Source organism: Xanthomonas sp. LF06-19 (assembly GCF_034105425.1).
Classification (GTDB): Bacteria; Pseudomonadota; Gammaproteobacteria; order Xanthomonadales; family Xanthomonadaceae; genus Xanthomonas_A; species Xanthomonas_A sontii.
Genome location: NZ_JAXGGH010000001.1, coordinates 683,631 through 740,811 on the forward strand (window position 1 = coordinate 683,631; position 57,181 = coordinate 740,811).

Sequence of the window (57,181 nt, forward strand, 5' to 3'; positions counted from 1 at the left end):
CAGCGGCGCATGCCGCGGGTGCGCGCGCGACCAGGCGGCGAGGATCGCCAGGCAGTCGCGGAAGCGCAGGCAATGGCTGGCGTAGTCCAGGCCCGGCTGGTGCAGCACCTTGGCGCCGGGCGCGTGCATGCGGGCCCGGGTCGCCGCATCCGCCCGTGCATACGGCGCGGCGTACAGGCCGCCGTGCGGGTCGGCGGCCACGTCGAGTTCGAGTTGCCGCAGCCCCAGCGCGAGCTGGGCCTGCAGCGAAGGATGGCCATAGGCCAGTGCCGGCCATTCGGCGGCGTCGTGCGCCTGCAGGCGCTGCCGCACCTGCGCGGTCGGCACCGGCCGATAGCTGTTGTGCGAGCCGAGCAGTTGCACCTGGTCCAGGCGCAAGCCGTCGATCGGCACCGTCACCGGTGCCGCTGCCGCGCTGGCCGCTCCCGGCAGGCCGATCAGCGCCAGCCAGACGAGCAGCAGCGCGCGGCCGACAACGCCCCACCCGCCGCGCGGCACAGGGCCGTGCGACGGGTGGCGACGTCCCGCGTGCGCAGGCGCCCGCTTCAGAACGTGTACTTCACGTTCAGCAGCGCGGTGCGGCCGGCATCGACGATGTCGGAGATCGCGGTGCTGTTGTGGCCCACGTGCGCCCAGTAGCTCAGGCGGTTGGTGAGGTTGGCCACCGACAGGTCGGCGCGCAGGTGCTCGTTGAAGGTGTAGCCCACGTGCAGGTCCACCCGCGTGATCGGCTTGACCCACAGGTCGTCCCAGGTCGCGCCGCGGTTGTAGTAGTCGTACACCGAGACGTACTCGCCGGAGTAGTGGTAGGCCAGGTTCACCGACAGCGGGCCCTTCTCGTAGAACAGCTCGGCGTTGGCCATCAGGTCCGGCGCGTTCTGGATGCGCTCGTCGTGGAAGCCGTCCATGCCCAGGTCGACGCGGGTGGTCTGGCGGGTGACGTTGGCGCCGATGCCGAAGCCGTCCAGCGGTGCCGGCATGCCCTGCAGGGTCTGCCGCACCGCGGCCTCGACGCCGAGCACCTTGCCGTCGCCGCCGTTCTGCGGACGCACGTAGCGCACATTGCCGGCGCCGGTGCTGGTGCCGGCGTTGGCCGGATCCGAGCCGCTCTCGTAGATGTAGTCGGTCAGGCGCTTGTAGTAGCCGGCCAGCATCGCGTGGCCGCCGTGGCCGTTGTCCCACTCGCCGGACAGGTCGACGTTGAGCGACTTGATCGGCTTCAGGTCCGGATTGCCCTCGGTGATGACCGTAGTGCCGTCGCTGGAGACGTCGTAGTTGGCGCCGCCGCCGAGCTGCACCAGCGCCGGCCGGGTGTAGCTGGTCCACACCGAGGCGCGGTACACCGCGTTGCCGTTGCCCGGGCGGTAGTTCAGGAACACGCTCGGCAGCGGCACGTCGTAGCTGGTGTGGTTGCTGCTGAAGAAGCCGGGCAGTTCGTTGCCGTTGGCGTCTTCGGGCATGGTCCAGAAGGTGTTGCGGATGCTGGTGTGCTCGAAGCGCACGCCCGGGATCACTTCCAGGTCGCCGGTGTGGAAGGTGGCCATCGCATACGCCGAGGTCACCGCCTCGTCGCCACGCATGGTCGCGCAGTTCTGGTTGTTGATCGCCAGGCTGCCGCAGGTGTCGAAGCTGGCCGCGGTCAGGTGCTGGGCGATCATCGCCTTCAGCCCGCCGTTGCTGAGCTTGACCGTCGGCCATGCGTACTTGCCCGGGTACACCGAGTCGTACTGGCCGACCACCAGGCCGGTGTCGCGCAGCAGGGTGCCGTCGGTGAACTTGCTGTTGGTCCAGTCGCGCGAGGTGAAGTCGCGGGAGCTGTCGACGTACTTCACGCCGAACTGGATGTTGCTCAGCGCGCCCTGGTCGAAGTCGTAGCGCACGTCGAACTTGGCGCCGCCCTTGGTCTGGCCGCTGTAGGACTTGGTCAGCTGGCCGTAGCGACGCGCATACAGGCTGCCGATGTCGCTGGCCTGGGCCTGCAGCGCCGGGGTCAGCAGCGGCTTGGGGAAGCCGTCGCCGTCGTAGCCGGAGAAGGTGCTGGCACCGCCGTACGGGAACTGGGTGGAGGCGTACTGGTCCACGCGCGCGGAGATTTCCACGTGGTCCGGGCGATCGTTGTCGCCGTAGCTGTAGAACAGGTTCGGCGACAGCGTCCAGTTGCCCAGTTGCTTGTCGGCGCCGAACTGGAAGGTGGCCAGGTCCGCCACTTCCGGGTTGGTCTCGTACCAGTAGCGCACCGCCACGCGGTTGATCTGCGGCTGGTACACGCCGGTGGTGCCGATCTGCGCCAGGCTCACGTTGGCCGGCACCAGCTGGGTGTAGCCGGTGTTCTGCTCGGTCTTGGCGTAGGCGTAGGTGGCGCGCGCGTACAGCTGCAGGCTCGGGTCGACGTGCCAGTCGAAGGACACGTTGCCGCCGTAGCGCGTGGTGTCGCCGGCGGAATAGCCGATGTTGGCGCCGGTGGCCATCAGCAGGTCCTGCGGATCGTAGCCGGGCGCCGGCTGGCCGCTGGCCGTGGTGCGCGAGAAGTACTTCTTGCCCCAGTCGCCACGCGAGGCGGCGGCGTTGGCCACTTCGCTGTTCACGTAGTGGCGCTCGTCGTAGTACGCGCTGGTGTACACGCCGAACTGGTTGTCGGCGCCGAACTTGGCGTGGAATTCGCCCGCCGCGCCCTTGCCCAGGCCGTTGTCGCCGTAGTCGCGCGCGCGGCTTTCCATGCGCCCGCTGGCGGTGACGCTGCCGCCCATCGCCTCGCTGTAGTCGAAGCCGCTGGGGGTGCGGTAGTCGATGGTGCCGCCGATCGCGTCGCCGTCCATCGCCGCGGTGGAGGTCTTGTTCAACACGATGGTCTGCAGGCCCGACGGCGGCAGCAGGCTCAGCTGCACGCTGCGGCTGTAGGGCAGGCCCTGGGCCACGTTGACGCCGTTGATCAGGTTGACGTTGTACTCGGCATTGAGGCCACGCACCGAGGCGAACATGCCCTCGCCGCGCGCGGCGCCGTCGACGCCGCCGAAGTACGACTGCCCGGTGTTGACCACGTTGACGCCGGGCAGCAGTCCCAGCGCCTCGGCGATGTTGTGCACGGCGGTGTACTTCAGGTCCTCGGCCGACAGCACGTTGGCCGTGTTGGTCGCGGCCATCTGCATGTCCGCGGCGTTGTAGCGGGTGACGGCGACGGTGATCTTGTCCAGGGTCTTGGCGCTGGCGTCGGACGCGGCGGTCTGCGTCTCCTGCGCATCCTGCGCCTGGGCCAAGGCCATCGGCGCGACACCGAGCAACGCGGCGGCGATCGCCAGTGACAGGCGTTTCTGAAGATGGATCGAGTGCGACATGAAAAATCCGAACGTAGGCGCGACCAACGGAACGGGCCGCAGGCCGGGCATGGAGGGGAGAGAGGCCGTGATCGTGTTAGCGGCGGCGCGCATTGTTGGCAGGCGCGGCTGCAATTTGATGACAACGATGTCACCGCAGGTCGTCGACCGACGATTCGGCGCCTTTCCTGCGCAATTCGGCACAATTGAAACCATTCGCCGTGCCGTCTTGCGGCTGCGCCACCGATGGCAGCGCGACATCCTGGCCGCTTCCGTCGACGCGGCGGCCAACGCTCCAGCAGGCGATGCCTCGCCCAGCCCGTGGGGCGCATGAGGCGACAACGCAACCCAGCGGGCGCTCGACGAAGAACGCGCACAACCGCCCGTCACGGGCAGCGTCACCGCGTCGCGGCGGCATCCACCTGCAATTGCGCATGCAGGATGCGGCGGATCTCCAGGATCGCCTGCGGCGTCTCCTGCACGCTGTGGCCGGAGGTGATCACCAGTTCGGAGACCGCGCCCGGCAGATGCGCGCTGCGGTACGGCACCAAGCCGTCGTCGGAGTCGGCCAGCGGCACCGCCGGATCGCGGCGGGCGATGATGGTGTGGTAGCGCACCGCCGACGAAATCGGCAGGTCCGCCGCCGCGCGCACGAACGGATCGGTGTCGCGCAGGTTGTCGATGCTGTTGGGCACGCGCATCGGCGCGCCGTCGGGGCCGTCGATCCCCTGCAGCAAGGTGTTCAAGCGATCGAGCAGCGTCACCGGCAGGCGTACCAGGCGCCCGGCCAGGCGGCCGAGCCGCCCTTCGGCGAAGGTGGTGCCGCGTTGCGGCGCGGCGATGAAGATGGCGCGGTCCACCTCCGGCAACGGCGCGAAGCGCAGCAGCGGCTGCAACTGCGCCAGCGCCTGCGGGTCCAGCGGGCGCCGGTCGCCGCGCGCACCGATCAGGTCGTTCCACAGCGTGTCGCCGGAGTCGCTGACCAACAGGCGCCCGATCACCCCGCCCATGCTGTGGCCGATCAGGACCATGTGCTGCGAGGCCGGCGCCTGCCCCTGCGGATCGAAATGGCGCAGGGTCTGCTGCACCAGCGTCTCGATCTGCGCGCGGTTCCAGGCGATCGGCATGTTGGTCGGGTAGTAGACCTGCCAGATCTGGTAGTGGCGGCGCAGTTGTTCGTCGCCCATCAGTTCGTTGGCGACGTTGACCCAGGCCTCCGGACTGCTGGCTAGGCCGTGCAGCATCAGGATGATGCGCCGGTCCGGATCGTACGGCTGCATCAGGTACAGATGCGGCTGGTCGATGCCATCCTCGCGGCCGAGCATGGAGCGCAGCGACTGCCGCGCGAAGCCGGCACGGGCCAGCCACAGGCCATAGGCCGCAGTGAAGTTGGCCGCCAGCGGCAGGCGCTGGCCGTGCACCTCGACCTCGCCGTCGCGGTACGGATCGTAGGGCGCGACCACCACGCTGCGGGTGTCCAGCACCTGCGCCAGGCTGTCGCCGTCGAAGCGCAGCAGCACCGTGGTCGGCGCATACGGCATCTCGCTGAATGCCGGCGCGTGCGGGTTTGGCGCGGCCTTGGCGGCCGCCGCCGCGGTCGGATCGCCGACCTTGGCCGGCGCGATCTCCGCGACCAGTTCGGCGCCGAAGCCGTCGCGGCGGTAGGTGCTGCGCAGGCCATCGAAGCGCAGCGTCGACGCCGGCAGCATCGCGTCCGGCCGTGCCACGCCACCCGGCAGGCGGAAGCTGCCCATGTCCGCGCGCACCTGCCAGCCGGCCGTGCGCAGCGTGTCGTCGTCGTGCAACTCGCCGCTGGCGCTGCCGGCGCGCCAGCGCAGGAACAGCTCGCCGACCACCTGCTGCACGGCGTAGTTGTAGTAGTCGCGCACCTGGGTCTGCCGGTCCTCGAAGGCGCGCGCACTGGCCGGGCGCTGGGTGTAGAACAGGTAGGCGTAAGCGTAGCGCGCCGCCTCCAGCCAGGCCTGCAGCGTCGCGTCGTCCAGCGCCCTCGCCTGCCGCGGCGTGCGCACATTGGCCGCATGCACCCACAGCTCCGACAGGGTCGCCAGCCGCCGCTCCTGATCCAGCCCCTGCAATGCGCGCAGCTGCGTGGCGCAGGCCGCAACGTCGGCCTCGCAGGTCTTGGGATCGAGCGCGAGCACGCGCAACGTCTCCAGACTGGCATCGCTGAGTTTGCCGGTGCTGAGCACGTCGCCGCGCTGGGTGGCGATGTAGTCGGCAGCGCTGCGCGACTGCACGCTCACCATGGCGCAGCCGCTGCCGAGCAGCAGCCCGGCAGCCAGCAGCGCGGTGCCCGCGCACCGCGCAAGACGTAAGTACCGGGTCATGGCGCGACGGCGGGATCGTCGCCGGGAATGCCGGCGCGGATGCGCGTGGAGAAGTCGTCGCCAACGCCAGCCGCGCGCGCGCGTTCGCCGATGCGGCCGCGCGTGCGCAGCGTGGCCAGGCTGTAGCCGGGCACGAAGCCATGCTGCGCATAGACGTAGGACGGCAGGTAGCCGGACAGCAGCAGGCGCACATCGAGCGGCAGTGCGGGATCGAGCTTGCGCGCCAGCTCGAACACGATGGTGGTGCAATTGCTGGTGGCGGTGTTGTAGAACCGCGGCGTGCGCTGCAGTTGCTGCGCCCGCGCCACGTAGCCCAGGAACAGCTGGCGCAGTTGCGCACGCGACAGGTTGAGCCGGTACAGATAGACGTCCTCGCCGCGCACGTTGCTGCGCACCGCCAGGATGTCGCGTTCGTCGGCGGCGACCATCACCTGCTCGAAGTTGCGGAAGAACCCGGCCAGCGCCGAAAACGCCTCGCCGCGCTCCTTGCGGATCTCCAGCGAGAACACCACGCGACGGCCGTCGTCGAAGCCGAACGAGACCAGGGTGTGGGCGATCGCCGGCCCCATCCAGTACGACAGCGCGAGGTCCGCCGAGGCCAGCCGCTCCAGGTCGTAACGGCGCGTCTCCCAGCGCGGGGTGTAGTCGTGGTCGCTGCGCCAGGCGAAATTGCGCACGTTGTGCAGGGTCACCACATGCCCGTCCACCTGCGGCTGCAGCAGTTGCGCGACATCGTCGGCCCAGTCGCGGTTCTGCTGCGGCTGCAGCGCCGACCAGCCCACCGCCATGCCGGCGCAGCCGACCGCGAACAGCAGCGGCAGCACGCGGTACTCGCGCGGATGCCGCAGGCCCCACAGCGCCGCGCCGCCCAAGGCGGCCCACAGCAGCGCCGAGCCGTAGCGCACCACCGCGCCGGTATGCGGCAGATAGCTCAGGAACAGCGCGCCCCACAGGCTGGCGCCGAGCACCGCCAGCATCGCCAGTGCGCGCGCCAGCCGCCATGGCCAGGCGCGTCGACGCGCGGCGCCGTCGGCGCTCACAACTCGGCCGCCGCCGCGGGCGTGGCCAGGGCGTGGCACAGCAGGCGGCAACAACGCTGCGCCAGCGCCTTGCGTTCGGCCTCGTCGCTGCCGCGCTGGCAGGCGCCGAGCATGTCCATCGCCAGGGCCAGGTCCTGCTCGCCCAGGTCCGCGCGGCACAGGCCGGCGGCGATGGCGCGCTGCAGGTACGGCAGCAGGATCGCCATCGCCCGCGTATGCGCCGCGGCGATCGTCGGATGCTCGCGCGGCATCGACCGCCAGTAGTCGGCCAGCGGCGCCGACATCGCGATGTGTTCGGCGACGTCGTACATCAGCAGGAACAGCCCGTCCGGCCGCGTGCCGATCTCGCGCGCGCAGCCCTCCAGGCCGTCCAGGCCGCGTTCCAGCAGCGCCGCCATCAACTCGGTGCGGTCGGCGAAATGGCGGTACAGGGTGGCGCGGCCGAGGCCGGCGCGCTCCACCACCAGTTCCAGCGGCGCTAGCACGCCGTGCTCGCAGAACACCTCGTCGGCGGCGTCCAGCAAAAGGCGGCGGCGGTGGGCGGTATCGGCTCGCATCTCCATGCGCGGCATTATCGGACAATTTTGTCCGCTTGCAAGCGGATCACGGCCGGCCGCCGCCGGTATCCACCGGCGGCGCCCTGGAAGCACCGGGCTCAGCCGGTGTTCTGCACGCCCTGGGCGACGCCGTTGACGCAGGCCACCAGCGCCCGCAGCAGGTCCTCGTCTTCGCCGTCGGTAGCGCGCCAGCGCTGCAGCAGGTCCACCTGCAGCACGCTGATGGGGTCGATGTACGGATTGCGCAGGCGGATCGACAAGGCCAGGCGCGGATCGTGCTGCAGCAGCGACGACTGCCCGGTCAGCGCCTTCACCCAGCCCTTGGTCAGCGCCAGTTCGTCGCGGATGCGCGGGAAGAAGCGCTCGTGCAGCGGCCCGGACAGGCGCGAGAACATCTCGGCGATGTTGAGGTCGCCCTTGGACAGGACCATGGCGATGTCGTCGAGGAAGGTGCGGAAGAACGGCCAGTCCGCGGCCATCGCGCGCAGCGCGTCCTCGTGGCCGGCGTCCACCGCCGCCTGCAGGCCGCTGCCCACGCCGTACCAGCCCGGGATCACCGCGCGCGCCTGGCTCCAGGCGAATACCCAGGGAATCGCCCGCAGGTTGGACAGCGCCGCATCCTGGCCCAGCCGCCGCGACGGCCGCGAGCCCAGGGTCATGCGCTCGATCACGTCGATCGGCGTGGCCAGGCGGAAATAGCGCATGAACTCGGCATCGCCGACGAAGCCGCGGTACGCCTGGCTGCTGTGCTCGGCGACCAGGTCCATCACCGGCCGCCAGCCGGCCTCGCGCGCATCGGCCGCACGCGGACGCAGGCTCGACAGCAGCACCGCGCCGGTCATCTGTTCGAGCGAACGCAGCGCCAGCGCGCGGATGCCGTACTTGCGGTGGATCACCTCGCCCTGCTCGGTCACGCGCAGGCGCCCGTCGACGCTGCCGCGCGGCGCCGCCTCCAGCGCGCGCGTGGTCTTGCCGCCGCCGCGCACGATCGAGCCGCCGCGGCCGTGGAAGAAGGTCAGGCGGATGCCGAGTTCGGCCGCCGCCTCCAGCAGCTCCACCTGCGCGCGCTGCAGGCCCCAGCGCGAGGCGGCGATACCGCCGTCCTTGCCGCTGTCGGAATAGCCGAGCATCACCATCTGCACGTCGTCGCGCGCGGCCAGGTGGCGACGGTAGACCGGGTCGGCCAGCAGGTCGCGCAGGGTCGCGGTGCCGCCGCGCAGGTCGTCCACGGTCTCGAACAGCGGCACGATGTCCAGCGGCACCGCGCCGTCGGCATCGACCAGGCCGCCGCGGCGCGCCAGCGCCAGCACGGTCAGCACGTCGGCGCGGTCGTGCGCCATCGAGATGATGTAGCTGCCCAGCGCGTCGGCGCCGTGCCGCGCGCGCGCATCGGCGAGCGCGGCGAACACCGCGTCCAGCCGCGCATTGCCTTCGTCGTCGGCCGCCGGCAGCGCCTGTTCGCCGCTGGCGTAGGGGCCGAGCAGGCCTGCGCGCGCTTCCACCGCGCGCGCGTCCCAGTCCTGCGTGTCCAGCGCGGCGGCGACCGCGCGTGCATGCACGCTGGACTCCTGGCGCACGTCCAGCCGCGCCAGGTGAAAGCCGAAGCTGCGCACCCGCCACAGCAGGCGCCGCACCGCGAACCAGCCGGCGTGCAGGCCCTTGTTGGCCTGCAGGCTGTCCAGGATCAACTGCAGGTCGCTTTCCAGTTCGGCCGGCGCGGCATAGGCACCGGGCGCATCGTCCAGGGTCGCCTGCAGGCGCGCGCGCATCAGATCGTTCAGCAGGCGGTACGGCATGTCGCCGTGACGCGGCCGCGAGCGCGCCGCGGCCTCCGGCAGCAGTTGCCGGTAACGCTCCAGTTGCTCCAGCAGCGGCGCGCTGACCGCGACCAGGGTGGTCGACTGGCTGAGCAGGCTGGCGAGCTGCCACAGTTCCTTCAGATAGCGCTCCAGCACCGCACGCCGCTGCGCGTCGAGGGTGGCGGTGATGGTGGCGGCATCGACGTTGGGGTTGCCGTCCATGTCGCCGCCGACCCAGGTGCCGAAGCGCAGCAGCCGCGGCAGGCTCAGCGCCTGCCCGTAGGTCTGCTCGATGGCGTGCTCCAGGGTCTCGTACATCACCGGGATCACCCGGTACAGCACCTGGGTCAGGTAGAAGCCGACATGCTCGCGCTCGTCCTCCACGGTGGGACGCACCGGCGAGGAATCGGCGGTCTGCCACGAGGCGGTCAGCGCCATGCGGAAGCGCGCCGCGTCGGTGGCGCGCTCGCCCGGGGTGCGCAGGCCGTCGAGGTTGTCGACCAGGCTGGCCACCATCAACTGTTCCTTCTCCAGCAGCGCGCGCCGCACCGCCTCGGTCGGGTGCGCGGTGAACACCGGCTCCACGTCGATGCGCGGCAGCCAGTCGCGCAGTTCGTCGATGCCGACGCCCTGCGCCTTGAGCCGGCGCAAGGCGTCGAGCAGGCCGTCCGGCTGCGGCGTGTCGGCGCTGCTGCGCTGGTAATCGCGGCGGCGGCGGATGCGGTGCACGCGCTCGGCGATGTTGACCACCTGGAAATACGTGCTGAAGGCGCGCACCAGCGCTTCGGCATCGCGCGGTGCGCGACCGGCGAGTTGCTCGCTCAGCGAGGACAGCGGCGCGGCGCGCTCGCGGCGCGCGATCGCGGTGGTGCGGATGCGTTCGATCTCGTCGAGGAACTGCGCCGAGACCTGTTCGGCGAGCAGGTCGCCCACCAGGGCGCCGAGGCGGCGCACGTCGTCGCGCAGGGGAAGGTCGGGGGTGGCGAAGACGATGCTGCTGCGGGACTCGTTCATCGGGAAACGCATGGCTCGGCAGTGGGGGCGCCGCAAGCCTAACCGAAAAGGGATCGCGTTCCCGTCGGCCGCGCGACGGTTTCAAAGCGAACCATTTGCACTGCACAGCAGCGCCCTGCGCCACGGCGGCACGCACGTGCGGCCGTGGCGCAGGCGCGGCTCAGCGCGGCGTGGCGCCTGCCGCAGCCGGCATGGACGTCGGCGTGGGCGCCGGTCCCAGATAGGTGCGCAGCCAGCGCTCGCTCTCGGCCAGCATCTGCAGCACCGACTCGCGCGCGCGGTAGGCATGCGCCTCGTTGGGCAGCATCACCAGCCGCGCGGTGCCGCCGTTGCCCTTGATCGCCGCGTACATGCGCTCGCTCTGGATCGGGAAGGTGCCGGAGTTGTTGTCCTCGGCGCCGTGGATCAGCAGCAGCGGATCCTTGATCCGGTCAGCGTAGTTGAACGGCGACATCGCCTGGTACACCGGCTGCGCCTGCCAGTAGGTGCGCTCCTCGGACTGGAAGCCGAACGGGGTCAGCGAGCGGTTGTAGGCGCCGCTGCGGGCGATGCCGGCCTTGAACAGGCGCGTGTGCGCGAGCAGGTTGGCGGTCATGAAGGCGCCGTAGGAATGCCCGCCGATGGCGATGCGGTTGCGGTCGGCGACGCCGCGCCGCACCACCTCGTCCACCGCCGCCTGCGCATCGGCGACCAGTTGCTCGACGTAGGTGTCGTTGGGTTCGCGCGCACCCTCGCCGACGATCGGCATCGACGGATCGTTGAGCACCGCATAGCCCAGCGCCAGGAACGCCTGCGGGCCCCAGTAGCCGATCGCGTTGAAGCGGTACGGCGAATCGGTGACCTGGCTGGCGGCGTCGGCGGATTTGAACTCGCCTGGGTAGGCCCACATCAGCATCGGCAGCGGGCCGTCGCGCTTGGCGTCGTAGCCCGGCGGCAGCAGCAGGGTCGCGGTCAGCTCCACCCCGTCCTTGCGCCGATAGCGGATCTGTTCCTTATGCACGTCGCGCAACTGCGGCGTGGGATGGGTGAAATGGGTCAGCGCCACCGGCTCCGCGTTCGCAGCGTCGAGCCGGTAGAAATTGCGCGGCTCCCGCGGCGTTTCGCGGGTGATCAGCAGGCGCTGGCCACTGGCGTCGAGCAAGGCCTGCGGCACCGCGTAATACGGCGCCTGCGACTGGAACAGGCGCGTGCTTTTCCGCGTGTCCAGATCGTAGCGATCCAGGAACGGCCGATCGCCCTGCGGGGAGGCGCCTTCGCCGCGCAGGAACAGGCTGTGACCGTCGGCGGCGATCAACAGGCGCGGGTTGCCGGCCGCATCGCGCTCCGTCACCGGCGTGCCCGGATCCGCGTAGCGGTCCTCCTGCGAACGCTCTACCAGCAGCTGCGGCGCCTGCGCGGGATGGTCCGGGGCCACGCGCCATTGTCTGGTCTGGCGCGTCTTCCACCAGAACTCGTCGATCAGCGCAAGGTCGCCGCGGCCCCAGGCGATGCCGGCGAAGCGCGACTGCAGGCGCGCCAGCGTCACCGGCGGTGTCTTGAACGGCGCCGCCTGCATCAGCACCGCGTCGCGCACCGCCGCTTCGCGCGCGGGGTCGCCGCCGTCCTGGGCCTCGGCCCAGACCAGGGTGGCCGGCGCGTCGCTGCGCCAGTCGATATCGCGCACGCCGGTGCGCACCGCATCGTTGCCGGTCGGCAGGCCTTCCACCAGCGGCAGCTGCGCCACTGTGTGCACCGGCTTGCCGGCGCGGTCCAGCACCTCGATGGTGCGCGGGAAGCCACTGGCCGGCACCAGGTAGGAGAACGGCCGCTGCAGGCGCTGCGCCAGCAGATAACGGCCGTCCGGCGACGGCGCCAGCGACAGATACAGGTCGGGAGACGCGATGCGCTGCATCCGCCCGTCGACGTCGACCAGCGCCGGCTGCGCGCGTAGTTGATAGTCGAACTGGCGCGCGTCGGCCTCGTTCTTCAGCAGGTCCTGGTAGGTGCGCAAGGCGGTGGCCCCACCACCGGCGGTCTGCTGCACTGCCGGCCCGGTCGGCACCGCGTCGGCGGGCGGCGCCGCGCCCTGCGCCTGCGGCTGCAGCAACACCAGCAGTAGGCGGCTGTCGGGCATCCACGCATAGCCCTCGCCGGACACCGTGTTGAGCTGCTCGGCGACACGTCGCGCCCGCCGCGCGGCGATGTCCACCACCCACAGTTCGTTGGCGCCGCTGCGCGCGTCGACCTGGTTGAAGGCCAGATGCCGCTGGTCCGGTGCCCAGGCCATGCCGGCGATCGACAGCGGCGACGGCAGGCCCTCGATCTGCAGCTCGCTGCCGTCGGCGATGCGCAGCAGCCACAGCTTGTCGCCGAAGGCGAAGCGGCTCTGCGAGCGGGTGCGCGGATGGATGCGCAGCCCGGCCAGCTTGAGTTCCGGCTGCGCGACCTGGGCGATGCCGGGCAGCGCAGGCAACTGCAGCATCGCCGCCAGATCGCGCCGCGGGCTCAACGACAGCTGCGGCGGCCGCGGCGCATCGACGATGGCCTGCAGTGGCGCCGACGGCAGTTGGTAGCCGCTGTCCGCAGGATCGGCGGCGGCCGCCGCCGCGGGTGCCGCGGCCGCGTTGGCGGCGGCGCTGCCGGCCGCGGCCAGGGCCGCGCACAGCAGGCCGCAGACCGGCCTGGCGACACGGCGGCGCCCGCGCACTGTGATCTGGTTCATTTCTCCCCTCTCTTTCGCATCGATCGAACTACCGACGGTAGCAGGGCCAGCGTCGCCCGCCCCCTGTCGATGGTTGGGCTTGGCGTGTCATGCACGCCCTGACCCGTGTTCAAGCGCCACACGCGGCAGCCGCTATAATCGGTTACCCCTTGCGCCGAGGGGCGCTGCGACCGGATCGAGACCGGATTCCCCGTCTCCAGATCCGGCCAGGCTCGGCGCGAGGCTTGAGCGACAACGGCGCCCGGACTTCGCGAGTTTCTCGCCATTGACCGGAGCTTTATCGATGAACGCTGCACTCAAGAGCTTTTCCACCGAGGGCGACTACAAGGTCGCCGACATTTCCCTGGCCGATTGGGGCCGCAAGGAACTGGACATCGCCGAGCACGAGATGCCGGGCCTGATGTCGATCCGTCGCCAGTACGCCGCCGCCAAGCCGCTGGCCGGCGTGCGCGTCACCGGTTCGCTGCACATGACCATCCAGACCGCGGTGCTGATCGAGACGCTGAAGGACATCGGCGCCGACGTGCGCTGGGCCTCGTGCAACATCTTCTCCACCCAGGACCACGCCGCCGCGGCGATCGCCGCCACCGGCACCCCCGTGTTCGCGTGGAAGGGCGAGACCCTGGAGGAATACTGGGACTGCACCCTCGACGCGCTGACCTTCACCCTGCCCGACGGCACCCAGACCGGCCCGGAACTGGTGGTGGACGACGGCGGCGACGTGACCCTGCTGATCCACAAGGGCTATGAGCTGGAGAACGGCGCCAAGTGGGTCGACGAGCCGTCCTCCTCGCACGAGGAGCAGGTGATCAAGAACCTGCTCAAGCGCGTGGCGGTGGAGCGCCCGGGCTACTGGACCCGCGTGGTCAAGGACTGGAAGGGCGTCTCCGAAGAGACCACCACCGGCGTGCACCGCCTGTACCAGCTGGCCGAAGCCGGCACCCTGCTGATCCCGGCGATCAACGTCAACGACTCGGTGACCAAGAGCAAGTTCGACAACCTGTACGGCTGCCGCGAGTCGCTGGCCGACGGCCTCAAGCGTGCGATGGACGTGATGCTGGCCGGCAAGGTCGCGGTGGTGTGCGGCTACGGCGACGTCGGCAAGGGCTCGGCGCACAGCCTGCGTGCCTACGGCGCCCGCGTCATCGTCACCGAGATCGACCCGATCTGCGCGCTGCAGGCGGCGATGGAAGGCTTCGAGGTCAACACCGTCGAGGACACCCTCGGCCAGGCCGACATCTACGTCACCACCACCGGCAACAAGGACATCATCCGCATCGAGCACCTGACGCAGATGAAGGACCAGGCCATCGTCTGCAACATCGGCCACTTCGACAACGAGATCCAGGTCGAGGCGCTGTACAAGCTGCCGGGCGTGCAGAAGATCAACATCAAGCCGCAGGTGGACAAGTTCGTGCTGCCCAACGGCAACGCGATCTTCCTGCTGGCCGAAGGCCGCCTGGTCAACCTGGGCTGCGCCACCGGCCACCCCAGCTTCGTGATGTCCAACAGCTTCGCCAACCAGACCCTGGCGCAGATCGACCTGTGGCAGAACAAGGACAGCTACGAGAAGCAGGTGTACCGCCTGCCGAAGAAGCTGGACGAGGAAGTGGCGCGCCTGCACCTGGAGAAGATCGGCGTGAAGCTGACCAAGCTCACCGACGCGCAGGCCGCCTACCTCGGCGTGCCGGTCGATGGCCCGTTCAAGCCGGAGCACTACCGCTACTGAGCCATTGGCAGCACATCGCCAGGCAGACAGGAACGGGCGCCGCGAGGCGCCCGTTTTTTGTGCGATCGGCGCAGCAAGCGTGTGGAGCGGAAGGGAGCTGGAAATTCGTACGGAGCGAAAAACCGCAGACGTCGCCACCTTGCGCCAACCCCTGCTCCAAGCCGCCTTTTCCGGCCAGTCGGCCGACGCGCCTGCCCAGCCAGGCATCTGTAACACACCTGTGCTACATTGATTCCAAGCCAATCGCCTGGAGCTCTCCATGGGCACTACCACCATCCGCCTGCCGGACGCGCTCAAGGCCCGCGTCGCCAAGGCCGCGGAAGCGGCCGGCACCACGTCGCACAACTTCATCCTGGAAGCCATCGCCGAGAAGGCCGAGCTGGCCGAGCGGCGCGTCGACTTCCATGCCCAGGCCGATCAGCGCTGGGCCGAGTTCCTGGAAACGGGTGAGACCATTCCCTGGGACCAAGCGCGTGCCTATTTCAAGGCACTGGCCGCAGGAAAGCCCGCAAAGCGGCCGGTAGCGCGCAAGCTGGAAGACTGAGGTGACGCGCGTCCGCATCGCTCCCGGCGTGATCGAGGATCTGGAGCGGATCGCTGCGTATTTGCGCGAGCACGAGAGCCAGCATGCCGAGGCGAGGACCGAGGAGATCGTCAGCGCGTTCGACGTACTGGCGGGTAATCCCTTGATCGGCCGCCCGGTCCATGGAGACAACCGCGAACTGGTGATGGGCCGCGGTGCGCATGGGTATGTGGCGTTGTATCGCTATGTGGATGTGACCGATACGGTGATCGTGATGGCCATCCGCGCACAGCGGGAGGCGGGCTATGCGCTCGGCGGATGAAACCGAGTCGACGTCCGCACCACCGCATCGACGGATGCCGGCAGGGGCATCGTGGATCGCCCTCGGGCCATCGCCAACTGATTGATCCTCACCTCGCCCCCGACGGCAACCAGTGCGGCATCTCGCTGTCGGCGGATTGGATACTGAATGACCTTCGGCGGGTACCGCCGGCATGGACACCAACCCAAAGGCGACACGGTCCTGCCGATACCGATGCCGCAATTGTAGATAGGACGCCGTCATCCAACGCCTGCAACGGCACGATCTTCAGGCCGTGCACTCGCTGGCCGGCGCGTACACCGAAATTTGAATCCGGCTGCGCGCGTGATACGGCGTGCGTGCCCAGTCGCTCCAGCGCGCCTCCAGGCGCAGGCCGGCGATCTGCGCCATCAGGTCCAGCTCCGATGGCCACACGTAGCGGCGGCGCTCGCTGAAGATGCGCGTACCGGATTCGCCCAGTACCACCACGCGCTGGTCGATGCGCTGCTGCAGCGGATCGGGCTGCGAGCACACCAGCATCACTGCCGCGCCATCGCCGTCGGTGTCCGGCACGTCCAGCACCTGGCTGACCTTGCCGCCGCTTTCGAACACCTCTGCACCCGGCACCGCGCTCTGGATCAGCAAGCGGCCGTCGGGCGCCAGGCAGCGCGCCGCGTTGACCATGCAACGCAGCTGCTCGGCCTGCGTCAGCAGATACCCGAATGCCGCCACCGCGTAGATCAGGCCGAACGGGCCGCATACCGGCATGTCGGCGAAATCGGCGCAGACCAGGTGCAGGCGTTCGCTGCCGGGCTTGGCACGCAAGGCCTCGAGCATCGCAGGCGAATTGTCGATACCGGTGACCGGCACATCGCAGTGCGCGAGCGGCAAGCCAATGCGGCCAGTGCCGATGCCCAGTTCCAGCGCCGCACGGCCCGCGGCCAGCTCGGCGAGGACACCGACGCACTGCTGGGTGACGGCGGCAGGCCAGCGATCGTAGAAACGGTCGTAGATCGCGGCCAGGCGATCGTACTCGTGGGTCACGGGCATCCGCAGCCACTCGTTGCCGAAGTGGCGCGACCATAGCACGCAGCGATGGCGACGCAGTGGCCACACATGCAGGGCGGCACCCTGCATGGCAGGCGCGGCGATGCGCTGCAATCGCGTGCGACACACGCCACAAAACTGCAGATGACATGCGCATTGCAGTTGGCCGCGCTTCAGTCTTTTGCTTGCGCCGCCGCATCCAAGCGAGGATGCTTTTTCCCGCGCCTGCCACGCTGAGGCAGGCGCGACAATCGCAACAGATCCCCCGCTCAATCAGGAGTATCGCCATGAAACGCCTTTTTGATTCGCTGTCGCGTTGGGTGCAGAGCCTCGGTGGCCGCAAGCTCGGCTACATCTACACCTACTGACCTCCCCCGCCACCGTCGCGTGGCATGACCGTGCGAGAGGGGGCGACCCGCCCCCTCTCCCCAGCGCTCTCCGCTTCGCACGGCCGCACGCCCGTTCGCCATCGGCTCCATGTCCCCTCCTGCGTCGCGGTGTGACCCGCCGACACGGCTATTCGTGCGGATCTGCACGTGACCGATCCGCATCCGCGCCCGCCAGGCCCGCGCGGGCACTGGGCATTCGGCAACCGGCAGGCTTTCGCCACCGATCCCCTCGGCTTCCTGCAACACTGCGCACGCACGCATGGCGACGTGGTGCGGATCGCCGAGCGCACCTATCTGCTCGCAGCACCAACCGCGATCGCCACGGTGCTCGGCGACGACGGCAGCCTCTACGCCAAATCCGATCCGGATCCGCGTGCGCGGCGCGCTGCATTTCCGGCATCGGTGATGAACAGCGAGGGCGAGGCCTGGCGGCGCAAGCGCCAGGCGCTGCAGCCCGCGTTCCGCGCCAGCCTGGTGCGCGACTACGCCGCAAAGGCGGCCGCCGCCACACAGGCGCTGCTGCGATCGCGCGACGACATCGACAACGTGCACGACCTGCGCCTGACCATGACCGCGCTCTGCGCGCAACTGGGCGCCGGCTTCCTGCTCGGCGATGCGGTGCACGCGCCGGCGCTGCTGCGGATGCTGCCGATGGTCGATGCGATCCTGCAGCAGACGCGTACGCCGTCCGCGGCGCCGGCCTGGTGGCCGAGTGCCGGCAAGCGCCGCCTGCGTGCCGCACGCGGCGCACTGGACACCGCGCTGACGCAGATCCTGACGTCGCCACATTCTGATGGCGCAGACGCCTCGGTGCTGGAGCTGCTGCGACGCGACGCTCCGCAGGCCGACGACGACTGGTGCCGCGACGAAGCGGCGGCGATGCTGATGTCGGCGCTGGAGCCGATGGCGGCCGGCCTGACCTGGACGCTGTTGCTGCTGGCGCAACATCCATCGATCGCGCAGGCCGTGGCGGAGGAAGCCGATGCCCTGCCCGGTATCGACGGCGCATCCAGCACGCCCTGCGCCGATGCGCTCGTCGAACGCCTGCCGCTGACGCGCGCCTGCGTGAAGGAGGCCATGCGCCTGTATCCGCCGGCGTGGATGACCGCGCGCATCGCGCAACGCGACACCACGCTGGGCGGCTTCGCGGTGCCGCGCGGTACCCAGCTGATCGTCAGCCAGTGGGTGGTGCAGCGCGATCCGCGTCACTTCTCCGCGCCGGACCGCTTCCTGCCGGCGCGCTGGCTGGACCCGGCGCAGACACCGGCGCGCTACACCTACTTTCCGTTCGGCGGCGGTCCGCGCAGTTGCATCGGCAGCCAGTTGGCGCTGGTGCAGATGACCGTGATCGTGGCCGGCCTGTTGCGCGAGCGCACGCTGCACCTGGCGACGGATGCACGGCCACGGCCGTATCCGGCGCTGGTGCTGCGTCCACTCGATGTCCGCATCGCCTTGCGCCCGCGCACGACAACCCTGTCCCGCCAGTCGCCCGCGACGGCGCCCTTCCCCCGCACACCGGAAACCCCGCATGGCTGATTCCGCCGCCTTCGCCAAGACCCGGGAATACTCCAACCGCTTTTTCGATTCCGCCGCCTGGAACGAACTGGAGTTTCGCGACGGCGACATCGTCATCGCCAGCTACGCCAAGGCCGGCACCACCTGGCTGCAGCAGATCGTCGCGCAGTTGCTGTTCGAGGGCGCGGCGGACGTCGACGTGTCGGCGATCTCGCCGTGGCTGGACGGTGTGTACCCGGACCGCACGAGCAAGCTCGCGCTGCTGCAGGCGCAGACCCACCGGCGCTTCATCAAGACGCATCTGCCCGCCGATGCGCTGGTGGTCAGCGATCGCGCCAAATACCTGTACATCGGCCGCGACGGTCGCGACATCGCGCTGAGCCTGTACGACCACCAGTGTGCGGTCAGCCAGGATGCGCAGGCGCGGCTGGATGCCGGGGCGGCCGAACCGGGCAAGCTGCGCGTGGTGCCGCCGCCGAGCCTGCCGGTGGATGCCTACGTGGCGCATTGGCTGGCCCACGACGGCGCACCGTTCTGGCCGTTCTGGGAAGGCATGCGCAGCTGGTGGCAGCAGCGCGCGCAGCCGAACGTGCTGCTGGTGCACTACGCCGACCTGCTGCAGGATCTGCCAGGGCAAGTGCGGCGCATCGCCGCGTTCCTGGAGATCCCGGTGCGCGAGACGGACCGGGAGACCATCCTGGCGCACTGCCAGTTCGGCTACATGCGCCAGCACGCCGCGCGCTACGTGCCGCAGGGCGCCGGGCTGTGGCGCGAAGGCGGCAAGGCCTTCTTCAACCAGGGGCGCAGCGGCCGCTGGCGTACGCTGTTGCCGGCGACCGTCGCCGCCGACTACGAGGCGCGCGCGCTGGCCGAGCTGGGCCGCGAGGCCGCGCAATGGCTGGCACAGGGCGCCGGAGCGACGGCATGAGCCTGTGCGTCATCGGCGCCGGCCTCGGCCGCACCGGCACCCTGTCGCTGAAGCTGGCGCTGGAACATCTGGGCCTGGGCCGCTGCTATCACGCCATGGAACTGGCCGCGCACCTGCGCCAGGCCTTGCCGCTGTGGGACGCGGCGATCGACGGGCAGGCGGACTGGGACACGCTGTTCGCCGGCTACACCGCCACCGTCGATTATCCCGGCTGCTGCTTCTGGCGCGAGCTGGTCGCGCGCTACCCGCAGGCCAAGGTGATCCTGACCGTACGCGATGCCGATGCCTGGTTCGAGTCGGTGCGCTGCACCATCTTCGCCAGCGACGGCAGCGTGCCGGCCCTGTTCGGCGCCGAGGGCCAGCGGCTGAGCCAGTTCCTGCGCCGCGACTTCGCCACGCGCATCGACGATCGCGGCTTCATGACCGACTATTTCCGCCGCTGGAACCAGGCGGTCATCGCCAGCGTGCCGGCGCAGCGCCTGCTGGTGCTCGACACCGACGCGCAGACGGGCTGGGAGCCGCTGTGCGCCTTCCTGGGCGTGCCGGTGCCGGCACAGCCGTATCCACGCGTGCATGCGCGCAGCGGCGGCGGCACGCAAGCGCGCCCGCTGCCCAGCGACCCGGCGCAACGCGAGCAACGCCTGCGCGCCTACCTGGACCGGCTCGCCGTCGAGGCGTTCGCAGCGCCCGCCGACGGCTGAGCGCGCGTCCGCCTATAGCGAGAAGTTGCGCTTGATCGAGAACGACCAGGCACCGTCGATCGGGTTGGAGACGTGCACCCGGCCCTCGCCATCCGCCACGCCGGTGGTGTAGCGGCGATAGACGCCGGCGCTGTTCCAGGCCCGTGCGTAGCTCAGGCCGAACTCGGTGCCGCGCCAGGTGCGGCTCAGGCCCACGCGCGCGTCGGTCCAGCCGTAGTCGGCGAAGTTGCGCACGTGCTGGTGGCCGGCATGCACGCTGGCCTGCCAGTCCGGCGCCAGCGGCAGCGTGGCGTCCAGCGCCAGATAACCGGAGCCGCGCGAGTGCCGGCCCTGGCCGACGCCCAGCGTGGCGCTGTTGTAGCCGAAGTAGTCGCGCGTCCAGGTGCTGGCGTAGGACAGTTCCAGCGTGCGCCAGTGCCCGGCGACGATGGCCTCGCCATAGTCGTAGCGCGTGCCGCTGGCGCTCATGCGCGCGCCGGGGTAGGCGTAGTGGTAGACGCCGGCGCGCCAGCCCCAGTCGCCATGGCTGGCCGCGTAGCCGGCATACACGTCCCACTCCACGTGCCCGCCTTCGATGAAGTACGGACTCACCCCGGATGCCCAGGTGCCGGCATACCAGCCGCTGTCCGCGGCCACGTCCAGCCCGCCCTGCAGCACCGGCCGCCCCCAGCTCTGCTCGAATCCGCGCGAGACGTAGTTCGAGGTCGCCGCCAGATTGGCGCTGGCGGTCCCGGCCCAGGCCGGTGCGGCGACGCCCAGCGCCAGCAGCAGCGCTGCGCTGCGCATGGCGCTCACGACACCAGCTCCAGCCGCGCCCGGCCCGCCGCGGCCAGGCCGCCCGACGAAGGTGCCGCGAGCTTGAACAGCGCCACCGCGCGCTGCAGTTCCTCGGCCTGATCCTCCATCGCCCGCGCCGCCGCCGTGGCCTCCTCGACCAGCGCGGCGTTCTGTTGGGTGGCTTCGTCCATCTGCACGATGGTCTTGCTCACCTGTTCGATACCGGCGCTCTGCTCCTGCGAGGCGGCAGCGATCTCGCTCATGATGTCGGTGACCCGGCGCACGCTGGCCACGACCTCGCGCATGGTGTCGCCAGCGCCGTTGACCAGTGCGGTGCCATCGTCGATCTTGCCGACCGAGGCGTCGATCAGGCCCTTGATCTCGTGCGCCGCGGTCGCCGAGCGCTGCGCCAGCGCGCGCACCTCGCTGGCCACCACCGCGAAACCGCGGCCCTGCTCGCCGGCGCGCGCCGCCTCCACCGCGGCGTTGAGCGCCAGGATGTTGGTCTGGAAGGCGATGCCGTCGATCACGCCGATGATCTCGGCCATCTTCTTCGATGCTTCGGCGATGCCGGACATGGTGTCCACCACCTGCTCGACCACCGCGCCGCCACGCGAGGCCACGCCCGCGGTGTCCTGCGCCAGGCGGTTGGCCTGGTGCGCATGCTCGGCGTTCTGCTTCACCGTCGAGGTCAGCTCCTCCATCGAGGCCGCGGTTTCTTCCAGATTGGCCGCCTGCTGCTCGGTGCGACGCGACAAGTCGTCGTTGCCGGCGGCAATCTCGCTGGCGGCGGAGTTGATCGCGGTGGTGGCCTGCTGGATGCGGCCGACGATGCCGGTCAGCTGTTCCACCGTGGCATTGGCATCGTCGCGCATCTGCGCGAATACGCCGTGGAATTCGCCGTGCATGCGCGCGGTGAGGTCGCCCTGGGCCACGGCACGCAACAGCGCCGACAAGGCCGAGAGGTTGCCTTCGGTCAACTCCATCAGCCGGTTCAGCCCGACCACCATGCCGCGGAAGTCGTACTGGAAGCGCTCGGCGTCGCCGCGCCGGGAGAAATCGCCGGAAGCCGCGGCCTGCGCCAGTTCGGTGATGGCCTGGTTGATCGCCTGCAGGCTGCGCTTGGTGGTGCGCATCGCCTCGGTGATCGCCGCCTTCTCGCCCGGCAGCGGTTCCATGTCCACCTGCATGTTGCCGATCGCGTACTGCGACATGACCTCGACCAGGCGCCGCTGCACGTCCACGTGCGCGGCCACCAGTGCATTGGTGCCATGGACCATGCGGCCGTACTCGCCGGGGAAGCGCTCGGCGTCCATCCGGTAGCTCATCTCGCCGGCGTCGTGGCGCTGCGCCATCTCCGCCTGCGCCTGCATTACCGCCTGCAACTGCGTCTGCATGCTGCCCATCGCATCCAGCAACTGGCCCAGCTCGTCGTCGCGGCGATGCCGGACCTGGCTGTCCAGGCGCCCGGCGGCGACCGCCGAAGACACGCGCACGGCCTCGGCCAGCGGGTCGAGCACCTGCCGGCGCAGCAGCAGGTACAGCGCGCCGCTCAGCAACAACGCCGAGAGCAGGCCGACCGCGGCGATGGTCCACAACAGCGCACGCGCCTTGGCCATGACCAGCGCGTACGGCACCGAGACGCCAAGCGCGAACGTCTGCGGCGCATCGCCGATCTTCAGCGGCACGAACACGTTCAACGCATCCTCGCCGTCGGCGCGGCGATGGTCGAACACCACCTGGCCCTTGGCCACGCGCGCCAGCATGTCCTTGGACCAGGCATCGCTGCGGGTCTTGCCGACCTGCTGCGGATCGCGGCTGGCCATCACCATGCCCAACGGCGACAGCAGGCTGGCATGGCCCTCGCCCATCGGCCGCAGCGCGGCGATGCGCTGCTGCAGGGTATCGAGGGTGAAGTCGACGGTGACCACGCCCAGGAAACGCCCGTTCTCCAGGATCGGCGTGGCCAGCGTGGTCATCAGCGTGTCCTTGCCGGCCACCGGGTAGTAGTAGGGCTCGATCACCACCGGCTTGTGCGTGTTGCGCGCCAGCAGGTACCAGTCGCCGTCGCCCGGCTTCTCGTAGTCGCGCAGCGCCTCGCGCACCAGCTTGCCGTTCTGCCGCGACCACCAAGTCATGTAGCGGCCGGTGGCGTCATGGCCCTCGGTGCCGACGAAGGCCTTGTCGTTGCCGTCGAACGCGTCCGGCTCCCACATGGTGCTGATGCCCAGCCACTGCGGATGCGCGTCGAGCTGGCTGCGCAGCACCGCGGTGGCGGTGGCGCGCGACAGACCGGCGGCGTGCTGCACGCGGAAGCTGTTGGCCAGCGCGTCGCTGGCGTCGAAGGCCACGCCGATTTCGCGCGACACCCGCTGCGCCTCCACTTGCGCCAGGTTCTCGATGCTGGTGCGCGAGGTCGACAGCAGCGCATCGCTGCTGCGCCAGTAGATGATCATGGCGGTCAGGCCGAAGCAGGCCAGCGCGAGCAGGCCGGTACCGAGCATCAGGCGTTTGGCGACGCTGCCGCGACGGCGCTGCGGCGACGGAGTGGACATGACGACTTCCTTGGCAAGGGGGGAGGGAATACGGTCGCGGGGAACGCCCCCACGCGGCAGCCCGCCACGGCGCGCGGCACGAGTGCGCCGTGTCCGCTGCCGATGACCTGCCCGAGGCGCCTTCCCCACCGGGCCACGATGCGCGGCCGGACATTGCGTCCTGGCGCCGCTGCATGGCGACCCACCCTCTCGCTATCGTCCCGCCGTCCGCAAACTTGATGGTCATTGCGCGTCATGCCGATGAACGGACAGGGCGTCGCGGCGAGAACGCGCGGCTGCGCGCAGTTCTGTTCAGCACTTATGCGCCAGTGCACAAGCGCGTGCACGGATGCAGCACGGCGGGCCGGCGACGGCAACGTGCAGGGATGCGTGAAGGCGGCTGCGCGAATGCGTGACCGCGTCCGGAGCGATCACGCCTGCGCGCGGTAACGTGCGCCGCATGCACCGCGATGCGTGCCCGGCGAGGTCACTGCGCGCGGACCGCGTCTGACCGCGCTTACGGCCGCCAGTTGGCGTTGTGCTCCCAGAACGCCACGCTGCGCCGATAGGCGTCGCGATCCAGCGGCACGCCCGAGCCGCCCTCCTCCACGCCCAGCGCATTGCGCAGCATGGTGATCGGCGCCATCGGGATCTCCTGCGGCTCGGCGGTATACAGGCAACCGACCACGCCCCAGTCCGCCTCGATCGGCGCGCCCTCGTGCGCGAGCTGTTCGCGGCTGTAGAGGATCGGCAGCAGGTACTCGGCCACCGGCGGCTCGACTCCTTCGAACCAGCGCACCAGGACCGGCAGTTCTTCACGGCTGCGCGCCTCGTAGCCCGAACGCAGCAGGCGCCGGTTGGCGTCGGTGATCGGCACGGTCAGGCAGCGCGTCGAGGTCCAGTTGCGGTGCACGTGCAACTTGCAGAACGGTGCGTAGCCGTCCAGCACCTGCAGCGGCGTGTGCGCGTTGAGGTGCTGCTCGAACTGCTCGGGCGTGCAGTCCTGGATCGCATTGCGGCGGCCGTCGCGCGGGAACAGACGCGTGCGGGCAAACGGCGTGAGGACGATGGACATGGGGTGCATGGCAAACGAGGGCCCACAAGCGTAGCGCGCGGCAGGGTCGGTGCCCACCGCTGCCACCGTCGCAGCCGGTGGCGCAAGGCCATGCGGAACAGCGCTTAGCGGAACTTGCGATACCTCGACTGGGTGCACTGTGGGAGGGACTTCAGTCCCGACGCCGTGCAAGGTTGGGTACCCAGCAGGCGTCGCTCGTCGCAGCTGCGTGACAGGTGTCCTGCAAATCGTGCATCCACCTGGCGACTACGGATGTGCCAAGGCGTAGTCGATCGCCGCGCGTACCGCCGCCACCTGCGCGGCGTTGCACTGCTGCGGCGTGGCGCTGGCACTGTCCGGATACACCTCGGTAGTCGTGGTGTAGCGCGCGTCGGTGATGCCTGCGCACAGACCCAGCCGCTTCACCGGGTAGTTGATGACCCCCGGCGCCGCCAGCGGCGTGCCGATGAGTTCGCCGGCGGCGTCGGCCGGCGCGATATGGGTGACCTGTGCGACTGCGGACAGCACCGCCTGCTGGAACGCGGGCTGCGGGTTCTCGCTGTCGCCGACCAGGTAGAAACCGTCGGGAATGCCGCCCGGCGCGTAGGCGATGCCATCGCGCGCGGCCAGCGCCGGCCGGAATTCGGACTCGTCGCTGTCGGTGGTCTCGTGCAGGTCGATGTGCATGCGCACTTGATCGCGCAACGGCGCGACCAGGCGCAGCAGCGCAGCCGATTCCTGCGCCGGGCTGTCGGCGCGGAACGAACGGTTGGGATCCAGCGCATCGGCGTTCCAGCGGTGGATGCGCTCGTACGCCCACGGGCTCACGCACGGCGCCACCAGCACATTGGCGCGGCCGGCGTAGTCCCCGGCATGCTGCTGCGCAAACTGCAGCGCGCCGTGCACGCCGCTGGTCTCGTAACCATGCACGCCGCCGGTGACCAGCATGCACGGCAAGGCGTGGTCCCAGTTGCGGCTGCGCAAGGCCAGCAGCGGATAGCGCTCCTGCGCGTATGCCAGGTCCCCGTACGCGACCACCTCCCATTGCCCGCGCAGGCCTTCGATGGCAGCGACCACCTCGTCCTGGTAGCTGCGCCGGCGCGGCTGACCCGCCAGCCAGGCCGCCTTCTCGGCCGCGCCCCAAGGCACGCCGGGGGTTCCGATCGGATAGAAGGCTGCGCTGGTCATGGTGCTGCTCCGCGTCGACAGGTGAGGGCGGCGACTGTAGCAAAGCGCATGGGCCGCGATGCGACATGTGCCATGAATGCAGCGCGCACGGCGCTCCCGAGCGGAAGCGGATGCCGATCCCGCTTTCGTACGCTGTCGCCATGAATACGTATGTAGCGCGCGCATGTTGCGCCGCGATGCGCGCTTAGCATCCTCCGGCCGCACGCCAGCCCCGCGGCGAGGTCATGCCCCTGTCCTGCAGGCGTCCTGCCTGCGCCCACGCACCGAGGAGATCGAACGATGCGCGTCCCATCCGCTGCAAATCGTCTGCTGCACCTGCACCGCTGGCGCAGCCTGCTGGTCGGCCTGCTGCTGCTCCTGGCCACCGCCAGCGCCCAGGCCGACGTCATCCTGCATGCCTTCAACTGGCCCTATGCCACCGTGGAAGCGCGTGCCGCGCAGATCGCCGCCGCCGGCTACCGCAAGGTGCTGGTGGCGCCGGCCTACCGCTCGCAGGGCGACGCCTGGTGGGCGCGCTACCAGCCGCAGGACATGCGTCTGATCGACAACCCGCTCGGCGACACCGACGCCTTCGCCAGCATGGTGCAGGCGCTGAAGGCGGTGGGCGTGGAAACCTATGCCGACGTGGTGCTCAACCACATGGCCAACGAAGCGGCCACGCGCTCGGACCTGAACTACCCGGGCAGCGCGGTGCTGGGCCAGTACGCCGCCAATCCGCAGCGCTATGCGTCGCTGCGGTTGTTCGGCGACCTCTCGCAGAATTTCCTCAGCGCCAGCGATTTCGGCCCGGCGCAATGCATCACCAACTACAACGATCCCTACCAGGTGCGCACCTACCGCATCTGCGGCGGCGGCAACGATCCCGGCCTGCCGGATCTGGTCGGCAACGACTGGGTGGTGCAGCAGCAGCGCAACTACCTGCTGGCGCTGAAGGCGCTGGGCGTCACCGGTTTCCGCATCGACGCTGCCAAGCACATGACCTTCGATCATCTGAACAAGGTGCTCGATGCGCAGGTCCGCTCCGGCGTGCTGGTGTTCGGCGAAGTGATCACCGGCGGCGGCAGCGGCAACTCCGACTACGACCAGTTCCTGGCACCGTACCTGCAGGCCACCCCGCACGCGGCCTACGACTTCCCGCTGTTCAACTCGGTGCGCAACGCCTTCGCCTACGGCGGCAGCATGGACCTGCTGGTGGATCCGGGCGCCTACGGCCAGGCGCTGCCCGGTGCGCGCGCGGTGACTTTCGCCATCACCCACGACATCCCCAACAACGCCGGCTTCCGCTACGCGATCATGGACCCGGTCGACGAGACCCTGGCCTACGCCTACCTGCTCGGCCGCGACGGCGGCGTGCCGATGGTGTACTCGGACAACAACGAGAGCGGCGACAACCGCTGGGTCAACGCCTACCAGCGCGACGACCTCAAGCGCATGGTCGGGTTCCACAACGCCGCACAGGGCCGCGACATGCAGGTGCTGGCGCACGGCGCCTGCTACCTGCTGTTCCGCCGCGGCGACCTGGGCATCGTCGGCATCAACAAGTGCGGCAATACCGTCACCGCCGCGGTACCGATGAACGGCAGCGTATTGCGCTGGAACGTCGACTACACCGATGCGCTGGGTTCCGGCAGCGTGGTGCGTATTTCCAGCGGCAGCTACACCTTCAGCCTGCCGCCGCGGCAGGCGCGGATGTGGAAGCGCTGAGCCAGGGAGCGGACGCGGCGCGCCCACCGGCGCGCCGCGCGGGGAGCGCGTCGCCGCCCCCGGGCGACGCGGCGATCGCGCGACTGCGACCTCTTGCACATCCATCCGGATGAAGAGATATACTCGCCACACCGCCCGCTGCGTTGCGCCCATGACCGCCATCAGCTTCGAGTTCTATCCGCCCAAGACCGACGAACAGCGCGCGCAGCTCGACCGCACCGCCGCGCGGCTCAAGGCCTATGCCCCGGAGTACGTCTCCTGCACCTTCGGCGCCGGCGGCTCGACCCTGAGCTACACCTCCGAGACCGTGCGCCACCTCAAGCAGCACCACCGTTTCGAGGCCGCGCCGCATCTGTCCTGCGTGGGCGGCAGCCGCGAGGAGATCCGCGAGCTGCTCAAGCTGTACCGCGCCATCGGCTGCCGCCGCCTGGTCGCGCTGCGTGGCGACCTGCCGTCGGGCATGGGCCACCCGGGCGACCTGCGCTATGCCGCCGACCTGATCGCCTTCATCCGCGCCGAGCACGGCGACGCCTTCCATCTGGAAGTGGGCGCGTATCCGGAGACGCACCCGCAGGCCCACGATGCGCTCAGCGACCTGCGCCACTTCAAGGCCAAGGTCGATGCCGGCGCCGATGCCGCCATCACCCAGTACTTCTACAACGCCGACGCCTACTTCCACTTCGTCGACGCAGTCCGCAAGCTCGGCGTGCAGATCCCGATCGTGCCCGGCATCATGCCGATCTCCAACTTCAGTCAGCTGCGGCGTTTCTCCGAGCAGTGCGGCGCGGAAATCCCGCGCTGGATCGGCAAGCGCATGCAGGCCTACGGCGACGATGCCGAGGCCATTCGCGAGTTCGGCGCCGACGTGGTCGCCACCTTGTGCCAACGCCTGGTCGACGGCGGCGCCCCCGGGCTGCATTTCTATACGCTCAACCTGGCCAAGCCCACCACCAGCGTCCTGGCACGTCTGCGCGGCGACGTCGCCGCCGGCTGAGTGTCGCGGCCGCTGTCGCTCGGGATTCGGGATTCGGGATTCGGGATTCGGGAATGGCAACAGCAGCGCGAAGCCTCGCTTTGGCGAATCCCCAATCCCGAATCCCCAATCCCCGCTCGTAAGGCATTCGCTCCGCGGTCACGCCGGCTGCGGCTACCCTGCGGCGATGCGCCTGCTCCCGCCGATGCTGCTGCTCTTGTGCCTGTGGGGCCTCGCCACGCCCGCCACCGCGCAACGGGTGAACCGTTGCACCGGGCCCGACGGCACCACCGTGTTCAGCGATCGGCGCTGCGAGGACGTCGGCGCGATCGATCGCCTGCCGCCACCGGCCGCCCCTGGCAACGTCGGCGGCAACGCCCGCGGCCTGGCACCGCCGCAGTGCGTGCGCCGGCTCAGCGTGCTGGTCCAGCAGATCCGCAGCGCCGTGGACGCCCGCGACGTCAACCGGCTATCGGCACTGTACTGGTGGAACGGCGTCTCCGACGACGGCGCGCAACGCATCTTCGACCGGCTGGAGGCGATCGTGCGCCGCCCCCTGGTGGCGATCGTGCCGGTGTTGCCGGAGACCGGCGGGACGACCGCTCCCGCAGCCGGTACGTCGTCGACAGCCGCGTCCGCGACAACGGCCACGTCGGCCGCGGCGGAGGCCGATGGTGGCGAGGCGCCATCGCGCCCGCACCCGACCGGCCTGCGTCTGCAGCAGACCCTCGCCGGCAGCATCACCCCCGCCTCCACCGTGCTGGACCTGCGCCGGCAGTACGACTGCTTCTGGATCAGTTTCTGAGAAGCCGGGAATGGGGAATGGGGATTGGGGAGTCGCGAAAGCGGCTCCCTGCGCGCGCACTGCGTCACCTGTAGGATCGGCTTCAGCCGCGACGCGGTGGAGCCGGGATTGGGGATTCGGGAACCGCAACAGCGGTTCCCCCGTACGCGCCTCCCCCGCCCAGGAGCGGCGCCAGCCTCGTCGGACACTGTGGGAGGGACTTCAGTCCCGACGCATTGCGCCATCGGAAAGCACGCCACGTCGCGCGTCGCGGCCGCACGATAGTTGGTCCCTACGGAATCGCCGCGCTCACGCCACATCGGCCGCCAGCGGCCACAGCCCGCGGATCGCGGCGATGCCCTGGCCGCCATGGCGGCGCGCCTCGGCAACGTGCGTCGACGCCAGGCCGCCGATCGGATAGATCGGTAGGGCGACCTGCTCGCGCAGGCGCTCGAACGCCTCCCAGCCCAGCGGCGCGGCGCCTGGGTGGCTGGCGGTGGGGGCCAGCGGCCCGACCACCGCGAAATCGCAGCCGATGCGCTGCGCCGCCTGCAATTCTTCAACGGTATGACAGGACGCCGCCACGGCCTGCCCGGCCGGCACCGGGCGCGCCTGCCACTGCGGCAACTGCTCCGCGCCCAGGTGCACGCCGACACCCAGTTCCTGGGCCAGCGCCACGTCGCGGTTGAGCAGCACCTGCGCGCCACGCGTCGCGCACAGCGTCGCCGCGGTCCGCGCCAGCGGCGCCCACTGCTCGGCCGGCAGGCTGCGCGCACGTAACTGCACGCGGCGCACGCCGGCGTCCAGCGCGCGCTCCAGCGCCGCCAACCAGGGACCCGGCTCAGCCGGCTCCGGCGTCACCAGATAGCAGGCGGGCTGGCGCAGCATCGCCACCACCGGCTGGTCGGCCGGGGGCATCGCATAGCGGCCCAGCTTGTCGGCACTCACCCAGGTCAGCGCCTGGCCCTCGCGGCCGCGCGGCGTGCCCTTCCAGGCCGAGACCTGGCGCACTTCCAGGCGCAGGCGCTTGTCCGGGTAGCGCTGCGGCACTTCCATCAACCAGTCGCCGACCACCGCCTCGATGCCCAGTTCCTCCTGCAGTTCGCGCACCAGCGCCTGCTCCGAGGTCTCGCCGGGCTCGCGCTTGCCGCCGGGGAATTCCCACAGGCCGGCCAGGTCGCGCCCCTCGGTACGGCGGGTCAGCAGGATACGGCCGCGCGCATCGGTGATGACGCCGGCGACGACATGAATGGATCTGAGCGGTTCGGACATGGCGCAAGCTTGCCGTTTCCGGCAGCGCCAACGCAATCAACCGGGTTCACATCGGCGACGATCGGCATGTAAGCGGCGCCAATGCAATCCGGAAACCCAGCGCTGCGCGTCGGCGTGCGCTGCTGGCCGGGCTGCCACGCCAAGGCAAGATCATGCGCAGACTGGCCCGCCACCACCGCTGCCCCTGTGCGACCGCCTGCATCGTGTCGGCGCCGCACATCCAGCGCGCACCGCTCAGGCCACCAGGCCGTGGCCGATCCGCCACAGCACGCCGCCGGGATCGTGCAAGGTGAAATCGCGCATGCCCCAGGGCCGGTCCTCGGGCTCGCCCAGGCGCGCACCGTAGCGGCCGGCCAGGTCGGCCGCCTGCAGCCGCCGCCACCAGGCATCGACGTCCTCCACCCACAGGTGCAGCACGAGGTTGTGCGCCAGGCCCGCATGGTAGAAATCCTGCAGCAGGAATGCGCAACGGTTGCCATGGCGGAAGCAGATCAGGCCGTCGCCGAGCGGCTCGGCCGCGAAGCCTATGTCCGCATAGAACTGCGCCGACAGCGCGAAATCCTGCGCCGGCACGAAGACCTTCAGTTCCAGGCTGGGAAGGCTCCACGGCAGGCTTACAGAGGCAATGGCGACATCGGCCAGCCTACGCGCCGCACGCACGATACGCCACGTCGGCAAGCGCATCGCTCCAAGCCCTTCCCAAAAACAGAATGCCCCGCGCAAGGCGGGGCTATTCGCAAATGTGTGATCGACCCAGCACCTGCATCCGTCGCTCACTCCTTCACCGAACGGAGTGCACCGGCTGGCGTGCGGATGTCATGGCCGGCGCACCCACACCCACAGCGTGCGACGCCGAAGCGGGGCCGCCGCGCGATTGCGCAGCGGTCCGCACAACGCCAGGCTCAGCTCAGCTGGCCGTGGCAGTGCTTGTACTTCTTGCCGCTGCCGCAGGGGCATGGATCGTTGCGGCCGACCTTCGGCGCTTCGCGGGTCACCTGCGCCACGGTCGGCGCACCCGCCTCGCCGCGCTGCACCTGCTCGGCTTCCTCGTCGGCGCCGTAACCGCCGGCGTCCTGGTGCTGGAACTGGGCCTGGCGCAACTGCGCCTCCACCTGCTGACGCTCCTGCGCTTCGAGCGCGGCCACTTCCTCCTCGCTGCGGATGCGCACCCGCGCCAGCAGGGTGACCACTTCGCGCTTGGCGTGCTCCAGCATCTCCGAGAACAGCTCGAACGCTTCCTTCTTGTATTCCTGCTTGGGCTGCTTCTGCGCATAACCGCGCAGGTGGATGCCCTGGCGCAGGTAGTCCATGCGCGCCAGATGCTCCTTCCAGCTCTGGTCGAGCACGGTGAGCATCACGTGCTTCTCCAGCGCGCGCATGGTCTCGCCGCCGATCGCCGATTCCTTCTCGCGGAAATGGCGGTCCACTTCCTCGCGCACCTTCTCGACGATACCGTCCGCGTCCAGTTCCTCGTGGCGCTTGACCAGGTCGGTGATCGACAGCGACAGGCCGAGTTCGCTGGCCAGCGTGGCTTCCAGGCCCGGCAGGTCCCACTGGTCGTCCACCGAGTTCGGCGGCACGAAGCGCGAGACGATGTCGTAGATCACGTCGTCGCGGATGCCGTCGACGTTCTCCTTGACCGACTCGGCGTCCAGCAGTTCGTCGCGCTGGGCGTAGATCACCTTGCGCTGGTCGTTGTTGACGTCGTCGAAGTCGAGCAGGTTCTTGCGGATGTCGAAGTTGTGCGCCTCGACCTTGCGCTGCGCCTTCTCGATCTGCCGGCTGACCAGCTTGTCCTCGATGACGTCGTCTTCCTTCATGCCCATCATGCGCATCGCCTTCTGCACCCAGTCGGAGGCGAAGATGCGCATCAGGTTGTCTTCCAGCGACAGGTAGAACCGCGAGGAACCCGGGTCGCCCTGGCGGCCGGAACGGCCGCGCAGCTGGTTGTCGATACGCCGCGACTCGTGGCGCTCGGTGCCGATGATGTGCAGGCCGCCTGCGGCCTTGACCGCGTCGTGGCGCTCCTGCCAGGCCGCCTTCAGGCGCGCGCGCGTCGCGTCGTCAAGCTCCTCGCCCAGCGCGTGCAGTTCGGCTTCCAGCGAGCCGCCGAGCACGATGTCGGTACCGCGGCCGGCCATGTTGGTGGCGATGGTCACCGCGCCCGGCTGGCCGGCGTTGGCGACGATCTGCGCTTCGCGCTCGTGCTGCTTGGCGTTGAGCACTTCGTGCTTCACGCCGGCCTTGCGAAGGTGCTCGGACAGCATCTCCGAGGTCTCGATCGAGGTGGTACCGACCAGCACCGGCTGGCCGCGCTTGGCGCAGTCCTCGATATCGGCCAGCACCGCGTTGAACTTGCCCTGGCGGTTGAGGAACACCTGGTCCGGCCAGTCCTTGCGGATGGTCGGGCGGTTGGTCGGGATCACCACCACTTCCAGGCCGTAGATGCTCTGGAACTCGTAGGCTTCGGTATCGGCCGTACCGGTCATGCCGGACAGCTTCTTGTACATGCGGAACAGGTTCTGGAAGGTGATGCTGGCCAGCGTCTGGTTCTCGCGCTGCACCGGCACGCCTTCCTTCGCTTCCACCGCCTGGTGCAGGCCGTCGGACCAACGGCGGCCCGGCAGGGTGCGCCCGGTGAACTCGTCGACGATCACCACCTCGCCGTCGCGCACGATGTAGTCGACGTCGCGCTGGTAGATCGCGTGCGCACGCAGCGCCGCGTTGAGGTGGTGCACCACGCTCAGGTTCTGCGCGCCGTACAGGCGGTCTTCCTCGTCGGCGAGGATGCCGGCGGCGCGCAGCAGTTCTTCGGCGTGCTCCATGCCCGCTTCGGACAGGTGCACCTGCTTGCCCTTCTCGTCGACCCAGAAGTCGCCCTCGCCCTCTTCGGACTCCTGCTTGACCAACTGCGGCACGATGCGGTTGACGCGGATGTACAGCTCCGGCGACTCGTCGGCCGGGCCGGAGATGATCAGCGGGGTGCGCGCTTCGTCGATCAGGATCGAGTCGACCTCGTCGACGATGGCGTAGTTGAGGCCGCGCTGGAAGCGGTCGGCCTTGGACAGCGCCATGTTGTCGCGCAGGTAGTCGAAGCCGAATTCGTTGTTGGTGCCGTAGGTGATGTCGGCGGCATAGGCGGCGTGCTTGTCGCTGTGCGGCATGCCCGGGTACACCACGCCGACGCTCAGGCCCAGCCAGTTGTACAGCTTGCCCATCTGCGCGGCGTCGCGACGCGCCAGGTAGTCGTTGACGGTGACCACGTGCACGCCCTTGTCTTCCAGCGCGTTGAGGTACACCGGCAGCGTCGCGACCAGGGTCTTGCCCTCGCCGGTGCGCATTTCCGCGATCTTGCCCAGGTGCAGGACCATGCCGCCGATCAACTGCACGTCGTAGTGGCGCATGCCCAGCACGCGTCGGCTGGCCTCGCGGCACACCGCGAACGCTTCCGGCAGCACCTTGTCCAGGGTCTCGCCGCCGGCGATGCGCCCACGCAGTTCCGGGGTCTTGGCCTGCAGCTGCTCGTCGGAGAGCTGCTCCATCTCCGGCTCCAGCGCATTGATCTTGGCGACGATACGGTGGAGCTGGCGCAGTTGGCGCTCGTTGCGGCTACCGAAAACGCGAGTAAGCAGACTGTTGATCATTGAAGGAACCGGTTGGAAAGGAACGCCTCGACGGCCCGATCCCCAGGGAATCGACGGGCCGCAAACGAAACAGGGCGCGAGGCGCCCTGTCGATGGCAAAGCACATTGTAGCTTGGGGCGGCGCCCGGCGATTCAAGCGCCGGCACGCCAGCCCCCGCGCAGCTCAGCCACGGCCGCGGCGGCCCACCGGAATGGCGCCATCGCCGAGGAACTTGGCCGGGTTCACCACCACCCCGTCCTTCCACACCTCGAAGTGCACATGGGCGCCGGTGGAACGGCCGGTGGAGCCGGCCTTGGCCACTTCCTGGCCAACCCGCACCAGGTCGCCGACCTTCACCGACAGCCGCGAATTGTGCGCGTAGCGGGTGACATAGCCATTGCCGTGGTCGACCTCGACCACGTTGCCGTAGCCGCCGCGCACGCCGGCGTAGCTGACCACGCCGTCGGCCACCGCCAGCACCGGGTCGCCGACATTGGCGTGGAAGTCGATGCCCTTGTGGTTGCCGGTGCCGCGGCCGAACGGGTCGGCGCGGCCGCCGAAGGCCGAGGTGATGTAGCTGTTGCGGATCGGCATCCGCGAAGGCACCGCGTTCTGGTCCAGCTGGTGGTCGAACAGCAGCGATTCCAGCACCGACAGCTGCTGGCCGGAGGTGGCGAACTGCTGCTGCAGCCCGTCCAGTTCCTTGCCGAGCTGCTGCGCGGGCATGTCGTGGCTGGGCTCGTCGTCGCCGCCACCGACGCCGACCGGCTGGTCGAAATCGAACTCGCCGTCCTGCAGCTTGCCCATGCGGGTCAGGCGATCGCCGAGCGCGTTGAGCCGGGTCGCCTGCGCCTGCAGTTCGCCCAGCCGGGCCGCCAGGGCGTTGACCTGGGTCTGCGCGTCGCGGCGCACCTGCGCCAGTTCCTGGTCCTGCCGCTCGAGCTTGGCGCGCATCTGCGCCGAACCACCCCATCCGGCTGCGGCGCTGACGCCGATGCCGAGTACCATGCCGAGGCCGAGCACCGCACCGAGCGCGGCGAGGGGACGACGATCGGCGAATTCGCGCAATCGCCACGGCAACGTCTTGACCCCCTTTTCACTGGAACGGATTACGATCTTCTTGAACGTCATATGAGTTTTCATGTCTAAGCGAAAGTCCGGCGAAGGCCATACCGCCACGCCGCAGCCGGCGCTGGACGCCGCACTGGCGGACAAGGCGGGCGACCCATTGCGCCGCGCCCTGTGGCTCGACGCGCTGGACCGGCAGTTACGCCCCCATTTGCCGCCGAACCTGGCGCCCCGTTGCCGGTTGGCCAATGTGAACGGCGAACAGCTCGTTTTTCTCGTTGAGTCTCCGGTCTGGCACGCCCGGGTCAGGCTGGCCGAGGCCGACATCCTTGCTGCGGCCCGTTCCCTCGGGCTGAAAGCCACCAAAGTGACCGTCAAGACTGCGACTGCACCCGCGCATTCCCCAATGCAGCAGGCAAGAAGCACGCCGGCTCCGGTTTCTGCAGCCACGCACAAGGGGTTGCGCGAGGCTCTGGCTTCCCTGCAGGACGTCGTCTCCGCGACGCCCGATGCGACCACGGGCTCCGACCGTGGCCGTCGACGTACGTAGACACGCACGCCGCGACCGACGCATCCTAGCGGGCGTCGGGCGCGAGGTCGTTACCGATTCGTTAAATCGGCGTTAAGGGGAGAAGAAGGAACGGCCGATTGCCGATTCCGTGATACCCACCCGGCCGTCACCGGGTTGAACGGTTCAGGCGTAAGCCGCCGCCCCGTAAGCCACCGGCGCCTGCTGCGCGGCGGATTCGAAGCTGACCCATTCCCAGGCCGCCTGTTCGGCGAGCAGGGCGCGGACCAGCTTGTTGTTCAGTGCGTGGCCGGACTTGTAGCCCTCGTAGGCGCCGAGGATGGCACCGCCGGCCAGGTACAGGTCGCCGATCGCATCGAGGATCTTGTGGCGCACGAACTCGTCGGCGTAGCGCAGGCCGTCGTCGTTGAGCACGCGGAACTCGTCGAGCACGATGGCGTTGTCCATCGAACCGCCCAGGCCGAGATTGCGCTCGCGCATGTACTCCAGGTCGCGCATGAAGCCGAAGGTGCGCGCGCGGGAGATTTCCTTGATGTAGGCCATCGTCGAGAACTCGATCTCCTGGCGCGACTGCTTGGCCGGGATCATCGGGTGGTCGAACTGGATGGTGAAACCGAGCTTGTAGCCGCCGTCGTAGGGCACGAAACGGGCGATCTTGTCGCCGTCGCGCACTTCCACCTCGCGCTTGATGCGGATGAAGCGCTTGGCCTTGTCCTGCTCGACGATGCCCGCCGACTGCAGCAGGAACACGAACGGACCGGCCGAGCCGTCCATGATCGGCAGTTCGGCCGAGGACAGTTCGACGATGGCGTTATCCACGCCGAGGCCGGCCATCGCCGACATCAGGTGCTCCACCGTCTGGATCTTGGCCTGGCCGCGGCTCAGGCCGGTGCAGAGCGTGGTCTCGGTGACCAGTTCGGCATCGGCCGGCACATCCACCGCCGGATCCAGGTCCACGCGTCGGAACACGATGCCGTGGTCGGCCGGTGCGGGGCGCAGGGTCATGTAGACCTTGTCGCCGCTGTGCAGGCCCACGCCGGTGGCGCGGATCGTGTTCTTGAGGGTGCGTTGCTGGGTCATGGCAGACAGTCTGGGAACGTCTGTTCGCACGGGAACTGAACAGACAACGAGAATATCACGCGTTTAGCTAAATTTTAACAAAGCGGTCACAGCATCCCATCGGTGCAACGCTGGCCCGTGCCGGCGTCGCGGTCGCAAAAACCTGCCGGGTCGCGGGGACCCGGCAGCAAGGGACACGGCGCGCCGGCCAGGGAGGCGCTCCTGGACGGCGGTGTTGCGGGCCGGCGCGCGCGCCGGCCGATGATGCAGACCTCAGTCGGCCTGACGGCGCAGGAACGCCGGGATGTCCAGGTAGTCGCTCGGCAGGTCGGCCGCGGCCGGTGCCGGGGCGGACGCCGCGGTGCTCATCGACTCGCCGCTCGGACGGCGCAGGCCCAGGCCCATCGCACCGCCGACCGCCTTGGACACGGCGTCGCCGCCGTGCTCGAAGTCGCCGAATTCCGGCTGGCCGGTGGTGGCGTTGCGCACCAGCTTGATCGGCGCGCGCTGCTCCGGGCGCTGCGACTGACGCGACACCGCACGGTTCAGGCCGGTGGCGACCACGGTCACGCGCACTTCGTCCTGCATGTCCGGATCCAGCACGGTACCGACCACCACGGTGGCGTCCTCGGAGGAGAAGCCTTCGATGGTGCGGCCGATCTCGTCGAACTCGGCCATGGTGAAGTCCGGGCCGGCGGTGATGTTGACCAGGATGCCGTTGGCGCCGGCCAGGTTGACGTCGTCCAGCAGCGGGTTCTGGATCGCGGCCTCGGCGGCGGCCTGCGCGCGGTCGTCGCCGCGGGCCGAGCCGGTGCCCATCATCGCCAGGCCCATTTCCGACATCACGGTGCGCACGTCGGCGAAGTCGACGTTGATCAGGCCCGGACGCACGATCAGGTCGGCGATGCCCTGCACCGCGCCCTGCAGCACGTCGTTGGCGGCGCGGAACGCCTGGATCATGGTGGCGTTGCGGCCGAGCACGGTGATCAGCTTTTCATTCGGAATGGTGATCAGCGAGTCGCAGTGCTGGCTCAGTTCCTCGATGCCCTTCAGCGCCACCTGCATGCGGCGGCGGCCTTCGAACGGGAACGGCTTGGTGACCACGGCCACGGTCAGGATGCCCATTTCCTTGGCCAACTGCGCCACCACCGGCGCGGCGCCGGTGCCGGTGCCGCCGCCCATGCCGGCGGTGATGAACACCATGTCCGCGCCCTGCAGCGCGTCCATGATGCGCTCGCGGTCTTCCAGCGCGGCCTGGCGGCCAACTTCCGGGTTCGCGCCCGCGCCCAGGCCCTTGGTGACGTTGGTGCCGAGCTGCAGCTGCAGCTTGGCGCCGCAGTTCTTGATCGCCTGCGAGTCGGTGTTGGCGGTGATGAACTCCACGCCGTCCACGCTGCTGCTGACCATGTGCGCGACCGCGTTGCCGCCGCCGCCGCCCACGCCAACCACCTTGATCACTGCATTGGGTGCCATCTTTTCAATCAGTTCGAAATGCGCCATGTCCGTTTCCTCTTTGAGCCGTGAATGGGGAATCGGGAATGGGGAATCGGATCGCTCCGTTCGCCTGCCCGACACCCGCATTTCGGCGAGTGTTGTTGTTTGGAAGCTGGGAATGGGGAATCGGGAGTGGGGAATCGCAACAGCGCGTCTCCAGCCCGGGACCTTTCCTCAGCGGAATTGCAAAAAAACCACGCCTATCTACCTTCTCTCACCGCTCTCCACCGATCTCACCGCACTGCCTTTGCTTTTGCTCTTACCCATTCCCAATTCCCGATTCACCCTTCCCGGCCCTCAAAACTCGCCGCGATACCAATTCTTCAATTTCTTGAACAAGCTGCCGGCGCGGCCGGTCGGCAGCGACGGGCGGCGCGGGTGTTCGATCTGGCTGCCCATCAGCAGCAGGCCCACGCCGGTGGCGTGCACCGGGTTGCCGACGACTTCGCCCAGGCCGGTGACGTGCTGGGGAATGCCCACGCGCACCGGCATCTGCACCATTTCCTCGGCCAGTTCGACCACGCCTTCCATCTTCGAGGCGCCGCCGGTCAGCACCATGCCGGCGCGCACCAGTTCCTCGAAGCCGGAGCGGCGCAATTCCGCCTGCACCATCTCGAAGATTTCCTCGTAGCGGCCCTGCACCGCCTGCGCCAGCGAATGGCGCGGCATGCGCCGCGGCGGACGGTCGCCGACGCTGGGCACCTGGATGCTTTCTTCCGCGGTGGCCAGCTGCGCCAGCGCGCAGGCGTAGCGCACCTTGATCTGCTCGGCTTCCGGGGTCGGCGTGCGCAGCATGTGTGCGATGTCGTTGGTGACGTGGTCGCCGGCGATCGGCAGCGAGGCGGTGTGGCAGATCGCGCCCTGCACGAACACCGCCAGATCGGTCGTGCCGGCGCCCATGTCCACCAACACCACGCCCAGCTCGCGCTCGTCGGCGGTCAGCACCGCCACCGAGGACGCCAGCGAGGACAGGATCAGGTCGTCCACCTGCAGGCCGCAGCGCTGCACGCACTTGCTGATGTTGGCCGCTGCCGACTGCGCGCACACCACCAAGTGCGCGTGCACCTCCAGGCGCACGCCGGTCATGCCGACCGGGTTGCGGATGCCTTCCTGCGAATCGTCCAGCACGTACTCGCGCGGGATCGCGTGGAGGATGCGCTGGTCGGCCGGGATCGCCACCGCCTTGGCCGCTTCCAGCACGCGGTCCAGGTCATTCCAGGTCACCTCGCCGTCGCGGATCGGCACGATGCCCGGCGAGTTCTTGCACTGCACGTGGTTGCCGGAGATCGACGCGTACACCGAGCGGATCTCGCAGCCGGCCATCAGCTCGGCTTCCTCGATCGCGCGCTGGATCGACTGCACGGTGGATTCGATGTCCACCACCACGCCGCGCTTGAGCCCGCGCGATTCGTGCGAACCGATGCCGATCACCTCGATCGGGTTGCCGGGCGAGTATTCGCCGACCAGCGCGACGACCTTGGAGGTGCCGATGTCCAGTCCAACGATGAGGGATTTGTCGCCTTTGCGGTTCATGTCTTGGAGCCGGGAATAGAGAATCGGGAATGGGGAAGGGAGAAGAGCGGGCTCTCGCGATGGGATGGAGGGTCGGCCAGTGCCGCGTGCCGCGCGGGCTGGGCCGGCGCCGCGGGCTTCTTCTCCTTGCCCGGCTCCTTACTCGGCTCTTTGCTCTCGGGTACCCATGCCACGGTGAATCCGTTGGTGTAGCGAAGATCGGCGCGCGCCAGCGGCGGCTGGCCCGGCTGCAGCAATTGCGGCAGCACGCGGGCGAAGCGCTCCAGGCGCGCGCGCGCGTCGTCGCGGCCGACCACCACCTGCACGCCGTTGCCCAGCGCCAGCGACCAGCTGCCGCGCGCGTCCAGGGCCACGCCCTGCACCGGCAGGCCGACCGGGGCGAACAGTGCGCGCGAGGTGTTGTACAGCGCGACCACGTCGGCGGCCTTGGCGTCGGGGCCGGCCAGGTGCGGCAGGGCCACGTCGCGCAGTTCGTTGGGCAGGGCGAAGATGCGGCCCTGCTCGGAGAGCATGCGGTCCGCACCCCAGCGCGCGAACGGGCGGTGTTCGACGACGCGCACTTCCAGCACGTCCGGCCAGCGCTTGCGCACGCGCGCACTCTCCACCCACGGCAAGCGCTCGATCGCGTCCTGCGCATCCTGCAGGCGCACCGCGAAGAAGCCACGGCGGGCATACGGCAGCACCACCTGGCGCAACTGCTCGGCGGACACGCGCTTGAAATCGCCGCTCACCTGCAACCGGCTCAGCGGCCAGCGCTCGGCCCCGACCCAGCCGTTGAGCACGGCCACGATCGGCAGCGCGACCAGGGCCAGCGCCAGCAACCAGGCGAGGATGCGCAGGGAGGCGTTCATGCGCGCACCTTCGGGTGCGCGGGAATGGGGAATCGGGAATGGGGAATGGGGAAGGCACAAGCGGCCGCGCACGCGGCACCGCTCTTGCCCATTCCCGATTCCCGATTTCCGATTCCCAGCGTCACAGCGTCTGCTCCAGGATGCGCCAGCACAGGCCGGCGAAATCCACACCGAGCTGCGCCGCGGCCTTGGGCACCAGCGAGTGGCTGGTCATGCCCGGGGCGGTGTTGACCTCGATCAGTTGCAGGCCGCGCACGCGGTCGCGCATCACGTCCACGCGGCCCCAGCCGCTGCAGCCGGCGGCGGCGAAGGCCTGCAGCGCGAGCTGGCGGATCTCGGTCTCGTCTTCGCCCTGCATGCCCGGACACAGGTACTGGGTGTCCTCGGCGATGTACTTGGCGTGGTAGTCGTACCAGTCGCCGGCGGGGACGATGCGGATCGACGGCAGCGCGACATCGCCGAGAATGCCGACGGTGTACTCCTCGCCCTGCACCATCTGCTCCATCAGCAGTTCGCCGCGGTAGTCGGCGGCGAAGGCGCGCACCGGCGCGAAATCGGCCTCGGACAGCACGCGGAACACGCCGACGCTGGAGCCTTCGCAGGCCGGCTTGACGAACAGCGGGTAGCCCAGCGCGGCGGCGGCCGCGGCCAGGTCGGCCTGGGCGTCGATGCGGGCGAAGCCCGGGGTCGGCAGGCCGGCGGCGATCCACACCTGCTTGGTGCGGATCTTGTCCAGGGTCAGCGCGCTGCCGAGCACGTCGGGGCCGGTGAACGGCACCTGCAACGCGCGCAGCAGGCCCTGCAGCACGCCGTTCTCGCCGTCGCCGCCGTGCAGGATGTTGAACACGCGATCGACTTCGCCGGCGCGGATGCGCTCGAGCAAGGCGGGAATGCCATCCACCGGCTGCGCGTCGACGCCGCGGCTGCGCAGCGCCTCGAGCACGTTGGCGCCGGAGTTCAGCGACACCTCGCGCTCGCTGGACGTGCCGCCGAGCAATACGGCGACGCGGCCGAACGCGGCCGGATCGGTGACGCGCGGCGGCGGCAGGGTCTGCGCGCTCATGCGTCCGCTCCGCCGGCGAAGCCGTGCTGGGCGATGTGCTGGGCGACGTAGCCGATGTCGCCCGCACCCATCATCAGCAGCAGGTCGCCGTCCTGCAGCACGTCCGGCAGCACGCTGTCGAGTTCGCCGACCTGGCCGACCACCACCGGCTCGCTGCGGCCGCGTGCGCGGATCGCGCGCGCCAGCGAACGCGCGTCTGCGCCCGGGATCGGCGCCTCGCCGGCCGGGTAGACCTCGCTGAGCACCAGCGCGTCGACTTCCGACAGCACCGCGGCGAACGCGTCGAACTGGTCGCGGGTGCGGCTGTAGCGATGCGGCTGGAACGCGACCACCAGGCGCTTGTCCGGCCAGCCGCCGCGGGCGGCGGCGAACACCGCGGCCAACTCGCGCGGGTGGTGGCCGTAGTCGTCGACCACGCGCACGCGCGCGCCGCCGGCGGTGGTCACTTCGCCCAGGTCGTTGAAGCGGCGGCCGATGCCGGCGAAGCTCTGCAGCGCGCTGGCGATCGCCTCCGGCGCCACGCCCAGCTGCCAGCCGATGGCGGCGGCGGCCAGCGCGTTGAGCACGTTGTGGCGGCCCGGCAGCGCCAGGGTCACCGGGATGCTGCTGCCTTCGGGCAGGCGCAGGGTGAAGCGCATGCGCGGGCCGTCCTGCACCACGTCCTCGGCGCGCACGTCGGCGTTCTCGCTGAGACCGTAGCTCATCACGTGGCGCGGGGTCTTCGCCGCCAGCGCGGCCACTTCCGGATCGTCGATGCACAGCACCGCCAGGCCGTAGAACGGCAGGCGCTGCAGGAACTCGGCGAACGCCGCCTGGACCCGGGCGAAGTCGTTGCCGTAGTTCTCCAGGTGATCGGCATCGATGTTGGTGATGACCGAGATCAGCGGGTTCAGGCGCAGGAAGCTGCCGTCGCTCTCGTCGGCCTCGGCCACCAGCCACTGGCCGCCGCCGAGCTTGGCGTTGGCGCCAGCGGCGAGCAGCTGGCCGCCGATCACGAAGGTCGGGTCCAGCCCGCCTTCGCTGAGCACCGCCGCGGCCAGGCTGGTGGTGGTGGTCTTGCCGTGGGTGCCGGCCACCGCGATGCCGCGGCGGAAGCGCATCAGTTCGGCCAGCATCGCCGCGCGCGGCATGATCGGAATGCGCTGGCTGCGCGCTTCCATCAGTTCCGGATTGTCCTCGCGGATCGCGCTGGACACCACCACGCAGTCGGTGCCGAGCACGTTGGCGGCCGAGTGCCCGCGCATCACCCGCGCACCGAGCTTGACCAGGCGCCGGGTCGCCGCGTTGTCGGCGTTGTCCGAGCCGGAGACCTCATAGCCCAGCGTCAGCATGACCTCGGCGATGCCGCTCATGCCGGTGCCGCCGATGCCGACGAAATGCACGCGCGGGAACGCGCGGACCAGATCGCCGGTGTCGTGGAGGCGGCGGATCATTGCTGGCCTCCTGCGGAGGCGGGAATGGGGAAACGGGAATCGGGAATTGGAAGAAGCGCGGCGGCTGCAGCGATCCGTGCCTGTCGCGTGTTCGTGTCTGCGTGTGTCACTGCGTGATTCTGCCCTTGATTGTGCTTGTACCCATTCCCCATTCCCGGTTCTCCATTCCCGGCTTCTTCCAAAACGATGTCCGCAATCCGCTCGGCCGCATCCGGCTTGGCCAGCTGGCGCGCGGCCTCGGCCATCGCCAGGCGCTGCGCCGGCTGCGCCATCAGGTCGCGCAGCACGCGCTGCAGGTGGCCGGCCAGGGCGTCGTCCTGCTTCAGCAGCACGGCGGCGCCGCGTTCGACCAGGTATTCGGCGTTGCGGGTCTGGTGGTCGTCGACGGCGGCGGCGAACGGCACCAGCACGCTGCCGATGCCGACCGCGCACAGTTCGGCCAGGGTCGAGGCGCCGGCGCGGCACACCACCAGGTCGGCCCAGGCATAGGCGGCGGCCATGTCGCCGATGAAGGCTTCAACGCTGGCTTCGACGCCGGCGTCGGCGTAGGCGCGCGCGGCTTCCTCGCGCAGCGCTTCGCCGCACTGGTGGCGCACTTCCACGGTCACGCCGAGCGCGGCCAGCGCCTGCGGCAGCGCCTGGTTGAGTACGCGCGCGCCCTGGCTGCCGCCCAGCACCAGCAGCCGCGGCGCGCCGTGGCGCCCCGCCAGGCGCTGCGCCGGCGGCGCCAGCGCAGCGATCTCGGCACGCACCGGGTTGCCCACCGCTTCCTCGCGCGTGGCGAAGCTGCCGGGGAAGCCGGTCAGCACGCGCCGCGCGACCCGCGCCAGCACCTTGTTGGTCAGGCCCGGCGCGCGGTTCTGTTCGTGCACCAGCAGCGGCAGCTTGAGCAGGCGCGCGGCCAGGCCGCCGGGACCGGCCGCGAAGCCGCCGAAGCTGATCACCGCACGCGGCGCCCGCCGGCGCAGCACGAAGCCGGCGGCGCGCACCGCACGCATCACCCGCACCGGCGCGCCGAACAGGGCCAGCGCGCCCTTGCCGCGCAGCCCACCGATCTCGATGGTGTCCAGCTCGATGCCGTGTTCCGGCACCAGCCGCGTTTCCATGCGCCCGGCCGCGCCCAGCCACACCACCGGCACGCCGCGCGCGCGGAGCACCTTGGCCACGGCCAGCGCGGGGAAGATGTGCCCGCCGGTGCCGCCGGCGAGGATCATCACCGGACGATCGCCCTGCACCGCGCTCATCCGAGCCTCCCGAAGGTGGGTTCGACGCGCGGCTGCATGCGGCTGGTGCCGCGCCCCGGGGCGCCGCCCTGGATCGCCGCGGCGACCGCGCTGGCGCTGGCCTCGCGCGCGGCGTGCAGGTCTTCGGCGTTGTCGACGGTGTGCTTGACCGGCATCGCCGCGTCGCTGCGCACCAGCGCCACCTGGCGCTCGGCGCGGTTGAGTTCGTAGGACACGCGCAGCAGCAGGCCCATCGCCATGCAGGTCATCAGCACGCTGGAGCCGCCGGAGGAGATCAACGGCAGGGTCAGGCCCTTGGTCGGCAGGATGCCCAGGTTCACGCCGACCGAGACGAAGCTCTGCAGGCTGATCCACAGGCCGATGCCGAAGGCGATGTAGCCGGAGAAGTGGCGCTTCATTTCCACGCAACGCATGCCCAGCCAGAACGCGCGTCCGACCAGCAGCGCGTACAGGGAAATGATCAGGCACACGCCGACGAAGCCCAGTTCCTCGGCGATGACCGAGAAGATGAAGTCGGTGTGCGCTTCCGGCAGGTAGTTGAGCTTCTGCACCGAGCCGCCCAGGCCGACCCCGAACAATTCGCCGCGGCCCACCGCCATCAGCGCGTTGGACAGCTGGTAGCCGGAGCCGAGCTGGTCGGCCCACGGATCCAGGAAGGAGGTGATGCGGCGCAGGCGGTACGGCTCGAGGATCGCGATGAAGGCGAACACCGGCAGGCCGATCACGATCGGCATCGACATGCGCGGCAGATTCACCCCGCCCAGCACCAGCATGCCGGCGGTGATCGCCAGCAGCAGCGTGGAGGAACCGAAGTCCGGCTGCAGCAGCAGCAGGCCGACCAATGCCACCGCCACGCCCAGCGGCTTGAGCATCGCCGGCCAGGTCGCGTTGACCTCGTCGCGGAAACGCACCAGGTAGCTGGACAGCCACACGATGTACAGCACCTTCACCGCTTCCACGGTCTGGAAACGCGAGATGCCCAGGTTGATCCAGCGCCGCGCACCGTTGACGGTGCTGCCCAGGCCCGGCACGAACACCACCAGCAGCAGGCCGAAACAGGCCAGCAGCAGCAACTGGTTGTACTGCTCGATGTTCTTCAGCTCGGTGCGCATCGCCCAGATCGCCAGGCCGACACCGCCGGCCAGGAACAGCAGGTGGCGGCTCAGGTAGTAGAACGGGCTGGTGGTCAGCTCGATCGAGCTGGAGCCGACCATGACCACGCCCAGCGACGCCAGCGCCACCGCGGCGCCGAGCAGCCACGGGTCGTAGCGGCCACCGATGGCCTCCAGGCGGGTCGCTTGGCGGGCGGGGTCGTTCATCAGCGCACCTTCAACGTGGCCAGGCCGACCAGCACCAGCACCACCGAAATGATCCAGAAGCGCACGATCACCCGCGGCTCCGGCCAGCCCTTCAGTTCGAAGTGGTGGTGGATCGGCGCCATGCGGAACACGCGCTTGCCGGTGAGCTTGAACGAGGCGACCTGGATCATCACCGACAGCGTCTCGATGACGAACACGCCGCCCATGATCACCAGCACCAGTTCCTGGCGCACGATCACCGCGATGGTGCCCAGCACCGCGCCCAGCGCCAGCGCGCCGATGTCGCCCATGAACACCATCGCCGGGTAGGTGTTGAACCACAGGAAGCCCAGGCCCGCGCCGGCGATCGCCGCGCAGATGATGATCAGTTCGCCGGCGCCGGGGATGGTCGGGATCTTCAGGTAGGCCGAGAACACCGCGTTGCCCGAGGCATAGGCGAACACGCCCAGCGCGCAGGCCACCAGCACCGTCGGCATGATCGCCAGGCCGTCCAGGCCGTCGGTCAGGTTGACCGCGTTGGAGAAGCCGACGATCCAGAAGTAGGCGATGGCCACGAAGCTGATCCCGGCCAGCGGCAGCGCGATCGACTTGAACATCGGGATGTAGAAGGTGATCGCCGCCGGTACGTCGGCGGTGTAGTAAAGGAACAGGCCCGCGGCCAGGCCGAAGATCGACTGCAGCAGGTACTTCCAGCGCGACTTCAGCCCGTTCGGGTCGCGGCGCACGATCTTGATCCAGTCGTCGTACCAGCCGATCACGCCGAACGCCAGCATCACCGCCAGCACCAGCCACACGTAGCGGTTGCGCAGGTCGCCCCACAGCAGGACTGACAGCAGCACGGTGAGCAGGATCAGCGAGCCGCCCATGGTCGGGGTGCCGGCCTTGGAGAAGTGGGTCTGCGGGCCGTCCTGGCGGATCGGCTGGCCGCCCTTGAACTGCGCCAGCTTGCGGATCACCGCCGGGCCCAGCCACAGCGACAGGAACAGCGAGGTCAGCGCCGCGAGGATGCCGCGGAAGGTCAGATAGCCGAACAGCCCGAACATGCTTTCGAGCTGCTGCAGCCAGCGGGCGAGTTCAAGCAGCATGCGGCGCCTCCTGTGCCTGGTTCAGCAGCGCACGCACCACGGTGTCCATGGCGCTGCCGCGCGAGCCCTTGATCAGGAGCGTGGCCGGGACCCGGGACCCGGGACCCGGGACCCGTGGGAGCGCGCCATCGGACGGCGCGCTGGTGTTCTCATGCATCTGCTTCACTTCCTGCTCTTGATCCTGCTCTTGCCGATTCCCGGCTCCCGATTCCCGATTCCCGGCCACCGCGGCCAGATCGCGCTGCAGCGCCTCGATCAGCGCCGCATGGCTGTCGAAGACGCGGCCGTTCTCGCCGAACGCCTGCGCGGCGTGGGCGCTGAGCGGGCCGAGCGCGTACAGCCGGGTCAGCCCGGCATCGCGCGCGCGGCGCCCGCCGCTGGCATGCAGCGCCTCGGCGCCGGCGCCGAGTTCGCGCATGTCGCCCAGCACCAGCCAGCGCTCGCCGCCGGCCGCGGCCAGGGCGTCGATCGCCGCAGCCAGCGAGCCGGGGTTGGCGTTGTAGCTGTCGTCGATCAGCACCGCGCCGTTGGGCAGCGTGTGGGTGATCTGCCGGCCCGGCACCGGCTGCACCTGCGCCAGGCCGGCGACGATACGCGCCGGCGCCACGTCCAGTGCCAGCGCCAGCGCGGCGGCGGCCAGGGCGTTCTGCAGGTTGTGCCGGCCCGGCAACGGCAGCGTCGCCTCGACGTCGCCGCGCGGGGTGGTCAGCACGAACTGGGTGCGGTCGGCGGCCATGCGGATCTGCGCGGCACCAACCTCGGCGCCCGGCTGCAGGCCGAAGCGCAGCACCTGCGGCCGCGCCTCGCCGGTCGCCAGGCGCTGCTCGAACCACAGGCCGAAGGCGTCGTCGGCATTGATCACCGCGGTGCCGTCGGCCGGCAGCGCGGTGTAGATCGCGCCCTTGGTCTGCGCCACGCCGAGCAGGCTGCCCATGCGCTCCAGGTGCGCGGCGGCGATGTTGTTGACCAGCGACACCTGCGGCGGCGCGATGTCGGTGAGATAGGCGATGTCGCCCGGCTTGCCGGCGCCCATCTCGTAGATCGCGTAGTCGGCGTCGTCCGGCGCCTCGATCACCGCCAGCGGCAGGCCGATCTCGTTGTTGCGGTTGCCGGGATTGGCGTAGACGCTGCCGCCGTCGATGCGGCAGGCATGCTGCAGGATCGCCAGCAGCAGCGCCTTGACGCTGGTCTTGCCGTTGCTGCCGGTGATCGCGGCCACGCGGGTGGCGCGGCCGCGCTGCATGCCGGCGGCGATCCGCGCCAGCGCCAGTTGGGTGTCGGCGACGACGATCTGCGGCAGTTCGATCTGCGGCTGCACGCGCTCCACCAGCAGCGCGCTGGCGCCGCGCGTTGCGGCGTCGGCGACGAAGGCGTGGCCATCGAAACGCTCGCCGCGCAGCGCCACGTACAGGCTGCCGGCGGCCAGGCTGCGGGTGTCGTGACTGATCGCATCGATCGCCACGTCGTCGCCGTGCAGCTCGGCGCCGGCCCAGTGCGCGATCATCGACAACGGCAGGCGCTTCATCGGGCCGCCTCCGCCGCATGCGCGCGCAGGGCCTGCGCGGCGACCTCGGTGTCGTCGAACGGATGGCGCACGCCGGCGATCTCCTGGTACGGCTCGTGGCCCTTGCCGGCGATCAGCACGATATCCTCGGCGCCGGCATCGGCGACCGCCATGGCGATCGCCTGCGCGCGGTCGCGCTGCACCTGCACCGCCTGCATGCCGTCGAAGCCGGCCAGGATGTCGGCGACGATACGGTCGCCGTCCTCGCCACGCGGGTTGTCGTCGGTGACCACCACGCGCTCGGCCAGGCGCTGCGCGATCTCCGCCATCTGCGGGCGCTTGCCGGTGTCGCGCTCGCCACCGCAGCCGAACACGCAGGTGATGCGGCCCTGTGCGTGCGCGCGCAGGCTCTGCAGCGCCTGTTCCAGCGCGTCCGGGGTGTGTGCGTAGTCGACCACCACCAACGGCTGCGCGCCGTTGCCGCCGAGCCGGTTCATGCGCCCGCGGATCGGCTGCAGCTGCGCCAGGGTGGCGGCGATGCGCACCGGCGCCACGTCCAGCGCATGCAGCGCGCCGGCCACGGCCAGCAGGTTGTCGACGTTGAAACGGCCCAGCAACGGCGACTGCAGCGGATGCCGCTCCTCGCCGATCGCCAGGGTGAAGCCGATGCCGCGCGCGTCCAGGCGCAGCGCCTCGGCGCGCACCTCGGCGCCGTCCTGGCCGCGCGAGCTGACCGCGATGCGGCGCAGCGCCGGATCCAGCTTGGCCAGCAGTTCGCGGCCGAACGCATCGTCCAGGTTGACCACCGCCGACTTCAGCCCCGGCGTGGCGAACAGGCGCGCCTTGGCGGCGCCGTAACTGGCCATGTCGCCGTGATAGTCGAGATGGTCGCGGGTGAGATTGGTGAACACCGCCACGTCGAAATGCACTGCGTCCACGCGGCCCTGGTCGAGCGCGTGCGAGCTGACTTCCATCGCCACCGCCTGCGCGCCGGCGTCGCGCAGCTGCGCCAGCAGCGCGTGCAGCGGCAACACCAGCGGCGTGGTGAAGCCGGTCGGCTGCACCTGCCCGTACAGGCCGGCGCCGAGGGTGCCGATGCTGCCGCTGCGCGTGCCCAGCAGGTGCCAGGCCTGCGTCAGCAGTTGCACGGTGGAGGTCTTGCCGTTGGTGCCGGTGACCCCGACCATGGTCATCGTCTGCGACGGATGGCCGTGGAACTGGTCGGCCATCGCGCCCATGCGCGCGCGCAGGCCCGGCACCGCGATCGCGTCGGCCGGCGCCGGCAGTTCGGCCGGGGCCGGCGGGTCGTACAGCACCGCGACCGCGCCGTTGGCGCGCGCCTGCTCGACGAAGCCCAGGCCATGCGCGCCGAAGCCGGCGATCGCCACGAAGGCATCGCCCGGGCGCACCGCGCGGCTGTCCATGACCAGCCCGGACACCTGCACGTCATGCGCCAGCGCCACGCCCGGCAGCAGTTGCGACAGCGACATCGCGCGGGTCACTGGCGGGTCTCCTGCAGCGGAGCCGGCAACGCGGCCGGCGCCGGCGGCGCCACCGCACGCGCGCTGGGCAGCGCGGCATCGACCTCGGCGGCGGCGTCGGGCACGGTGGCCGGATCCGGCTCCACCGGCGCCGGCGGCGGCGCATGGCCGCTCTTGCCGGCAGCCTGCGCGGCCAGCCACGACTGGATGTCGTCCGGCGGCACGTCCATCAGCCGCAGCGCGCCTTCCATCACGTTGTGGAACACCGGCGCCGAGACCAGGCCGCCGTAGTACTTGGCGCCCTGCGGGTCGTTGATGACGATGACCGTGGCGAAGCGCGGATTGCTCGCCGGCACCAGGCCCGCGAACAGCGCGTTGTAGTGGCCGCGCTCGTAGCCGCCGGGGCCGGCCTTGCGCGCGGTGCCGGTCTTGCCGGCGACGTGGTAGCCCAGGATCGCCGCGCCCTTGGCGCCGCCCTGGGTGACCACCGTCTCCATCATCGCTACCACTTCCTTGGAGATCGCCGGGTCCAGCACCTGCTTGCTGTCCTCGTGCTGGCCCTTGACGAAAGTCGGGGTGACCAGGCGCCCGCCGTTGCCCAGCGCGCAGTAGGCGCGGGCGATCTGCAGCGGCGTCACCGACAGGCCGTAGCCGTAGGACATGGTGGTCTTGGACGAGCCGCTCCAGCGCGCCGGCGACGGGAACACGCCGGCCGATTCGCCGGGGAAGCCGCTGTGCGGGGAGCTGCCGTAGCCGTAGCTGTGGACCTGGTCGTAGAAGGTCTGGTCCGGCAGCTTGGCCGCGATCTTCGCCGCGCCGATGTTGGAGCTGCGGGTGATCACCCCGGTCACGGTCAGCACGCCGTTGTTGCGCGGCACGTCCTTGATGGTGAAGCGGCCCACCGACATGTAGCCGGGGTTGGTGTCGATCAGCGTGTCCTTGGTCACCACCCCGGCCTTGAGCGCGGTGGAGATGGTCAGCGGCTTCATCGTCGAGCCCGGCTCGACCAGATCGGTGACCGCGCGGTTGCGGCGCACGTCCGGGTTGACCCCGTTGACCGCATTGGGGTTGTAGGTCGGCAGGTTGACCATGGCCAGGATCTCGCCGGTGGCCACGTCCATGATCACGATCGAGCCGCCGGCGGCCTTGTTCTCGACCAGCGCGTTGCGCAGTTCCTTGTAGGCCAGGAACTGGATGCGGCGGTCGATGCTCAGGGTCAGGTCCTTGCCCGGCTGCGCCGGCTTGACCAGGTCGATGCTCTCGACGATCGCGCCCTTGCGGTCGCGGATCACGCGCTTGGCGCCCGGCTTGCCGCGCAGCCAGGAATCGAACGCCAGCTCCAGCCCTTCCTGGCCGCGGTCGTCGATGTTGGTGAAGCCCAGCACGTGCGCCATCGCTTCGCCCTGCGGGTAGAAGCGGCGGAATTCGCGCTGCGAGAACACGCCGGGGATGCCCAGCGCGACCACCGCATGCGCCTTGTCCGGATTGATCCGGCGCTTGAGGTACATGAACTCCTTGTCCGCCTTCTGCGACAGCTTGGCGGTGAGTTCGTCGACCGGCAGCTCCAGCGCCTGCGCCAGTTGCGGGATGCGGTCCGGGCTGCGCAGCAGTTCCTGCGGGTTGACCCAGATCGACTCCACCGGCGTGGACACCGCCAGCGGCTCGCCGTTGCGGTCGGTGATCATGCCGCGCGAGGTGGCGATCGGCAGTTCGCGCAGGTAGCGCGCTTCGCCCTGGCGTTGGTAGAAGTCGCTGTTGATCAACTGCACGTAGGCCGCGCGGCCGATCAGGGTCACCGAGCACAGGCCCAGCGCGGCGCCGACCAGCACCAGGCGGCCGCGCAGGTTGAAGTTGCTGCGGGGGCGATTGCGGCCGCTCTTGTTCACGGACGCACCACCACGATGTCGCCGGTCTCGGGGAACTTCATCCCCAGCCGCTCGCGCGCGACCTGGTCGACGCGATTGCTCTCCGCCCAGGTCGCCTGCTCCAACTGCAGCCGGCCGAACTCGATGTTCAGCTCGTCGCGGTTGTGCTCCAGCCGCGACAGCTCCACGAACAACTGTCGATGGCGATGGCGCATGTACACCACCCCGATCGCCGAAGCGATGGTGCAGGCGAGCAGCACGATCAGCAGAAGCCGGCTCATGGGGCGCTCCTGTGGAGCGCGCCATGCGCCGGCGGGAATGGGGAAACGGGAATGGGGAATGGCGAAGAGCCGGTCGACCGCACACGGAAACCTTCCGTCCCGGGAAGCGCGCTCTTGCTTTCGCCTTTCCCGATTCCCAATTCCCGACTCCCGATTCCCAGCTTCTCCGCCACCCGCAACACCGCGCTGCGCGCGCGCGGGTTCACCGCCAGTTCGTCGGCGTCGGCCTTGATCGCGCCGCCGTGCAGGCGCAGGGTCGGCACGAAGGTCGTGGCCTCCGGCAGGCGGCGGTTGCTCGGCGGGGCCTTGGCGTGGCGCTGCATGAACTGCTTGACGATGCGGTCTTCCAGCGAGTGGAAGCTGATCACCGCCAGGCGGCCGCCGGGCTTGAGCCGGGCCAGCGCGGCGTCCAGGCCGGTTTCCAGATCGGCCAGTTCGCGATTGATGTGGATGCGGATGGCCTGGAAGCTGCGCGTAGCCGGATGGGTCTTGCTGTCGCCGCGCGGCATCACGCTGGCGATCAGCTCGGCCAGTTCGGCGGTGCGGGTCAGCGGCTGCTTCTCGCGGCGGGCGACGATGGCGCGGGCGATGCGCCGGCTCTGCCGCTCTTCGCCGTAGGTCCACAGCACGTCGGCGATCTCGCGCTCCTCGGCGCGCGCCAGCCACTGCGCGGCGCTCTCGCCAGCGTCCGGGTCCATGCGCATGTCCAGCGGGCCGTCCTTGCCGAAGGAGAAGCCGCGCGCGGCCACGTCCAGCTGCGGCGAGGACACGCCGAGGTCGAACAGCACGCCATCCAGGGCGGTGGCGGCGTCCCACTGGCCCAGCTCGGCGAAGCTGCCGCGATAGATGGACACGCGCGCGTCGCCGCCAAACGCATGTTCGGCTTCGGCGATCGCCTCGGGATCCTTGTCCATCACCAGCAGCCGGCCTCCTGGGCCGAGTTTGTGCAGCACCCCGCGCGCGTGTCCGCCACGCCCAAACGTGCCATCCAGATAGATTCCGTTTTCGATCACCTGCAGCCCGTCCAGGACCTGCGCGAACAACACCGGCACATGCGCCGCCGATGGTTGCGACACCGGGAGGTGACCGGCCTGCGCCTGTCCGCGCATCCGGACACCCCGACTCACAACTTCAGATCGAGCAATCCATCGCCCAGATCCTCGTCAGACAACGTCTGCTGGATCAGTGCGCGATGAGCCTGCTCGCTCCACAGTTCGAACTTGTCGCCCATGCCCAACAGCACGGCGCGCTTTTCAATGCCCACCGCGGCGCGATGGCTCGGCGGAATGGTGATGCGGGCGTTGGCATCCAGCTCCAGCGCGGCCGACGAACCCACCAGCTTCTGCTGCAGGACCCGCACCACGCGCTGGGTGTTGGGCTTGGCCATGACGTCGTCACGGACCCGCTCCCACTCCTTCTCCGCATACAGCCACAGGCAGCCGGCCTCGAACGGGTTGTAGGTCAGCACCAGCCGATTGCCGCTCACGCGCGCGACGAGGTCGCGGTACGCGGTGGGAACCGCCATACGCCCCTTGTCGTCCACAGTGATTGCGGTCTCGCCCTGAAACACGACGCCTGCACCTTTCCGAATCCGCCTGGGCGGTCATTGAACCACGAAAAACCACAAAAAACCCGGTTTCCCCTCAAGTGCCCACCTTAGCAGCGCGCAACGGGTTGTCAACAACTTTGCGAGCGGTAAATCGCTAGCGGGATCAATGGTTTGCAACGATCTTTAGAGACTTGTTCAAGGCTTATCCACAAGTTACTGTTTCGTCTCAAATTTTGAGATTGAACGGAAATTCAGGCCTGTGTACGCGGCGTTAAGGCGGTCGTCACCGGCCGTCGACATGGCGCCCGGGCTCGCGCCGCGTTGCGCAAGCGCGCACACTGGCGGGCATGTGTCTGGTCGTTCTCGCGCACGCTGCGCACCCGCGATGGCGCTTGCTGCTGGTCGGCAACCGCGACGAATTCCACGCCCGCCCGACCGCGCCGCTGCAGCGCTGGCCGGCCCCGGCGCAGCGCCTGCTGGCTGGGCGCGACCTGCGCTCCGGCGGCACCTGGGTGGGGCTGGACACCGCCGGCCGCTGCGCCGTGGTCACCAACGTGCGCGATCCGCTGGCGTCGATGTCCGGCGCCTCGCGCGGCGCCCTGATCGCCGACTACCTGACCGGCGCCGAGCCGGCCGACGCCTTCGCCGACGCGCTGGCGGCGCGCGCCGACGCCTACCCGCCGTTCAACCTGCTGCTGGCCGATGCCGCCGGCGCCGCCTACGTGGGCAACCACCCGCCCGGCCGCAGCGCCCTGGCGCCCGGCGTGCACGGCATGTCCAACGGCGCGCTGGACGCGCCCTGGCCCAAGACCCTGCGCCTGCGCGCGTCCGTGACCGCCTGGATCGCCGCCGGCGACGACGACCTGGCGCCGCTGTGGCGGGCGCTGGCCGACGAGACCCTGGCCGACCCGGCCGACCTGCCCGACACCGGGGTCGGCCCGGACCTGGAACGGCGGCTGTCGCCGGCCTTCATCCGCGGCCACGACTACGGCACACGTGCCAGCACCATCGTCGCCGTGGACGCCGCCGGCCACGGCTGGATCCATGAGCGCCGGTTCGGCCCGGACGGGGTGATCCTGGGGGAGACGCGGCTGGAGAACCAGGACTCGTGACCCTGGATTCGGGAAGTATGGGGTCAGGCGCGAAATCGCTGTCAGCGACCTAAAGCGGCGATTTTTGTGGGAGGGACTTCAGTCCCGACGGGCTTTACCGGTAGAGCCCGTCGGGACTGAAGTCCCTCCCACAGTGCAATCGAAACCTGCACTCGCGGAAAATCCCGAATCCCGGGTCCCGTCTTAACATGCGACAATGCCCGCGGCGGAGCCGGCCAGACAGTCGCGTCATCCAATCGCATTTCGGTGCGGCGGGATGCCGAGGAAAGTCCGGGCTCCATAGGGCAAGGTGCCAGGTAACGCCTGGGCGGCGCGAGCCGACGGACTAGTGCAACAGAAAGATACCGCCTACGTCTGCGCAAGCAGGCCGGTAAGGGTGAAATGGTGCGGTAAGAGCGCACCGCGAGTCCGGTAACGGACCGGCACGGCAAACCCCACCTGGAGCAAGACCAAATAGGGACCTCATGGCGCGGCCCGCGTCGGGTCCGGGTAGGTTGCTTGAGCGTACCGGTGACGGTGCGCCTAGAAGAATGACTGTCCACGACAGAACCCGGCTTATCGGCCGGCTCCGCCACTTTTTTCAGAACGCCGAAAACTCCAAACCTTCACTGAGGGCGCGGAGCGCCAGGCGTTGATGCCCCCCCCCTTCTGGCCTCTGACCCGCTGCGAACAGGATCCTTCTTGCGAAAGTGCAATCATTGCACTATGTTCCGCACATGCCGACGATCGTCCGTTTCGCCAACAGCGTTGTCACGATGTATGCGGCCGACCATCTGCCGCCTCACTTCCATGTGCGTACCCGAGATGGTCGGGAAGCGCTGATCGTCATCGACACCTGGCAGTTCTGTCCGGCCGCCTGAGCCGACGCGAATTGAGCGCCGCGCTTGAATGGGCCGCGGCGAACAAAGCCACCCTCATCGCCCGATGGCAGGAATTGAATCCATGAACCAACCTCAATTCGTCATTACCAAGGTGAAGGCTGTCGCGGCGCGCGAACTTGCACTGACCTTTGCCGACGGCTTCACTTGCACCGTCGACCTCAGCGAGGTCTTGGCCTCGCATCCTTCCCTGAAAAAGGCACGGCTGCCGCACGTTTTCCATAGGGTCTCGCTCGACGAATGGCAGCGCGGCGTCATCTTCGACGGCAACGACGAGTTGGCGCTCGCCAGCGACAACCTGCGCGCACTCGCGATCGAGCAAGCCGGTGACTATTCCCACCAGCAGATCATCGCCTGGATGCATCGCCACGACATGACGTTGGATTCAGCCGCCGAAGCATTGGGCTTGAGCCGGCGCATGCTCGCCTACTACCGCAGCGGCGAAAAGCCCGTCCCCAAGAGCATTGGCTTGGCGATGCTGGGATGGGAGGCCGAACAGGCAGGGTTTGATTATTCGAAAGTCGCCTGAGAACGCAGTCGCCAAAGACGACTGGCCGGCGATCGCATTGCCGCAGGGCGTTATCGCCCCCTCAACCGCCGTAAAGCGCCTTGCGCGACGCACCGGTCAGTTCGGCGGCCAGCTTGGCGGCGGTGGACGGCGGCAGGTGCTCGCTGAGCTTGGCGTAGACGCGGCGACCCTCGGCCAGCTGCGCATCGGCGTCGTCGCCGGCGCCCTGCACCATCAGCACGAACTCGCCCTTGCGCTGGTTGTCGTCGGCCTCGACCCGGGCGTGCAGGTCGGCCAGGGTGCCGTCGAGCACGGTCTCGAACAGCTTGGTCAGTTCGCGTGCCATCACCGCCGGGCGGGCATCGCCGAAGGCGGCGCGGCAGTCGGCCAGGGACTCGGCGATGCGGTGCGAGGCTTCGTAGAACACCAGGGTGCGCGGCTCGCCGGCCAACCGCGCCAGGCGCTCGCGGCGCGCCGAGGCCTTGGCCGGCAGGAAGCCCTCGAAGGCGAAGCGGTCGCTGGGCAGGCCGGCCACGCTGAGCGCGGCGATCGCCGCGCAGGCGCCGGGCACCGGGCTGACCCGCACCCCGGCCGCGCGCGCCGCGCGCACCAGGCGGTAGCCGGGGTCGCTGACCAGCGGGGTGCCGGCGTCGCTGACCAGGGCCAGCGACTGGCCCTCCAGCAGGCGCGCGACGATGCGCTGGGACAACGCATCCTCGTTGTGTTCGTGCAGCGCCAGCAGCGGCCGCTCGATGCCGAAGTGAGCCAGCAGCTGGCCGCTGCGGCGGGTGTCCTCGGCGCAGATCGCCGCCACCGTGCGCAGCGTCTCCTGGGCGCGCGGCGTCAGGTCGGCGAGGTTGCCGATCGGCGTGGCGACGACGTGCAGGGTTCCGGGCTGGGCGCTCATCTACGGGCTTTCCATGGTCAAGGGTAGAATCGTAGCGGTTTTCCCCGGCGCGCCTGGCGTGCCCAGCCGAATGGACCAGAAATGAACAAGCGATTCGCAAGGATTTCCGCCCTGTCGCTGCTGGCGCTGCTCGTCGCCGGCTGCGCCACCACCAGCGTGACGCCGAGCGCTTCGCCGGCCCAATCGGCCGCGCTGGCGCTGCTGGATCAGGGCAAGCCGAAGGACGCGGCGCAGCAGCTCGAGGCGCAGGCCGCCGGCGCCACCGGCAGCGCCCGCAACCAGTTGCTGGGCGACGCCGCCTTCGCCTGGTACGAGGCCGGCGATACCGCCCGTGCGCGCAGCCTGCTGGCGCAGGTGCAGCCACGGCAGTTGCCGCCACTGAGCAAGGTGCGGGTGGCGCTGGTCGAGGCCGAGCTGGCCCTGGCCGACCGCCAGCCGGCCAAGGCGCTGCAGGCGCTGGGCAGCGATCCGCAGGCGGTGCCGCAGAACCTGCGTGCGCGCTGGCACCTGGCCCGTGCACAGGCGCTGGAAGGCACCGGCGACGCCACCGCGGCGCTGGACGAGCGCGCCCGCGCCGACAACGGCCTCAGCGGCCAGGCGCGCAG

47 protein-coding genes, 1 other RNA gene and 1 riboswitch (2 of these 49 only partly in view) are annotated in these 57,181 nt (G+C 69.6%); of the genes, 16 read left to right on the top strand and 32 right to left on the bottom strand.

Features of this window, described 5'->3' with window-relative positions:
- Positions 1-498: the beginning of a Ca2+-dependent phosphoinositide-specific phospholipase C gene (locus tag SLW55_RS03135; protein ID WP_320744548.1), read on the bottom strand. It extends 618 nt beyond the left edge of the window; the window shows 498 of its 1,116 coding nt (coding positions 1-498); its start codon is at positions 496-498; its stop codon lies beyond the left edge, outside the window.
- 47 nt (positions 499-545) lie between these two features.
- The gene (locus SLW55_RS03140; RefSeq protein ID WP_320744549.1) at positions 546-3,332 is read right to left on the bottom strand and encodes a TonB-dependent receptor; all 2,787 of its coding nucleotides are present in this window, start codon (positions 3,330-3,332) and stop codon (positions 546-548) included.
- Between SLW55_RS03140 and SLW55_RS03145 the strand changes: the two genes are divergently transcribed.
- Positions 3,331-3,645: a hypothetical protein gene (locus SLW55_RS03145; RefSeq protein ID WP_320744551.1), complete on the top strand. Its 315-nt coding sequence runs from the start codon at positions 3,331-3,333 to the stop codon at positions 3,643-3,645. The two genes, SLW55_RS03140 and SLW55_RS03145, sit on opposite strands and share 2 nt — an antisense overlap.
- A 64-nt stretch (positions 3,646-3,709) precedes the next feature.
- Here SLW55_RS03145 and SLW55_RS03150 read toward each other — a convergent pair whose 3' ends face one another.
- The 5 genes from SLW55_RS03150 to SLW55_RS03170 form a co-directional block, all read right to left on the bottom strand.
- Positions 3,710-5,659 carry an alpha/beta hydrolase gene (locus SLW55_RS03150; RefSeq protein ID WP_320744553.1) on the bottom strand — a complete coding sequence of 650 codons (1,950 nt, stop codon included), beginning with the start codon at positions 5,657-5,659 and terminating at the stop codon, positions 3,710-3,712.
- Positions 5,656-6,636, bottom strand: a complete 981-nt coding sequence (locus tag SLW55_RS03155) for a DUF4105 domain-containing protein (protein WP_267094131.1) — start codon at positions 6,634-6,636, stop codon at positions 5,656-5,658. The genes SLW55_RS03150 and SLW55_RS03155 overlap by 4 nt, the downstream gene beginning before the upstream one ends.
- A gap of 59 nt (positions 6,637-6,695) precedes the next feature.
- Positions 6,696-7,271 (bottom strand): TetR/AcrR family transcriptional regulator, encoded by a 576-nt coding sequence (locus SLW55_RS03160; protein WP_152235562.1) that lies wholly within the window; start codon positions 7,269-7,271, stop codon positions 6,696-6,698.
- An 83-nt stretch (positions 7,272-7,354) separates the two neighbouring features.
- The gene (gene ppc, locus SLW55_RS03165; RefSeq protein ID WP_320744554.1) at positions 7,355-10,069 is read right to left on the bottom strand and encodes a phosphoenolpyruvate carboxylase; all 2,715 of its coding nucleotides are present in this window, start codon (positions 10,067-10,069) and stop codon (positions 7,355-7,357) included.
- Between the two features lie 160 nt (positions 10,070-10,229).
- The gene (locus SLW55_RS03170; protein ID WP_320744556.1) at positions 10,230-12,770 is read right to left on the bottom strand and encodes a prolyl oligopeptidase family serine peptidase; all 2,541 of its coding nucleotides are present in this window, start codon (positions 12,768-12,770) and stop codon (positions 10,230-10,232) included.
- A 150-nt stretch (positions 12,771-12,920) separates the two neighbouring features.
- A riboswitch (S-adenosyl-L-homocysteine riboswitch) is annotated at positions 12,921-13,020 on the top strand.
- Between the two features lie 33 nt (positions 13,021-13,053).
- Between SLW55_RS03170 and ahcY the strand changes: the two genes are divergently transcribed.
- From ahcY to SLW55_RS03185, 3 genes are all read left to right on the top strand, one after another.
- The gene (gene ahcY / locus SLW55_RS03175; RefSeq protein WP_017915311.1) at positions 13,054-14,499 is read left to right on the top strand and encodes an adenosylhomocysteinase; all 1,446 of its coding nucleotides are present in this window, start codon (positions 13,054-13,056) and stop codon (positions 14,497-14,499) included.
- Between the two features lie 259 nt (positions 14,500-14,758).
- A complete protein-coding gene (locus SLW55_RS03180; protein WP_267093507.1) occupies positions 14,759-15,043 on the top strand; it encodes a ribbon-helix-helix protein, CopG family in 285 nt (94 codons plus the stop codon).
- Position 15,044: 1 nt separating this feature from the next.
- Complete coding sequence (locus SLW55_RS03185; protein ID WP_267085449.1) at positions 15,045-15,344, top strand: type II toxin-antitoxin system RelE/ParE family toxin; 300 nt, start codon at positions 15,045-15,047, stop codon at positions 15,342-15,344.
- 267 nt (positions 15,345-15,611) lie between these two features.
- Here SLW55_RS03185 and SLW55_RS03190 read toward each other — a convergent pair whose 3' ends face one another.
- A complete protein-coding gene (locus SLW55_RS03190) occupies positions 15,612-16,373 on the bottom strand; it encodes a class I SAM-dependent methyltransferase (RefSeq protein ID WP_267085448.1) in 762 nt (253 codons plus the stop codon).
- A gap of 533 nt (positions 16,374-16,906) precedes the next feature.
- Here SLW55_RS03190 and SLW55_RS03195 point away from each other — a divergent pair.
- Genes SLW55_RS03195 through SLW55_RS03205 form a run of 3 tightly spaced genes read left to right on the top strand, consistent with a single transcriptional unit; the run spans position 16,907 to position 19,903 of the window.
- Complete coding sequence (locus SLW55_RS03195; RefSeq protein ID WP_267099990.1) at positions 16,907-18,295, top strand: cytochrome P450; 1,389 nt, start codon at positions 16,907-16,909, stop codon at positions 18,293-18,295.
- Positions 18,288-19,202 carry a sulfotransferase domain-containing protein gene (locus SLW55_RS03200; RefSeq protein WP_267099989.1) on the top strand — a complete coding sequence of 305 codons (915 nt, stop codon included), beginning with the start codon at positions 18,288-18,290 and terminating at the stop codon, positions 19,200-19,202. Before SLW55_RS03195 ends, SLW55_RS03200 begins: the two co-directional genes overlap by 8 nt.
- The gene (locus SLW55_RS03205) at positions 19,199-19,903 is read left to right on the top strand and encodes a sulfotransferase family protein (RefSeq protein WP_267099988.1); all 705 of its coding nucleotides are present in this window, start codon (positions 19,199-19,201) and stop codon (positions 19,901-19,903) included. The genes SLW55_RS03200 and SLW55_RS03205 overlap by 4 nt, the downstream gene beginning before the upstream one ends.
- A gap of 12 nt (positions 19,904-19,915) precedes the next feature.
- Here the strand turns inward: SLW55_RS03205 and SLW55_RS03210 are convergent, their stop codons facing one another.
- The 4 genes from SLW55_RS03210 to SLW55_RS03225 all read right to left on the bottom strand — a co-directional run bounded on the left by SLW55_RS03210 (position 19,916) and on the right by SLW55_RS03225 (position 25,456).
- The gene (locus tag SLW55_RS03210; protein WP_223875633.1) at positions 19,916-20,689 is read right to left on the bottom strand and encodes a TorF family putative porin; all 774 of its coding nucleotides are present in this window, start codon (positions 20,687-20,689) and stop codon (positions 19,916-19,918) included.
- Between the two features lie 5 nt (positions 20,690-20,694).
- Positions 20,695-23,235, bottom strand: coding sequence for a methyl-accepting chemotaxis protein (locus SLW55_RS03215; protein ID WP_319020012.1), 2,541 nt, complete (start codon positions 23,233-23,235; stop codon positions 20,695-20,697).
- A gap of 496 nt (positions 23,236-23,731) precedes the next feature.
- Positions 23,732-24,289, bottom strand: a complete 558-nt coding sequence (locus SLW55_RS03220; RefSeq protein WP_017912964.1) for a DUF3228 family protein — start codon at positions 24,287-24,289, stop codon at positions 23,732-23,734.
- A gap of 246 nt (positions 24,290-24,535) precedes the next feature.
- A complete protein-coding gene (locus tag SLW55_RS03225; RefSeq protein ID WP_295926653.1) occupies positions 24,536-25,456 on the bottom strand; it encodes a M14 family metallocarboxypeptidase in 921 nt (306 codons plus the stop codon).
- A 333-nt stretch (positions 25,457-25,789) separates the two neighbouring features.
- Between SLW55_RS03225 and SLW55_RS03230 the strand changes: the two genes are divergently transcribed.
- The 3 genes from SLW55_RS03230 to SLW55_RS03240 all read left to right on the top strand — a co-directional run bounded on the left by SLW55_RS03230 (position 25,790) and on the right by SLW55_RS03240 (position 28,938).
- Positions 25,790-27,160 (top strand): alpha-amylase family protein, encoded by a 1,371-nt coding sequence (locus SLW55_RS03230; protein ID WP_320744642.1) that lies wholly within the window; start codon positions 25,790-25,792, stop codon positions 27,158-27,160.
- A 151-nt stretch (positions 27,161-27,311) separates the two neighbouring features.
- Positions 27,312-28,154 (top strand): methylenetetrahydrofolate reductase [NAD(P)H], encoded by an 843-nt coding sequence (metF, locus tag SLW55_RS03235; protein ID WP_017916493.1) that lies wholly within the window; start codon positions 27,312-27,314, stop codon positions 28,152-28,154.
- 166 nt (positions 28,155-28,320) lie between these two features.
- A complete protein-coding gene (locus SLW55_RS03240; protein ID WP_267093501.1) occupies positions 28,321-28,938 on the top strand; it encodes a DUF4124 domain-containing protein in 618 nt (205 codons plus the stop codon).
- Between the two features lie 288 nt (positions 28,939-29,226).
- On the opposite strand, the gene SLW55_RS03245 is transcribed toward SLW55_RS03240, so the two are convergent.
- The 4 genes from SLW55_RS03245 to SLW55_RS03260 form a co-directional block, all read right to left on the bottom strand.
- Positions 29,227-30,189: a Nudix family hydrolase gene (locus SLW55_RS03245; protein ID WP_267093500.1), complete on the bottom strand. Its 963-nt coding sequence runs from the start codon at positions 30,187-30,189 to the stop codon at positions 29,227-29,229.
- 234 nt (positions 30,190-30,423) lie between these two features.
- Positions 30,424-30,801 (bottom strand): VOC family protein, encoded by a 378-nt coding sequence (locus tag SLW55_RS03250; protein WP_319019451.1) that lies wholly within the window; start codon positions 30,799-30,801, stop codon positions 30,424-30,426.
- A 290-nt stretch (positions 30,802-31,091) separates the two neighbouring features.
- Complete coding sequence (secA, locus tag SLW55_RS03255; protein ID WP_295972765.1) at positions 31,092-33,833, bottom strand: preprotein translocase subunit SecA; 2,742 nt, start codon at positions 33,831-33,833, stop codon at positions 31,092-31,094.
- A 163-nt stretch (positions 33,834-33,996) separates the two neighbouring features.
- Entirely contained in the window at positions 33,997-34,944 is a 948-nt protein-coding gene (locus SLW55_RS03260) for a M23 family metallopeptidase (RefSeq protein ID WP_017916714.1), read from the bottom strand.
- 10 nt (positions 34,945-34,954) lie between these two features.
- On the opposite strand from SLW55_RS03260, the gene SLW55_RS03265 reads away from it, so the two are divergent.
- The gene (locus tag SLW55_RS03265) at positions 34,955-35,431 is read left to right on the top strand and encodes a DUF721 domain-containing protein (RefSeq protein ID WP_017909649.1); all 477 of its coding nucleotides are present in this window, start codon (positions 34,955-34,957) and stop codon (positions 35,429-35,431) included.
- Positions 35,432-35,575: 144 nt separating this feature from the next.
- Here the strand turns inward: SLW55_RS03265 and lpxC are convergent, their stop codons facing one another.
- From lpxC to mraZ, 15 genes are all read right to left on the bottom strand, one after another.
- A complete protein-coding gene (gene lpxC / locus SLW55_RS03270; protein ID WP_010340119.1) occupies positions 35,576-36,490 on the bottom strand; it encodes a UDP-3-O-acyl-N-acetylglucosamine deacetylase in 915 nt (304 codons plus the stop codon).
- Positions 36,491-36,742: 252 nt separating this feature from the next.
- On the bottom strand, positions 36,743-37,969 hold the full coding sequence (gene ftsZ, locus SLW55_RS03275; RefSeq protein ID WP_017912957.1) for a cell division protein FtsZ: 1,227 nt from the start codon (positions 37,967-37,969) through the stop codon (positions 36,743-36,745).
- A gap of 291 nt (positions 37,970-38,260) precedes the next feature.
- Positions 38,261-39,496, bottom strand: coding sequence for a cell division protein FtsA (ftsA, locus tag SLW55_RS03280; protein ID WP_010340121.1), 1,236 nt, complete (start codon positions 39,494-39,496; stop codon positions 38,261-38,263).
- Positions 39,493-40,347 (bottom strand): cell division protein FtsQ/DivIB, encoded by an 855-nt coding sequence (locus SLW55_RS03285; protein WP_017912956.1) that lies wholly within the window; start codon positions 40,345-40,347, stop codon positions 39,493-39,495. The genes ftsA and SLW55_RS03285 overlap by 4 nt, the downstream gene beginning before the upstream one ends.
- A 121-nt stretch (positions 40,348-40,468) precedes the next feature.
- A complete protein-coding gene (locus SLW55_RS03290; RefSeq protein WP_320744563.1) occupies positions 40,469-41,410 on the bottom strand; it encodes a D-alanine--D-alanine ligase in 942 nt (313 codons plus the stop codon).
- Entirely contained in the window at positions 41,407-42,843 is a 1,437-nt protein-coding gene (murC, locus tag SLW55_RS03295; RefSeq protein WP_010340124.1) for a UDP-N-acetylmuramate--L-alanine ligase, read from the bottom strand. Before murC ends, SLW55_RS03290 begins: the two co-directional genes overlap by 4 nt.
- Positions 42,840-44,087 carry an undecaprenyldiphospho-muramoylpentapeptide beta-N-acetylglucosaminyltransferase gene (gene murG / locus SLW55_RS03300; protein ID WP_267085440.1) on the bottom strand — a complete coding sequence of 416 codons (1,248 nt, stop codon included), beginning with the start codon at positions 44,085-44,087 and terminating at the stop codon, positions 42,840-42,842. Before murG ends, murC begins: the two co-directional genes overlap by 4 nt.
- Positions 44,084-45,406 (bottom strand): putative lipid II flippase FtsW, encoded by a 1,323-nt coding sequence (ftsW, locus tag SLW55_RS03305; protein ID WP_295965429.1) that lies wholly within the window; start codon positions 45,404-45,406, stop codon positions 44,084-44,086. The genes murG and ftsW overlap by 4 nt, the downstream gene beginning before the upstream one ends.
- Positions 45,406-46,491 carry a phospho-N-acetylmuramoyl-pentapeptide-transferase gene (gene mraY, locus SLW55_RS03310; protein ID WP_010344435.1) on the bottom strand — a complete coding sequence of 362 codons (1,086 nt, stop codon included), beginning with the start codon at positions 46,489-46,491 and terminating at the stop codon, positions 45,406-45,408. The genes ftsW and mraY overlap by 1 nt, the downstream gene beginning before the upstream one ends.
- A complete protein-coding gene (gene murF / locus SLW55_RS03315) occupies positions 46,481-48,016 on the bottom strand; it encodes a UDP-N-acetylmuramoyl-tripeptide--D-alanyl-D-alanine ligase (protein WP_320744565.1) in 1,536 nt (511 codons plus the stop codon). Before murF ends, mraY begins: the two co-directional genes overlap by 11 nt.
- Positions 48,013-49,497 (bottom strand): UDP-N-acetylmuramoyl-L-alanyl-D-glutamate--2,6-diaminopimelate ligase, encoded by a 1,485-nt coding sequence (locus tag SLW55_RS03320; RefSeq protein ID WP_320744566.1) that lies wholly within the window; start codon positions 49,495-49,497, stop codon positions 48,013-48,015. Before SLW55_RS03320 ends, murF begins: the two co-directional genes overlap by 4 nt.
- Positions 49,494-51,362, bottom strand: coding sequence for a penicillin-binding transpeptidase domain-containing protein (locus tag SLW55_RS03325; protein WP_043093186.1), 1,869 nt, complete (start codon positions 51,360-51,362; stop codon positions 49,494-49,496). The genes SLW55_RS03320 and SLW55_RS03325 overlap by 4 nt, the downstream gene beginning before the upstream one ends.
- The gene (ftsL, locus tag SLW55_RS03330; protein ID WP_009576670.1) at positions 51,359-51,622 is read right to left on the bottom strand and encodes a cell division protein FtsL; all 264 of its coding nucleotides are present in this window, start codon (positions 51,620-51,622) and stop codon (positions 51,359-51,361) included. Before ftsL ends, SLW55_RS03325 begins: the two co-directional genes overlap by 4 nt.
- The gene (rsmH, locus tag SLW55_RS03335; RefSeq protein WP_320744644.1) at positions 51,619-52,731 is read right to left on the bottom strand and encodes a 16S rRNA (cytosine(1402)-N(4))-methyltransferase RsmH; all 1,113 of its coding nucleotides are present in this window, start codon (positions 52,729-52,731) and stop codon (positions 51,619-51,621) included. The genes ftsL and rsmH overlap by 4 nt, the downstream gene beginning before the upstream one ends.
- A 14-nt stretch (positions 52,732-52,745) precedes the next feature.
- Positions 52,746-53,192 (bottom strand): division/cell wall cluster transcriptional repressor MraZ, encoded by a 447-nt coding sequence (mraZ, locus tag SLW55_RS03340; RefSeq protein WP_026144304.1) that lies wholly within the window; start codon positions 53,190-53,192, stop codon positions 52,746-52,748.
- Positions 53,193-53,518: 326 nt separating this feature from the next.
- On the opposite strand from mraZ, the gene SLW55_RS03345 reads away from it, so the two are divergent.
- From SLW55_RS03345 to SLW55_RS03360, 4 genes are all read left to right on the top strand, one after another.
- Positions 53,519-54,283: an NRDE family protein gene (locus SLW55_RS03345; protein ID WP_320744567.1), complete on the top strand. Its 765-nt coding sequence runs from the start codon at positions 53,519-53,521 to the stop codon at positions 54,281-54,283.
- Between the two features lie 207 nt (positions 54,284-54,490).
- Positions 54,491-54,857, top strand: an RNA gene (gene rnpB, locus SLW55_RS03350) — RNase P RNA component class A.
- Between the two features lie 142 nt (positions 54,858-54,999).
- Positions 55,000-55,143, top strand: coding sequence for a DUF4160 domain-containing protein (locus SLW55_RS03355; RefSeq protein WP_226978434.1), 144 nt, complete (start codon positions 55,000-55,002; stop codon positions 55,141-55,143).
- 82 nt (positions 55,144-55,225) lie between these two features.
- Positions 55,226-55,690, top strand: coding sequence for a DUF2442 domain-containing protein (locus SLW55_RS03360; RefSeq protein WP_152235543.1), 465 nt, complete (start codon positions 55,226-55,228; stop codon positions 55,688-55,690).
- 61 nt (positions 55,691-55,751) lie between these two features.
- Here the strand turns inward: SLW55_RS03360 and rsmI are convergent, their stop codons facing one another.
- Positions 55,752-56,576, bottom strand: coding sequence for a 16S rRNA (cytidine(1402)-2'-O)-methyltransferase (gene rsmI / locus SLW55_RS03365; protein WP_320739606.1), 825 nt, complete (start codon positions 56,574-56,576; stop codon positions 55,752-55,754).
- An 81-nt stretch (positions 56,577-56,657) separates the two neighbouring features.
- Between rsmI and SLW55_RS03370 the strand changes: the two genes are divergently transcribed.
- Positions 56,658-57,181 carry the 5' end (the start) of a penicillin-binding protein activator gene (locus tag SLW55_RS03370; RefSeq protein ID WP_320744569.1) on the top strand. The gene runs 1,201 nt beyond the window's last position, so 524 of the gene's 1,725 nt are visible here — the first part of the coding sequence; the start codon lies at positions 56,658-56,660; its stop codon lies beyond the right edge, outside the window.

Bases quoted from the DNA above. Each gene is read 5' to 3' on its own strand.
- SLW55_RS03145 (WP_320744551.1), top strand. From the start codon at position 3,331: ATGAAAAATCCGAACGTAGGCGCGACCAACGGAACGGGCCGCAGGCCG.
- SLW55_RS03140 (WP_320744549.1), bottom strand. From the start codon at position 3,332: ATGTCGCACTCGATCCATCTTCAGAAACGCCTGTCACTGGCGATCGCC.
- SLW55_RS03150 (WP_320744553.1), bottom strand. From the start codon at position 5,659: ATGACCCGGTACTTACGTCTTGCGCGGTGCGCGGGCACCGCGCTGCTG.
- SLW55_RS03155 (WP_267094131.1), bottom strand. From the start codon at position 6,636: ATGCTGGCGGTGCTCGGCGCCAGCCTGTGGGGCGCGCTGTTCCTGAGC.
- SLW55_RS03160 (WP_152235562.1), bottom strand. From the start codon at position 7,271: ATGCCGCGCATGGAGATGCGAGCCGATACCGCCCACCGCCGCCGCCTT.
- ppc (WP_320744554.1), bottom strand. From the start codon at position 10,069: ATGAACGAGTCCCGCAGCAGCATCGTCTTCGCCACCCCCGACCTTCCC.
- SLW55_RS03170 (WP_320744556.1), bottom strand. From the start codon at position 12,770: ATGAACCAGATCACAGTGCGCGGGCGCCGCCGTGTCGCCAGGCCGGTC.
- ahcY (WP_017915311.1), top strand. From the start codon at position 13,054: ATGAACGCTGCACTCAAGAGCTTTTCCACCGAGGGCGACTACAAGGTC.
- SLW55_RS03180 (WP_267093507.1), top strand. From the start codon at position 14,759: ATGGGCACTACCACCATCCGCCTGCCGGACGCGCTCAAGGCCCGCGTC.
- SLW55_RS03190 (WP_267085448.1), bottom strand. From the start codon at position 16,373: ATGCCCGTGACCCACGAGTACGATCGCCTGGCCGCGATCTACGACCGT.
- SLW55_RS03200 (WP_267099989.1), top strand. From the start codon at position 18,288: ATGGCTGATTCCGCCGCCTTCGCCAAGACCCGGGAATACTCCAACCGC.
- SLW55_RS03205 (WP_267099988.1), top strand. From the start codon at position 19,199: ATGAGCCTGTGCGTCATCGGCGCCGGCCTCGGCCGCACCGGCACCCTG.
- SLW55_RS03210 (WP_223875633.1), bottom strand. From the start codon at position 20,689: ATGCGCAGCGCAGCGCTGCTGCTGGCGCTGGGCGTCGCCGCACCGGCC.
- SLW55_RS03215 (WP_319020012.1), bottom strand. From the start codon at position 23,235: ATGTCCACTCCGTCGCCGCAGCGCCGTCGCGGCAGCGTCGCCAAACGC.
- SLW55_RS03220 (WP_017912964.1), bottom strand. From the start codon at position 24,289: ATGTCCATCGTCCTCACGCCGTTTGCCCGCACGCGTCTGTTCCCGCGC.
- SLW55_RS03225 (WP_295926653.1), bottom strand. From the start codon at position 25,456: ATGACCAGCGCAGCCTTCTATCCGATCGGAACCCCCGGCGTGCCTTGG.
- metF (WP_017916493.1), top strand. From the start codon at position 27,312: ATGACCGCCATCAGCTTCGAGTTCTATCCGCCCAAGACCGACGAACAG.
- SLW55_RS03240 (WP_267093501.1), top strand. From the start codon at position 28,321: ATGCGCCTGCTCCCGCCGATGCTGCTGCTCTTGTGCCTGTGGGGCCTC.
- SLW55_RS03245 (WP_267093500.1), bottom strand. From the start codon at position 30,189: ATGTCCGAACCGCTCAGATCCATTCATGTCGTCGCCGGCGTCATCACC.
- secA (WP_295972765.1), bottom strand. From the start codon at position 33,833: ATGATCAACAGTCTGCTTACTCGCGTTTTCGGTAGCCGCAACGAGCGC.
- SLW55_RS03260 (WP_017916714.1), bottom strand. From the start codon at position 34,944: ATGACGTTCAAGAAGATCGTAATCCGTTCCAGTGAAAAGGGGGTCAAG.
- SLW55_RS03265 (WP_017909649.1), top strand. From the start codon at position 34,955: ATGTCTAAGCGAAAGTCCGGCGAAGGCCATACCGCCACGCCGCAGCCG.
- lpxC (WP_010340119.1), bottom strand. From the start codon at position 36,490: ATGACCCAGCAACGCACCCTCAAGAACACGATCCGCGCCACCGGCGTG.
- ftsZ (WP_017912957.1), bottom strand. From the start codon at position 37,969: ATGGCGCATTTCGAACTGATTGAAAAGATGGCACCCAATGCAGTGATC.
- ftsA (WP_010340121.1), bottom strand. From the start codon at position 39,496: ATGAACCGCAAAGGCGACAAATCCCTCATCGTTGGACTGGACATCGGC.
- SLW55_RS03285 (WP_017912956.1), bottom strand. From the start codon at position 40,347: ATGAACGCCTCCCTGCGCATCCTCGCCTGGTTGCTGGCGCTGGCCCTG.
- SLW55_RS03290 (WP_320744563.1), bottom strand. From the start codon at position 41,410: ATGAGCGCGCAGACCCTGCCGCCGCCGCGCGTCACCGATCCGGCCGCG.
- murC (WP_010340124.1), bottom strand. From the start codon at position 42,843: ATGATCCGCCGCCTCCACGACACCGGCGATCTGGTCCGCGCGTTCCCG.
- murG (WP_267085440.1), bottom strand. From the start codon at position 44,087: ATGAGCGCGGTGCAGGGCGATCGTCCGGTGATGATCCTCGCCGGCGGC.
- ftsW (WP_295965429.1), bottom strand. From the start codon at position 45,406: ATGAACGACCCCGCCCGCCAAGCGACCCGCCTGGAGGCCATCGGTGGC.
- mraY (WP_010344435.1), bottom strand. From the start codon at position 46,491: ATGCTGCTTGAACTCGCCCGCTGGCTGCAGCAGCTCGAAAGCATGTTC.
- murF (WP_320744565.1), bottom strand. From the start codon at position 48,016: ATGAAGCGCCTGCCGTTGTCGATGATCGCGCACTGGGCCGGCGCCGAG.
- ftsL (WP_009576670.1), bottom strand. From the start codon at position 51,622: ATGAGCCGGCTTCTGCTGATCGTGCTGCTCGCCTGCACCATCGCTTCG.
- rsmH (WP_320744644.1), bottom strand. From the start codon at position 52,731: ATGCGCGGACAGGCGCAGGCCGGTCACCTCCCGGTGTCGCAACCATCG.
- SLW55_RS03345 (WP_320744567.1), top strand. From the start codon at position 53,519: ATGTGTCTGGTCGTTCTCGCGCACGCTGCGCACCCGCGATGGCGCTTG.
- SLW55_RS03355 (WP_226978434.1), top strand. From the start codon at position 55,000: ATGCCGACGATCGTCCGTTTCGCCAACAGCGTTGTCACGATGTATGCG.
- SLW55_RS03360 (WP_152235543.1), top strand. From the start codon at position 55,226: ATGAACCAACCTCAATTCGTCATTACCAAGGTGAAGGCTGTCGCGGCG.
- rsmI (WP_320739606.1), bottom strand. From the start codon at position 56,576: ATGAGCGCCCAGCCCGGAACCCTGCACGTCGTCGCCACGCCGATCGGC.